This is a genomic window from Bradyrhizobium sp. OAE829 (assembly GCF_040546575.1).
In the GTDB taxonomy this organism is placed as follows: domain Bacteria; phylum Pseudomonadota; class Alphaproteobacteria; order Rhizobiales; family Xanthobacteraceae; genus Bradyrhizobium.
The window spans coordinates 2,197,604-2,254,650 of sequence record NZ_JBEPOE010000001.1 but is presented as its reverse complement, the minus strand read 5'-3'; the positions used below and the strand labels follow the sequence as shown (position 1 = coordinate 2,254,650).

49 protein-coding genes, 1 other RNA gene and 1 pseudogene (2 of these 51 running past the window's edge) are annotated in these 57,047 nt (G+C 63.9%); 35 read left to right on the top strand and 16 right to left on the bottom strand.

Annotation, left to right across the window (positions count from 1 at the left end):
• Positions 1 to 345, top strand: partial view of an NUDIX hydrolase gene (locus tag ABIE49_RS10850; protein ID WP_192738107.1) — the 3' portion only. The gene continues 192 nt to the left of window position 1, outside the view; only the last 345 of its 537 coding nucleotides appear in the window; its start codon lies beyond the left edge, outside the window; the stop codon is at positions 343 to 345.
• A 122-nt stretch (positions 346 to 467) separates the two neighbouring features.
• Here the strand turns inward: ABIE49_RS10850 and ABIE49_RS10845 are convergent, their stop codons facing one another.
• The 3 genes from ABIE49_RS10845 to ABIE49_RS10835 all read right to left on the bottom strand — a co-directional run bounded on the left by ABIE49_RS10845 (position 468) and on the right by ABIE49_RS10835 (position 3,520).
• Positions 468 to 1,895: a FecR family protein gene (locus ABIE49_RS10845; protein WP_192738106.1), complete on the bottom strand. Its 1,428-nt coding sequence runs from the start codon at positions 1,893 to 1,895 to the stop codon at positions 468 to 470.
• A gap of 194 nt (positions 1,896 to 2,089) precedes the next feature.
• Positions 2,090 to 2,410 carry a hypothetical protein gene (locus ABIE49_RS10840; protein WP_192738105.1) on the bottom strand — a complete coding sequence of 107 codons (321 nt, stop codon included), beginning with the start codon at positions 2,408 to 2,410 and terminating at the stop codon, positions 2,090 to 2,092.
• Positions 2,411 to 2,656: 246 nt separating this feature from the next.
• Positions 2,657 to 3,520 carry a DUF2147 domain-containing protein gene (locus tag ABIE49_RS10835; protein WP_192738104.1) on the bottom strand — a complete coding sequence of 288 codons (864 nt, stop codon included), beginning with the start codon at positions 3,518 to 3,520 and terminating at the stop codon, positions 2,657 to 2,659.
• Between the two features lie 166 nt (positions 3,521 to 3,686).
• Here ABIE49_RS10835 and ABIE49_RS10830 point away from each other — a divergent pair, with 166 nt between their 5' ends.
• Together ABIE49_RS10830 and ABIE49_RS10825 are read left to right on the top strand one after the other, a co-directional pair.
• Positions 3,687 to 4,604, top strand: coding sequence for a DUF2147 domain-containing protein (locus tag ABIE49_RS10830; RefSeq protein ID WP_192738103.1), 918 nt, complete (start codon positions 3,687 to 3,689; stop codon positions 4,602 to 4,604).
• Positions 4,605 to 4,958: 354 nt separating this feature from the next.
• Entirely contained in the window at positions 4,959 to 6,161 is a 1,203-nt protein-coding gene (locus ABIE49_RS10825; RefSeq protein ID WP_192738102.1) for an extensin-like domain-containing protein, read from the top strand.
• 50 nt (positions 6,162 to 6,211) lie between these two features.
• On the opposite strand, the gene ABIE49_RS10820 is transcribed toward ABIE49_RS10825, so the two are convergent.
• The 6 genes from ABIE49_RS10820 to ABIE49_RS10795 all read right to left on the bottom strand — a co-directional run bounded on the left by ABIE49_RS10820 (position 6,212) and on the right by ABIE49_RS10795 (position 12,471).
• A complete protein-coding gene (locus tag ABIE49_RS10820) occupies positions 6,212 to 7,123 on the bottom strand; it encodes an FAD binding domain-containing protein (protein WP_192738101.1) in 912 nt (303 codons plus the stop codon).
• The gene (locus ABIE49_RS10815; protein ID WP_192738100.1) at positions 7,120 to 9,810 is read right to left on the bottom strand and encodes a molybdopterin-dependent oxidoreductase; all 2,691 of its coding nucleotides are present in this window, start codon (positions 9,808 to 9,810) and stop codon (positions 7,120 to 7,122) included. The genes ABIE49_RS10820 and ABIE49_RS10815 overlap by 4 nt, the downstream gene beginning before the upstream one ends.
• Entirely contained in the window at positions 9,807 to 10,496 is a 690-nt protein-coding gene (locus ABIE49_RS10810; protein WP_192738099.1) for a TetR/AcrR family transcriptional regulator, read from the bottom strand. The genes ABIE49_RS10815 and ABIE49_RS10810 overlap by 4 nt, the downstream gene beginning before the upstream one ends.
• A gap of 123 nt (positions 10,497 to 10,619) precedes the next feature.
• Entirely contained in the window at positions 10,620 to 11,108 is a 489-nt protein-coding gene (locus ABIE49_RS10805; protein WP_192738098.1) for a peptidoglycan-binding domain-containing protein, read from the bottom strand.
• A 216-nt stretch (positions 11,109 to 11,324) separates the two neighbouring features.
• Positions 11,325 to 11,579: a PilZ domain-containing protein gene (locus tag ABIE49_RS10800; protein WP_354066750.1), complete on the bottom strand. Its 255-nt coding sequence runs from the start codon at positions 11,577 to 11,579 to the stop codon at positions 11,325 to 11,327.
• A gap of 250 nt (positions 11,580 to 11,829) precedes the next feature.
• Positions 11,830 to 12,471: a TetR/AcrR family transcriptional regulator gene (locus ABIE49_RS10795; RefSeq protein WP_192738096.1), complete on the bottom strand. Its 642-nt coding sequence runs from the start codon at positions 12,469 to 12,471 to the stop codon at positions 11,830 to 11,832.
• 189 nt (positions 12,472 to 12,660) lie between these two features.
• On the opposite strand from ABIE49_RS10795, the gene ABIE49_RS10790 reads away from it, so the two are divergent.
• From ABIE49_RS10790 to ABIE49_RS10775, 4 genes are all read left to right on the top strand, one after another.
• The gene (locus tag ABIE49_RS10790; protein WP_192738095.1) at positions 12,661 to 13,980 is read left to right on the top strand and encodes an HlyD family secretion protein; all 1,320 of its coding nucleotides are present in this window, start codon (positions 12,661 to 12,663) and stop codon (positions 13,978 to 13,980) included.
• A 44-nt stretch (positions 13,981 to 14,024) separates the two neighbouring features.
• The gene (locus ABIE49_RS10785; RefSeq protein WP_192738094.1) at positions 14,025 to 15,617 is read left to right on the top strand and encodes a DHA2 family efflux MFS transporter permease subunit; all 1,593 of its coding nucleotides are present in this window, start codon (positions 14,025 to 14,027) and stop codon (positions 15,615 to 15,617) included.
• Between the two features lie 368 nt (positions 15,618 to 15,985).
• Positions 15,986 to 17,788: an ABC transporter ATP-binding protein gene (locus tag ABIE49_RS10780; RefSeq protein WP_192738093.1), complete on the top strand. Its 1,803-nt coding sequence runs from the start codon at positions 15,986 to 15,988 to the stop codon at positions 17,786 to 17,788.
• A gap of 75 nt (positions 17,789 to 17,863) precedes the next feature.
• Complete coding sequence (locus ABIE49_RS10775; protein ID WP_192738092.1) at positions 17,864 to 19,225, top strand: MATE family efflux transporter; 1,362 nt, start codon at positions 17,864 to 17,866, stop codon at positions 19,223 to 19,225.
• On the opposite strand, the gene ABIE49_RS10770 is transcribed toward ABIE49_RS10775, so the two are convergent.
• Positions 19,200 to 20,144 (bottom strand): DMT family transporter, encoded by a 945-nt coding sequence (locus tag ABIE49_RS10770; protein ID WP_192738091.1) that lies wholly within the window; start codon positions 20,142 to 20,144, stop codon positions 19,200 to 19,202. The two genes, ABIE49_RS10775 and ABIE49_RS10770, sit on opposite strands and share 26 nt — an antisense overlap.
• Positions 20,145 to 20,216: 72 nt before the next feature.
• Positions 20,217 to 20,960 (bottom strand): sulfite exporter TauE/SafE family protein, encoded by a 744-nt coding sequence (locus tag ABIE49_RS10765; protein ID WP_192738090.1) that lies wholly within the window; start codon positions 20,958 to 20,960, stop codon positions 20,217 to 20,219.
• Positions 20,961 to 21,152: 192 nt separating this feature from the next.
• Here ABIE49_RS10765 and ABIE49_RS10760 point away from each other — a divergent pair, with 192 nt between their 5' ends.
• The 3 genes from ABIE49_RS10760 to ABIE49_RS10750 all read left to right on the top strand — a co-directional run bounded on the left by ABIE49_RS10760 (position 21,153) and on the right by ABIE49_RS10750 (position 23,711).
• Positions 21,153 to 21,884 carry an alpha/beta fold hydrolase gene (locus ABIE49_RS10760; protein WP_192738089.1) on the top strand — a complete coding sequence of 244 codons (732 nt, stop codon included), beginning with the start codon at positions 21,153 to 21,155 and terminating at the stop codon, positions 21,882 to 21,884.
• A gap of 19 nt (positions 21,885 to 21,903) precedes the next feature.
• A complete protein-coding gene (locus ABIE49_RS10755; RefSeq protein WP_192738088.1) occupies positions 21,904 to 22,869 on the top strand; it encodes a helix-turn-helix transcriptional regulator in 966 nt (321 codons plus the stop codon).
• Between the two features lie 113 nt (positions 22,870 to 22,982).
• The gene (locus ABIE49_RS10750) at positions 22,983 to 23,711 is read left to right on the top strand and encodes an alpha/beta fold hydrolase (protein WP_192738087.1); all 729 of its coding nucleotides are present in this window, start codon (positions 22,983 to 22,985) and stop codon (positions 23,709 to 23,711) included.
• Positions 23,712 to 23,780: 69 nt separating this feature from the next.
• On the opposite strand, the gene rnpB is transcribed toward ABIE49_RS10750, so the two are convergent.
• Positions 23,781 to 24,197: RNase P RNA component class A (rnpB, locus tag ABIE49_RS10745), an RNA gene on the bottom strand.
• A 137-nt stretch (positions 24,198 to 24,334) separates the two neighbouring features.
• Here rnpB and ABIE49_RS10740 point away from each other — a divergent pair.
• Positions 24,335 to 24,685, top strand: a complete 351-nt coding sequence (locus tag ABIE49_RS10740; RefSeq protein ID WP_192738086.1) for a YciI family protein — start codon at positions 24,335 to 24,337, stop codon at positions 24,683 to 24,685.
• 14 nt (positions 24,686 to 24,699) lie between these two features.
• The gene (locus ABIE49_RS10735) at positions 24,700 to 25,956 is read left to right on the top strand and encodes an RNA polymerase sigma factor (RefSeq protein ID WP_192738085.1); all 1,257 of its coding nucleotides are present in this window, start codon (positions 24,700 to 24,702) and stop codon (positions 25,954 to 25,956) included.
• Between the two features lie 26 nt (positions 25,957 to 25,982).
• Here ABIE49_RS10735 and ABIE49_RS10730 read toward each other — a convergent pair whose 3' ends face one another.
• The gene (locus tag ABIE49_RS10730) at positions 25,983 to 26,870 is read right to left on the bottom strand and encodes a transporter substrate-binding domain-containing protein (RefSeq protein ID WP_192738084.1); all 888 of its coding nucleotides are present in this window, start codon (positions 26,868 to 26,870) and stop codon (positions 25,983 to 25,985) included.
• 210 nt (positions 26,871 to 27,080) lie between these two features.
• Between ABIE49_RS10730 and ABIE49_RS10725 the strand changes: the two genes are divergently transcribed.
• On the top strand, positions 27,081 to 27,713 hold the full coding sequence (locus ABIE49_RS10725) for a GntR family transcriptional regulator (protein WP_354066749.1): 633 nt from the start codon (positions 27,081 to 27,083) through the stop codon (positions 27,711 to 27,713).
• Positions 27,714 to 27,786: 73 nt separating this feature from the next.
• Positions 27,787 to 29,160 carry an NAD(P)/FAD-dependent oxidoreductase gene (locus ABIE49_RS10720; RefSeq protein ID WP_192738082.1) on the top strand — a complete coding sequence of 458 codons (1,374 nt, stop codon included), beginning with the start codon at positions 27,787 to 27,789 and terminating at the stop codon, positions 29,158 to 29,160.
• On the opposite strand, the gene ABIE49_RS10715 is transcribed toward ABIE49_RS10720, so the two are convergent.
• Positions 29,161 to 30,030 (bottom strand): N-acetylmuramoyl-L-alanine amidase, encoded by an 870-nt coding sequence (locus ABIE49_RS10715; protein WP_192738081.1) that lies wholly within the window; start codon positions 30,028 to 30,030, stop codon positions 29,161 to 29,163.
• 515 nt (positions 30,031 to 30,545) lie between these two features.
• Here ABIE49_RS10715 and rsmH point away from each other — a divergent pair.
• The 10 genes from rsmH (at position 30,546) to ABIE49_RS10665 (ending at position 42,702) form a co-directional block, all read left to right on the top strand.
• Positions 30,546 to 31,541 (top strand): 16S rRNA (cytosine(1402)-N(4))-methyltransferase RsmH, encoded by a 996-nt coding sequence (gene rsmH / locus ABIE49_RS10710; RefSeq protein ID WP_192738080.1) that lies wholly within the window; start codon positions 30,546 to 30,548, stop codon positions 31,539 to 31,541.
• A gap of 2 nt (positions 31,542 to 31,543) precedes the next feature.
• Complete coding sequence (gene ftsL / locus ABIE49_RS10705; protein ID WP_192738079.1) at positions 31,544 to 31,936, top strand: cell division protein FtsL; 393 nt, start codon at positions 31,544 to 31,546, stop codon at positions 31,934 to 31,936.
• On the top strand, positions 31,933 to 33,690 hold the full coding sequence (locus ABIE49_RS10700; protein ID WP_192738078.1) for a peptidoglycan D,D-transpeptidase FtsI family protein: 1,758 nt from the start codon (positions 31,933 to 31,935) through the stop codon (positions 33,688 to 33,690). The genes ftsL and ABIE49_RS10700 overlap by 4 nt, the downstream gene beginning before the upstream one ends.
• Before the next feature lie 45 nt (positions 33,691 to 33,735).
• Entirely contained in the window at positions 33,736 to 35,193 is a 1,458-nt protein-coding gene (locus ABIE49_RS10695; RefSeq protein WP_192738077.1) for a UDP-N-acetylmuramoyl-L-alanyl-D-glutamate--2,6-diaminopimelate ligase, read from the top strand.
• On the top strand, positions 35,190 to 36,572 hold the full coding sequence (locus ABIE49_RS10690) for a UDP-N-acetylmuramoyl-tripeptide--D-alanyl-D-alanine ligase (RefSeq protein ID WP_192738076.1): 1,383 nt from the start codon (positions 35,190 to 35,192) through the stop codon (positions 36,570 to 36,572). Before ABIE49_RS10695 ends, ABIE49_RS10690 begins: the two co-directional genes overlap by 4 nt.
• A 165-nt stretch (positions 36,573 to 36,737) precedes the next feature.
• Entirely contained in the window at positions 36,738 to 37,844 is a 1,107-nt protein-coding gene (gene mraY, locus ABIE49_RS10685) for a phospho-N-acetylmuramoyl-pentapeptide-transferase (RefSeq protein WP_192738075.1), read from the top strand.
• Between the two features lie 4 nt (positions 37,845 to 37,848).
• Complete coding sequence (gene murD, locus ABIE49_RS10680; RefSeq protein WP_192738074.1) at positions 37,849 to 39,249, top strand: UDP-N-acetylmuramoyl-L-alanine--D-glutamate ligase; 1,401 nt, start codon at positions 37,849 to 37,851, stop codon at positions 39,247 to 39,249.
• A 184-nt stretch (positions 39,250 to 39,433) separates the two neighbouring features.
• Complete coding sequence (locus ABIE49_RS10675; RefSeq protein ID WP_192738073.1) at positions 39,434 to 40,642, top strand: ABC transporter substrate-binding protein; 1,209 nt, start codon at positions 39,434 to 39,436, stop codon at positions 40,640 to 40,642.
• Positions 40,643 to 40,757: 115 nt separating this feature from the next.
• Entirely contained in the window at positions 40,758 to 41,510 is a 753-nt protein-coding gene (locus ABIE49_RS10670) for an SDR family NAD(P)-dependent oxidoreductase (protein ID WP_192738072.1), read from the top strand.
• Positions 41,511 to 41,562: 52 nt separating this feature from the next.
• On the top strand, positions 41,563 to 42,702 hold the full coding sequence (locus tag ABIE49_RS10665; RefSeq protein ID WP_192738071.1) for an oxidoreductase: 1,140 nt from the start codon (positions 41,563 to 41,565) through the stop codon (positions 42,700 to 42,702).
• 144 nt (positions 42,703 to 42,846) lie between these two features.
• On the opposite strand, the gene ABIE49_RS10660 is transcribed toward ABIE49_RS10665, so the two are convergent.
• Positions 42,847 to 44,193 carry a GDSL-type esterase/lipase family protein gene (locus ABIE49_RS10660; protein WP_192738070.1) on the bottom strand — a complete coding sequence of 449 codons (1,347 nt, stop codon included), beginning with the start codon at positions 44,191 to 44,193 and terminating at the stop codon, positions 42,847 to 42,849.
• A 145-nt stretch (positions 44,194 to 44,338) separates the two neighbouring features.
• On the opposite strand from ABIE49_RS10660, the gene ftsW reads away from it, so the two are divergent.
• From ftsW to murC, 3 genes are all read left to right on the top strand, one after another.
• On the top strand, positions 44,339 to 45,490 hold the full coding sequence (gene ftsW, locus ABIE49_RS10655; protein ID WP_192738069.1) for a putative lipid II flippase FtsW: 1,152 nt from the start codon (positions 44,339 to 44,341) through the stop codon (positions 45,488 to 45,490).
• Between the two features lie 129 nt (positions 45,491 to 45,619).
• Complete coding sequence (gene murG, locus ABIE49_RS10650; RefSeq protein ID WP_192738068.1) at positions 45,620 to 46,726, top strand: undecaprenyldiphospho-muramoylpentapeptide beta-N-acetylglucosaminyltransferase; 1,107 nt, start codon at positions 45,620 to 45,622, stop codon at positions 46,724 to 46,726.
• Between the two features lie 133 nt (positions 46,727 to 46,859).
• Positions 46,860 to 48,263 carry a UDP-N-acetylmuramate--L-alanine ligase gene (gene murC / locus ABIE49_RS10645; RefSeq protein ID WP_192738067.1) on the top strand — a complete coding sequence of 468 codons (1,404 nt, stop codon included), beginning with the start codon at positions 46,860 to 46,862 and terminating at the stop codon, positions 48,261 to 48,263.
• A gap of 56 nt (positions 48,264 to 48,319) precedes the next feature.
• On the opposite strand, the gene ABIE49_RS10640 is transcribed toward murC, so the two are convergent.
• Positions 48,320 to 48,655, bottom strand: coding sequence for a GIY-YIG nuclease family protein (locus tag ABIE49_RS10640; protein WP_192738066.1), 336 nt, complete (start codon positions 48,653 to 48,655; stop codon positions 48,320 to 48,322).
• Between the two features lie 20 nt (positions 48,656 to 48,675).
• On the opposite strand from ABIE49_RS10640, the gene murB reads away from it, so the two are divergent.
• The 8 genes and pseudogenes from murB to ABIE49_RS10600 all read left to right on the top strand — a co-directional run.
• On the top strand, positions 48,676 to 49,596 hold the full coding sequence (murB, locus tag ABIE49_RS10635; protein ID WP_192738065.1) for a UDP-N-acetylmuramate dehydrogenase: 921 nt from the start codon (positions 48,676 to 48,678) through the stop codon (positions 49,594 to 49,596).
• Positions 49,597 to 49,697: 101 nt separating this feature from the next.
• Positions 49,698 to 50,690 (top strand): D-alanine--D-alanine ligase family protein, encoded by a 993-nt coding sequence (locus tag ABIE49_RS10630; protein WP_192738064.1) that lies wholly within the window; start codon positions 49,698 to 49,700, stop codon positions 50,688 to 50,690.
• A gap of 77 nt (positions 50,691 to 50,767) precedes the next feature.
• A pseudogene (locus ABIE49_RS10625) lies at positions 50,768 to 51,101 on the top strand (D-alanine--D-alanine ligase); the annotation flags it as partial.
• Entirely contained in the window at positions 51,041 to 52,030 is a 990-nt protein-coding gene (locus tag ABIE49_RS10620) for a cell division protein FtsQ/DivIB (protein ID WP_192738063.1), read from the top strand. The pseudogene ABIE49_RS10625 and the gene ABIE49_RS10620, both read left to right, overlap by 61 nt.
• Positions 52,027 to 53,349 (top strand): cell division protein FtsA, encoded by a 1,323-nt coding sequence (gene ftsA / locus ABIE49_RS10615; protein ID WP_192738062.1) that lies wholly within the window; start codon positions 52,027 to 52,029, stop codon positions 53,347 to 53,349. Before ABIE49_RS10620 ends, ftsA begins: the two co-directional genes overlap by 4 nt.
• Before the next feature lie 108 nt (positions 53,350 to 53,457).
• Positions 53,458 to 55,260, top strand: a complete 1,803-nt coding sequence (ftsZ, locus tag ABIE49_RS10610) for a cell division protein FtsZ (RefSeq protein ID WP_192738061.1) — start codon at positions 53,458 to 53,460, stop codon at positions 55,258 to 55,260.
• Between the two features lie 353 nt (positions 55,261 to 55,613).
• Entirely contained in the window at positions 55,614 to 56,567 is a 954-nt protein-coding gene (gene lpxC, locus ABIE49_RS10605) for a UDP-3-O-acyl-N-acetylglucosamine deacetylase (RefSeq protein WP_192738060.1), read from the top strand.
• 376 nt (positions 56,568 to 56,943) lie between these two features.
• Positions 56,944 to 57,047: the start of an outer membrane protein assembly factor BamD gene (locus ABIE49_RS10600; RefSeq protein WP_192738059.1), read on the top strand. 805 nt of this gene lie beyond the right edge of the window; 104 of the gene's 909 nt are visible here — the first part of the coding sequence; its start codon is at positions 56,944 to 56,946; its stop codon lies beyond the right edge, outside the window.

The window sequence follows — 57,047 nt, the reverse complement described above, 5'->3', positions numbered from 1 at the left end:
CACGAGTTCATCGGCACGCTGGTTTACGAATCCCGCGGCGGCTCCAAGGTCGTGCACTTCTGGCGGATGGAAGCGGGAGCCGAGCCGGTCCGCAAACTGATGCGCGACGTGAAGGCGGTCGAGTGGTTGCCGCTGGCCGACGCGGTCGAGCGGCTGTCGCGCGGCTATGAGCGTGCGTTTCTGGAAAATGTCGGCCCGATCGCGCTGGCTGCAGGGAGGGTCGCGCAGGCCGGTACATCAGTCGCCCGTGTGCCGGAGCCAATCCGAATTGAAACGATCAGCGAAGGCCCGGATCGACGCAGCCTCGTGCAGAAAATGCGGGATTGGTTTCGACGCGCGGCGTGAGTTGGTTCAAGCATTTAGCTCGTCATGCCCGGCCTTGTGCCGGGCATGACCGTCTTTCTTGAAGCAAAAGTAAGACGTGGATGGCCGGGTCAAGCCCGGCCATGACGGAGAGTGAAGCTAAGCTACCGCACATCTTTCGGCGGCTTGCTTCCCCTTGGCTGTGGCGCGCGACCTGGCGCAGGTCTCACCGGCTGACCTTGCCGCACCACACCGGGCGCAGCCTGCAAACCACCTGGCCGCAGGCCTTGCCGGAAGCCCGGTTGTTGAACGCCCTGTTGTTGACCGCCGGGCTGCTGGACGCGCTGCGGTCCGCCGGCTTGCGAAGGTGCACCGGTTTGCGCGGGCGCGCCCAGTCGTCCGGCCGTCACCGGTTGCTGCGTTTGACCGGGTCGCGGCGGCAGGCCGGTCTCACGTGGCGAGCCTGATGGCGTCGATCCCGGTCGCTGCAACTGCTGACCCTGTCGGTCAGGCGAGCCCGGTTGCTGCAGCTGTTGCGGCTGGCCCGGCCGGTTCTGCAATTGTTGTTGCCCGGGACGGATCTGCTGACCCGGCTGCTGCTGTTGTCCGGGACGGTTCTGCAGACCGGGCTGTTGCTGTCCCGGACGGTTTGGCAGGCCCGGTTGCTGGCCGGTGCGGTTCTGTCCTGGCAATCCGTTTTGCTGCGGTCCGCGGCGCGGTGCGTTGCCACGATTGAAGCCGGGGTTGGCGCGGCGGAAGTCGCGCTGCTCGTTGAAGACGCGGCGGCCGAGATTTTGCGTCGAGTGCACCTGGCGCACAAAACCCTGATCGCGCAGCACCTGCTGCGGCGAAATCGTCAGCGGCACCGCGGCAAAGCGCACGCCGCCGCTGCCTGGGCGAATCGTAAAGCCGCTGGAGCCTTGGCTGAGGAAACCCAGCCGCGCGCCAGCGCGGTCGTTGACCTCGATGCGTCCAACCCTGCCGTCTGCGTCGGGATAGAGTTTGATGGCGACGTTGTTCGGACTGTTGGCGGCCGCACCTTCCGGCACCTCGACGAGGCCGGTGGTGCCGCGAATGCCGAGCGTCGCGGTCGGTGTGGTGATTTTCATGTCGCCGGTCTTGGCGACGGCGGCGGCGACGAAGGCAACCGTGCCCTTGGCGACGTCGAACACGCCGGCATTTTGCTTGCCGCCATCCTCATAGACATAGCTGTCGATGGTGATCTGCGAATTCGCCTTGAGGTTAAAGGTGGTGGCGTCGCTGAAGGTGATGCCGAGCGAAGATTTTGCGCCGGTCTGCACGACGTCGTTCAAATAGATGTCGTCCTTGACCTTGAGCGGTGTGGTCTCGTTGTTGCGGACCACGCTGGCGCTGCCGATCACGGTCGCGACATTGCCGATCGGCTCTTCCGCGGCCTGTTGTGCGTCGGCCGCGGGAGCCGCCGGATCGGGCGCGGCCTGTGCCGGCGCCGCGGGCGCAGGTTCGGCCTGCGCCGATCGTGCTGTGACGGAGGGGCCTGCGAAACCGTTCGTCGCGCCAACCAGCGTACCGCAAACCAACAGCAGAAGCGCGAATCGCAACCGGCGCAGCATCAAGGAGAGTTCCGGGAAATCAGGGCGGGAGGTCAGGGAGAGACGAGGGCGAGGAGCGGCGCCGCGATTTCAGCGCTGCCGGGCTGAATGCGGGATGAACGTTTCCGCCTTGTTGTCATGGTCAGGCAGAACGGACAAGCGCCACGTCCGGCATTGCCGGGCATGGCGCTTTCTCATCTTGCATAGAGCGTTGATCAGCCGCGCTTGTTCGGGGTCAGGTTCAGCGGCTTCGACGGCCTCGCCGACGGCGCGTAGCTGACGGGCGTCGCGGCCGGGGGCTCGTAGCGGAATACGGCCTTGCAACCGTCGCTGAGCGACGCGCGCTGCCGGATCATGCAGGCGGTGACGCGATCGACATCGGGAATTTCCGCTCCGCACAGCCGCATTGCGTCGCCGGCGCACATCTGCTCCTGCTCTTGCGTATGGGCCTGGGAAACGGTCGTCAGCATCCCGAACGCAAGCGTGGCCGCGATCAGCAATTGCCAGTTACGGATGGTGGAGCGTGCGAAAGCCATGGTGTGTGTCCCTCTTGCAGGTTTGGTGAGTGGTGCGCCCGAGTTGCGCGCCGGGTGGCGCTTCGTTGGGCAAGACAACTACGCGGGCCTGGTTTCGGGATTTCTTCGTCGCGGGACAAAAACGGTTTCGTCGCGCGGAGAATTGTTTCGTCGTCGATCGCGAGTAAGGAGTCGTTAACGAATGGAAACCCGAAAAGGGCCCCGTGACGTGCCACGAGGCCCCTTCACGTCCAGTTCGATGAAAGATCAGCTCACGCGCTTCCAGGTCTGGCCGCCGCAGAACATGCCGCCGAAGGCGCAGCCCTGCACGCGGAGCGAGCCGTTGCTCTTCATCGACATCGTCGAGTCGTACTTGCGGCCGCTGTTGGGATCGTTGATCCGGCCGGCCCATTTCGAGCCCTGCGGCCGCATGTTGATCAGGATCTTTTCACCGGTCTTGACGGCATAGCCGCAGAGATTGTCGCCGCACTGCTCGATGCGCACATTGCCTTTGTTCTCTTCGGTGGCCCAGACGCCGATCGGCGAGTCCGGATCGAACGAGGGAGGCGCGTCGATCGGAGCCGGAGCTGCGTACCTGGCGGGAGGAGGCTCGGCAGCCGGAGGAGGGGCCGGTGGTGCGACGTCGGCTTGCGGAGGCGCGGCGGCATAGGTCGTCGGAGCCGGGGCCGGGGGAGGCGCGGGTGCCGCCGCCTGATCAGGGGCCGGCGCGCGTTCCTGTCGCGGAGGCGGTGCCGCATAGTCATCATCGTTGTAGCGCTTGGCCTGGTAGCCCTTGTAACGCGACTTGCCGGCCGTCGGCGCGTAATCGTCATTGTACCGCCGGTCGTCGTTGTAGCGCTTGTCGTCGTTATAGCGCCGGTCGTCATCATAGCGTTTGGAATCGCTGAATTGGGGCCGTCCCGGAGCCGGTGCGACGTCGTCATCGTCGTCGTCGCGGTTGGAATTGAGGCCCTTGAAGCCGGGCGCCGTGATGTTGATGCAGGACAGCGAGGCACAGCCGCGCGGCGCATGGATGTGCACGCGCTGGCCTTCGATCTGGAACGAGATGCCACCGGCATGGGCCGAGGTGGTGGCCAACAGCAGGGCTGCGAGGATGTAGAGCTTCTTCATGAGAGCCTCCTGAGCGGCTTGAATTGGTTGGCGATGAACTTGCGCGGACCATATGTCCGGCCGCGCGCGCCTTCTGTGACGTAGGTCACGGGGAACCAGGTGACTCAAATCACATCCAGGGAACCGCACGCGGCCTAGCTTCTGCGCTTAATCCGGGAAGGGTCCGATGAAGCGTTTCTGTTTTCTCGCCGCGCTGATGCTGCTCAGTCCGTCCGCGTATGCTGGCGACTCGATTTCGTTCGTGGTCGGCGGCCATCGCATCCAGATCGACTCGTCCAGATATTGCCGTTCGACCTCCTGCGCCTCGGTTTCGATTTCGGGCACCTCGCGCAACCGAAGTCGTTATGACGACCGAGGTCGTTACAACGACCGGGATCGCTATGACGACCGAGGTCGTTATGACGACCGTGATCGTTACAACGACGATGATCGCTATCGCGATGATCGCAGGATCAGCGAGTCAACGAGGACATTACCAACCGCACCGGCGGTAGCGCCGCCGCTGGTTCAATCCGTCACCGCTCCGCCGCCGGCCGTGTACAGGCCGGCCGCCGCCGCCACGCAAATCGTGCCCGCGCCGCAGTCGCCTGCTCCGCCGGCAACACTCGCTGTTCCGCCCGCGCCACCGCCGCCGCCTGCGCCACCGATTGCGAAGCCGGCCGAGCCGGCGCGCCCGACGCCGGTGGTCGTGCCGCAGATTTCGCGGGTCTCGCATGATTTCGCCGACGATGCCGACACGCCTGTTGGAGACTGGCAGACCGAAGGCAAGGGATCGGTACGCGTCGCCAAATGCGGCAACGCGCTGTGCGGCTACGTGCTCAATTCGTCGTCAAACGACAAGGGCGAGGCCGTCCTGATCAACATGAAGCCGAAGAGCGAGAAGCAGTGGACCGGCAGCGTCTACAGCCAGGCCAGCGGCGACACCTATTACGGCACCATGAATATGAAAGGCCGGAACACGCTGCGCGTCGAAGCCTGCGCGCTCGGGCGCTTCTACTGCTCCGGCAACAACTGGCGCCGGATTACGACAGGGAACGAAAGCCTGATGTCATCGCGGCAGACTTCTGCGGAGCCGCGCTCGTAATCATCACGCATGAAAATGCCCGGTGGAGCGACCACCGGGCGAACAGTTTTCGATTGGCTTCACGCCTGGAAGCGGAAGCCTAGAACACGCCGATCACAATGGCGCCGACAAAGGCGAATGCGAGATACGCGGTTACAACGCTCAGTCTGCTGACCATGGTCATGGGAATACCCCTTGGTTCACGTCGTGCCCGCTCATAACGCTCGACGCTAACAAAGCGTTCCCCGCCAAAACAAGTCAGCGTTGTTGTCCATCCCGGCCTGTCCACAGCGGGCCGTTCCGGGCAACATGGTAAATGATTCATGAAATCAACGTGTTGAAGACTTCTTAAATAAATTCGCCGAACGTGCGCGGATGACGCGCGGAGTTCGTTTGTATCTCGTCGGCTCCTTCGTCCTTGTCTCCTTGGCGGGTTGCGGCCGCGGACTGTTTCAGTCCGCCGAGCGTGAACCGTGGCGGGCCGAGGCCGAGGTCGCATGCCTGAAGTCCGGTGCGGTCAAGGAGACCCCCGAGCTGGTCCGGATTGACCCGATTTCCGGTCCCGGCGCCTGTGGCGCGCAATTTCCGCTGAAAGTCGCAGCCCTCGGCGAGGGCAGCCCGAGTTTCGGTTTTGCCGACGAATTGCGGCCGCCCGGCACGATCGGCAACCAGCCGCGCTGGCCGGTCCGGCCGGCGCCTGCCGCCGCACCGTCACAGACCTATTCCAATCAGGCGCTGCGCCAGCCGAGCTATGGCGGGCCGTCCAACGGGCCGATCTCGCTGACCGCGCCGGGCGTGGCCCAGCAGGACGACGAAATCGATCTGCCGGCCGAAGGCGCCCCGCAATCGCGCGACCCGCGCGGCGGCTCTTATATGGCCGCGCCTTCCTATCCGCCGCGCGAGCGCTACCCGGCATCCCCGAATTATTCGCCGGCACCCTATTCGCAGGCGCCTGTGCCGCGGCTCGGGCCAACGCTGGGCGATCCCGTCAACACGGTGGGGCCGGTCGCGATCAAGCCGACCGCGACGCTGGCCTGTCCGATCGTCTCGGTGCTCGACCGCTGGCTCGCCGATTCGGTGCAGCCGGCCGCTCAGCGCTGGTTCGGCGTGCGCGTGGTCGAGATCAGGCAGATCTCCGCCTATTCCTGCCGCGGCATGAACGGCAATCCTAATTCACATATTTCCGAGCACGCTTTTGGCAACGCGCTTGATATCGCTTCCTTTACGCTGGCCGATGGCAGGCGCGTGACGGTGAAGGGCGGCTGGCGCGGCATGCCGGAAGAACAGGGTTTTCTGCGCGACGTGCAGGCGAGCGCCTGCCAGCAGTTCAACACCGTGCTGGCGCCGGGCTCCAACCGTCACCACGAGGACCATATCCACGTCGATCTTATGCGCCGCTCCAGCGGACGGGTGATCTGCCAGCCGGCTGCGGTGTCCGGCGATCAGGTCGCGGGCAGGGCCGGCGGCCGCAATCCCTACGCTTCATCGCGCGAGCCCTACGTGACGGGTTCGCTCGGCGGCAGGCGGGCGCACCGGCACAGCAAGGTCAACGAAGAAGACGAGTTCGACGGGCATTAGCTCGCCCGCGGTTGAAATGGTGGGCACGGCGCATCGCGCCTTTGCCCACCCTACGAAGCCGCCAGCTTCTCCAGCACATCCCGCACCACGCCTTCCAGCAGGTCGAGCTTGTAGCCCGTCATCGGCAACGGCTTGGCGCCTGACATCGCAAGCTTGGCAGCCACTTCAATGTTCAACGCATTGGCCGCCTTGCCTTGCACGGCGCCTTCCGCCGCCTTCAGGCGTAGCGGCACCGGCGCGATGCCGCCGGCGGTGAGGCGGATGAACTGGAACGCGCCGTCCTTGATGACCGCGCGGGCGCAGATCTCGACCAGCGGCCATTCCGCATAGGCGCGGCTGATCGCGCGCTTGTAGAACGCTCGCTCGCCGTCCAGGGGCTTGGGCAGTTCGATGCCCCGGATCATCTCACCCGGCTGCAGCAAATTGTCGGCTGTGCCGTTGGAGCCGTCACCCAGCACGTCTGGTATCGACAGGCCGCTTCGCGTGTAGGTGATGATGGTCGCATCATAGGCCAGCAGCGCGGCCGCCATCGTGGAAGGATGCGGTGCCACGCAGGGGCCGAGATCGAAGGCGACATGATAGAGGTGATTGCCGTTGCGGGCCGGACAATCCGTGCCGCCCTTCTTCAGGCAGGCAATATGCGGATTTCGAAAATACCAGCAGCGTGAACGCTGCGCGATATTGCCGCCGAGCGTTGCGAGATGACGGATCTGCGGCGTCGCGAGGCCCTGCGCCGACGCCGCAATGCCGGGATAGGCGGCGGCGATGCTTCGATCGGCGGCGATCGCGGCGATGGTCGTGTAGGCGCCGATGCGCAGCGTGCCGTCGGCGCCCCAGTTCATGCCCGAGATGTCAGACGCGGGCACGATATCCATCAGCGGGCCCTTCGAGACGCCGCTGCGGCGGCGTTCGGAAATGTCAGTGCCGGCGGCGCGGAATTCGGTCGTCATGGCCGGTGTCATGCGGCGGCCCTCCCTTTCAGCGCTGAGATCAAACGGTCGGGGCGGATCGGCAACTCCATCGGCCGGATGCCGGTGGCGTTGTAGATTGCGTTGGCGACCGCCGGTGACGTCGGCACGGTGGCGACCTCGCCGATGCCGACGCTGCCGCCGAGCACGTGATCGAAGCCGGCTTCATCGAAATGCACGTCGATCACGGGCGTGTCGGCAATACCGGGAATCCGGTAATCCTCCAGCCCGCCGCTCAGCGTGTCGCCGGTGCGCCCGTCGATCTCGCGCGCTTCGTAAAGCGCGTAGCCGATGCCTTGAATGACCGAGCCCGCCGCCTGGCTTCGCGCCAGCGCGGGCGCTGCGATCTTGCCGACCGCAATGCCGGTGTGGACGTTGAGGACGCGAACGTGGCCGAGCCAGGTATCGACTTCGACCTCGATCACCTGCACTGAACTTGGCACGCCGGCGCCGATCACCATGTTGGACATCCAGCGCATCATCTTGCCGAAGATCCAGCCCAGAATCCCCACCTGCTTCAGCGGCGACTCAACGCCCGGCGCCATCTGCCTGCTGTCCTCCGGCCGCACGCCTGATGCGGTGAGGTCGGGGGAGGCCGCCAGCAATTCGCGCCACGGCGCATTCGAGCCCGGCGCCGGCTTTCGTTTTGCATTTTTTTCGATCGCGGCCTTGAGCTTTTGAATCGCGAGCAATGTCGGCGGCACCACCGAGGCGGTGGTGCGGCTGCCGCCTGAGCCCGGGCCTACCGGCAGTCTGGAATCACCGATGTGAACCTCGACCTCGTGCGGTTCGAGGCCGAATTCGCGCGCCACCGTATTGGCGATCACGGTGCGACTGCCGGTGCCGATATCCTGGATCGCGGTGCTCGCGATCAGGCGGCCGCCCTTGACCGACACTTCGACCTTCGAGCCGGGCTGCCAGAGATAAAGCCAGTAGCCGGTGGCGACGCCGACGCCGCGGCGATAGCGGCCGGTCTGCTCGGCCGGTGATTTCCGGTTGCGCCAGACGTCGAGACCTTGCGCCCATTCATAAAGCCGCCGCCGGTTGGGATCGGTATCCCAGCGTTTGCGCAACTCGATCGGATCGACTTTCATCCGCAGCGCGGCCTCGTCGATCGCCTGCTCCACCGCGAACGCCATCGGCGGTCCGCCGGGCCCGCGAAACGCCGCCCCCGGCGGCAGATTGCTGATGACGTCGAAATCGGCGAGCTCCTTGCCTTCCGCCGGATAGATCAGCCGTGCCAGGGTGGCGATGGTGGAATTGATCGCGGCGCCGGTGTCGGCATAGGCGGTCACCGATAGCGCTTTCAAGCCGCCTTGCTCGGACGGCAGCAGCGCGATCTTGACCTCCGACGCCGGCCGATAGCCGGTTACCGAAAGCTCTTCGTGGCGGTCGAAGGCGACGCGGACCGGCGCCTTGGCGGCGCGCGCCAGATCGATCGCGATCGTCGTCTCCGCGCCGAGGCTGGCCTTGGAGCCGAAACCGCCGCCGACGTGATCGGCAATGACGCGGACCTTGTCGTGGTCGAGCTTGTAGCGCTTGGCGATCAGCTCCATCAGATGGAACACGCTCTGCGTCGAGGCATGCACGGTAAGCCGGTCGCCTTCGAAATGCGCGACTGTGGCGTGCGGCTCCAAACAGGTATGCGATTGCGTGCCGGTCCGGAACACGCCTTCGACCAGCAGCGGATTTTTCTCGTGCCGCGCGCCTTCGACCCAGCTCCGCACCAGCTTGGGCTTGAGCGAGAACGCCGCCGAAGGTCCGCGGATGTTTGCCTTCCACGGCGCCGGCGAGCCGCCGCCTTCGGAGACGTTGCCGGCTTTCTTGCGGTCCGCCTTTTCGAACACCACGGGCGCATTGGGCTTGCGGGCTTCATCGAGCCCGATCACTGACGGCAGCTTTTCACTGGATATTTTGATCGCGGCAATCGCCGCCAGCGCGGTCTTGCGATCCCTGGCCGCGACGGCGGCGATGGGCTGACCGACAAAGCGGACGATACGGTCTTCGGCGAGCAGCGAGATCGCGGCGCCGACACCCGGCAGCGCCAGCGCGGGCGCGAAATCGAGTTCGCCGATTTTGCCGTGCGCGATCTCCGAGCGCAGGATGACGCCTTCGAGCTGGCCTTCATGCCTGACATCGACGGTGTATTTCGCCGCACCCGTCACTTTGTCGCGCGCCTCGACGCGCGGCGAGACGATGTCGCCGCCGTCGAACTGGCCGCTGCAGGCCGCGGCCACCGCGCTGAAGATGCCGTCATAGGCGCCGCAGCGGCACAGATGCCCCGACAACGCCGCGCCGATTTCCTCGCGCGAAGGTGTTGCCGTTCCTCGTGTTGCGCGCCAGTGGTCGTGGAACGCCGCGGCCTCGACAATGAAGCCCGGCGTGCAGAATCCGCATTGCAGCGCGTCGTGCACCATGAACGCCTTCTGCATCGGATGCAGCTTTTCGGCGCCGATGCCCTCGACCGTGGTGATTGTCTTGCCGGCGGCGGCGCGGGCCGGCATCAGGCAACTCGCCACCGGCGCGCCATCCACCAGCACGGTGCACGCGCCGCAAACGCCGGCGCCGCAGACGAGCTTGGTGCCGGTGAGGTCGAGATCGCTTCTAACCACATCGATCAGCATGGCGTCGAGGTCGTCGGGCAGGGGTGCGACACGGCCGTTGATCGTCATCGTACTCATCTGCGATCTCCTGATTTGCGGGCGGTTTTGCTTGCGACAGGTTTGCTTGCAGTTTTTCTTGCAGGTTTTCTTGCAGTGTCTCTTGAACGCGGTTTCGGCGACGGGCTCACGGCGCCGGCGACCAGCGTGCGCACCATGATGCCGAAATCCCGCAGGAAGGCGTCGGCCGGCTGCATCGCCGGATAGGCGGACTTGGTGCCGTTGAACGCCATCTCGACGCAGCGCGCGAAGTCGGGCGCGGTCATGCCCTTGATCGCGAGACGCTGCGTGCGGCAGACGCGTTCGATCGTGGACGTCAGCTGCGCGGCATAATGCGCGGCATATTTCTGGTAGATATCGCGGGCCTGCAGCAGGTGCTCGGAGAACAGCTCTTCGATATGGGGCGAACCCTCGAGCGGCGCGATCAACTGCCCGATCCGCGCGGTGATCTCGGCGATCAGGATGTCGGCGAGACCGTCGCCGGCCTTTTCGGTGGCCTCGCCCGCCGCGATCTCGGCGGCCAACGCGTTCTCATGCAGCCGCTCGATCACGGCGCGGAACAGTTCTTCCCTGGACTTGAAATGATGGTAGAGCGCCTGCCGCGTCAGGCCGGCGGCCTCCGCCGCCTGCTCGATCGACGAACGCCGAAACCCCTGCCGGCGGAACACCAGCATGGCGGCGTCGAGGATGCGGTCGCGGGGCTTCATTTGACGAATTTGACAAAATGAGACGAAGTGTCAAATGACGGATTTGTGTAGGGGCGCGGCTAACTGCCCCACGTCTCGCTTCCGGTCGCGGCGGCCGAGTTCAAGCCCAGGAGCATTTGCGGATTACCGGCGTCCGAAAATTCCGCCGACCACGCCGCCCACGACGCCGCCGATCACGCCAACCGGATTGCTTCCGCCCCCGCCGCGACGTCGGGCTCGGCGCTCGTTGCCGGACTTGTTGTCACGGATGCTGGCGTTCGCCGTCGAGGCGGACTCGTTCAGGAGTGCCTGATGCTGCAACGGGTTGAGGAAGCCGGTCTTGGGATAGTCGCGCGCCGCCTGCCAGCGCGTGATGACGGCGCGGGTCCGCGCGTCGAATTTTCCGTTGGCCCTGGTGTCGAAGCCGAGACGGGTCAGCCGGCGCTGCAGGTCGCGGCGCTTTCTCTTGTCGAGGCCGATCCGATCCTCGGTTTCCTGCGTTGCTTCGTCGGTGAAGACCGCCTCATCGACGGATGCGGCCTGATCGCGCGTGGTCGTGCTGGGCCCCGCCTTGGCAGCGTCCGAGCAGACAAGGATTCCCAGGATCGACAAGGCAAGGATCAGGACACGCATGGCCTATTTTCCCCCGAGTCTCTCAAATGATTGCGCTTTGAGAGCCTGCGTCGGCGCAAATACGAACCCGGCTTTTGAATCAAAGGTCGATTTTGGTTTCGTCGCTGGCAACGGCTGGCGGGAACACTTGTTCCATAGCGGGCGTCGATTGTTGCACCGCATGACGCCCAGCGAGGGCAGGCGTCGCGGCGTCGGCGCAAGTAGACGGTGGCATCCCTAAACGAACTTGATCCCGATCAGGTCGCCCTTCTTCCAGGCGACCTTGCAGGCCCTGCCCGGGGAGGCCCGGTCGAACTTCAGATGAAAATGCGGCTTGACGAATTGCGGGTCTTCAACCCGCAATCGCGCACCGCCTTCCGAAATGTCGATGACGGTGCATTGACGCGCAGCAAAACTGCCATCGATGGTCATCCATGCAGCCTGATTGGTTCGCCGGCGCGAGGGCCGGGGCCTTCGTCCGAAAATTGCCATGGCACATACCTCCCACGGGTCAAACGCGGGGAGGGGGCGCGTGGTTGCAGTTGCGGACAATTTGAACGAACGGGAGGGCGTGGTGGAGATGCACCCGCATGAGCACACACACTCAACTGTCATCGTCCGCGAAAGCGGGCGATCCAGTATTCCAGGGGCGTTAGCGATAGAGCCGAAAAGCCGCGGCGTACTGGATCCTCCGCATGCGCGGAGGATGACAATCTCGCTCTGTAGCCGACACCGCCCGCCCTCAGTCCACCTTCGCCCGATACGCCGTCAGAAACACCCGCGTCGCGCTGTCGACGACGGTTGCGATCTGCTCTGGCGACGGCGAGGGCTTGGCCTGGAAGATGAAAGCCTGAAACAGCGTCGCCTGGCACATCTGCATGAATTGCCAGGCCGCCAGTTCGTAATCGTCGATCACGAGTTCGCCGAGCCGTCCCCGCGCCTCAAGATAAGCGGCGAAGCGGTTGACGGTGCGGGCCAGCACATTGTCATAAAATCTGCGGCCGACTTCCGGCATCCGCTCCGCAATCGACATCACGGTGCGGATCGCCGAGCCGCCGCCGGGCCGACAAAGCACCTGGATGTAGGCCCGGCCGAACTCCGGCAGCGTGATGTCGACGCCGCGTTCGGGGTCGAAATTGAATGCGGTTTTGCCCTGTTCGATCGATTCTTCCTCGACGATGGCTTCGAACAGGCGGTGCTTGTCGGCGAAATAGACATAGAGCGTTCCCTTGGAGACGCCGGCGGAGCGCGCGATCTCGCCCATGCTGGCGCCGTCGAACCCGAGATCCAGGAACACCTTTCGCGCGCCATCGAGGATCTGGCGGCGCTTCGAGGAATCCTCGTCGGCGACGACATCAAGCGTATGCGACGTATCTGCAACCATTGGTTTATCTTCTCGGGAAAGATTTCAACCGGACATATGCACGGGAAGGTGCTTTCGATCTATGGTCCCTTCACGCAAATGTATCTTGACCGAACGGTTCGGTCAATGTTAATTCTGGGAATGACGATGCCTTCACGGCCGGGTTTCGGCTGCGTCTGCGCCGTGCACGAGTAATGGGGAGGCCGGAGTATGGCCGCAGCGAGAGACCAGGCCGCACGCGTCGTTCGGCAACAGCCGGAGACGTCGGCTCGTCAGGAGCCGGAGGCGGCAACGGCCGAAGACGCCGCGCGCGACCCCGCCCAGTTGGCGGACCAGCCTCGAACCCACGTTGCGGAAGAAACCAGGCGCCAGCCGGCAACTGCTCCAGGCGCGCCGGCAACCGCCGCGCCCGCCGATGCCGCACAACCCGCAGCGCCGAAATCCGGCAAGCGCAAATTCGTGATGATGGGCGTGTTCGCGTTGCTGGCACTCGCGGCCGTCAGCTACGGCGTCTACTACACGTTCATTGGACGCTTTTACATCTCGACCGACGACGCCTATGTGCGTGCCAACAACACCACGCTGGGTGCGCGGGTTGCGGGCCATATCGCGTCGATCATTCCAGCAGACAATTCAATCGTTCGCGCCGGCGACGTCATCTACAGGATCGATGACGGCGATTACCGGATCGCGGTGGATGCCGCGCGCACCAAGATCGCGACCCAGCAGGCCACTATCGACCGCATCGGCCGTCAGGTGGCGGCGATGGAAAGCGCGGTCGAGCAGGCCAAGGCGCAACTCGTCTCCGCGGAAGCGGCGCTGAAGCGCGCAGGTCTCGACTTCGACCGCCAGCAGGCGCTGAGCACCAAAGGCTTTGCCTCGCGCGCCACGTTCGAAGTTTCCGAAGCCGGCCGCGATCAGGGTGTCGCGCAGGTAAAATCGGCGCAGGCGGCCTTTGATGCCGCGCGCGACAATGTCGAAGTGACCCGGGCGCAGCAGAACGAAGCCCGGGCCCAGCTGGCGGAGTTGCAGACCACGCTGGCCAAGGCCGAGCGCGATCTCGCCTTCACCGCGGTGCGTGCGCCGGTCGACGGCACCTTCTCCAACCGCATCGTCAACACCGGCGATTACATCCAGGCCGGCCAGCGCCTCGGCAATGTGGTGCCGCTCAACGACGTCTTCATCGATGCCAATTACAAGGAAACCCAGCTCAAGCGCATCCGTCCCGGCCAGCCCGTTACGATTTCCGTGGATGCCTACGGCCATCGCAAGTTCGCGGCCGTGGTCGACAGCATCTCGCCCGCGGCGGGCTCGGTGTTCACGCTGCTGCCGCCGGATAACGCCACCGGCAATTTCACCAAGATCGTGCAGCGGCTGCCGGTGCGGATACGGGTGCCGAAGGATGTCGCGAAGCAAAACCTGCTGCGCGCGGGCATGTCGGTCTACACGACCGTCAACACCCGTGACGGCGCGGCCGATGCCGACAACGAGGCCGACCTCGACGCGTCGCCGATGCTGCATCCGAAGTAATTTTTTCAGCGCAGGGGAAGCCCGGCGCGCGTCCTGAGCAGATCATGGCAGACGCCACCACCGCATCGCCGTCGATGATATCAGCCGCAAGCGTGCCGGACGAGCGCATCCCGCCGCGACGGCTGTTTGCGTTCCTCATCATGGTGTTCGGGATGTTCATGTCGATCCTGGACATCCAGATCGTCTCGGCATCGCTGAACGAGATCCAGGCCGGGCTTTCGGCAAGCTCGAGCGAAGTGTCGTGGGTGCAGACCTCGTATCTGATCGCCGAGGTGATCGCGATTCCGCTTTCCGGCTTCCTGTCGCGCGCGTTCGGCACCCGCCTGCTGTTTGCGATCTCCGCCTCCGGCTTCACCATCGCGAGCTTCTTCTGCGGTTTCGCCTCCACGATCGAGCAGATGATCGTGTGGCGCGCGCTGCAGGGATTTTTGGGCGCCGGCATGATCCCCACCGTGTTCGCCTCCGCCTACACGGTATTTCCGCGCTCGAAATTCTACATCGTCGGCCCGATCATCGGCCTCGTCGCGACGCTGGCGCCGACGATTGGTCCCACCGTCGGCGGCTACATCACCGACCTGATGTCGTGGCACTGGCTGTTCTTCATCAACATCATTCCGGGCATCGGCATCACCATCGGTGTGCTGATCCTGGTCGATTTCGACGAGCCGAACTTCAAGCTGCTCGAACATTTCGACTGGTGGGGCCTGCTGTTCATGGCGGGCTTCCTCGGCTCGCTCGAATATGTGCTCGAGGAAGGCCCGCAATATCAGTGGCTGCAGGATACGTCGGTCGCGATCTGCGCCGCCGTCTGCCTGGCGTCTGCGATCGCGTTTTTCTGGCGCGTGCTGACAGCGCATGAGCCGATCGTCGACATCAGGACGTTCGGCGACCGCAATTTCGCCATCGGCTGCCTGATCTCGTTCTGCGTTGGCATCGGGCTGTACGGCCTGACCTATGTTTACCCGCGTTATCTCGCCGAAATACGCGGCTACAGCGCGCTGATGATCGGCGAGACCATGTTCGTCTCCGGGGTCGCCATGTTCCTCACCGCGCCGCTCGTCGGCCGGCTGATGACCAAGGTCGACATGCGTTACCTCATCGCCTTCGGGCTTTGCAGCTTCGCGCTCGGCTCGTATCTGATGACCTGGATCACCCGCGAATATGATTTCTATGAACTGCTGGTCCCGCAAATCCTGCGCGGCGTCGGCATGATGTTCGCGATGGTGCCGACCAACACCATCGCGCTCGGCACGCTGGCGCCCGAGCGGGTCAAGAACGCCTCCGGCCTGTTCAACCTGACGCGCAATCTCGGCGGCGCGGTGGGGCTCGCGCTGATCAACCAGGTGCTGAACGAGCGCACCGACCTGCACATCTCCCGCCTGCACGAACGCGTGAACTGGGGCAATGCCATGGCTGTGGAGACGCTCAACATGTTCACCCAGCGCATGCAGGGCATGGGCGACTCCGCGCGAATGGCGATGAAGCAATTATCGCAGATCGTCCACCGCCAGGCTGTCGTGATGGGGTTCGGCGACGCCTTCTTCATGCTGGCCGTGTTCTATGTCGGCCTGAGCCTTCTGGTCGTGCTGATGAACAAGCCGCCGGCGCTGGCGGCGGGTGGCGGCACAGGGCATTGAATTGGGCATTGAACTGAGCGTCGATTGATTTCGCGCGCTCACGCGGTTGTCATGTTGCAAATCACCCGTGATGCATTTATAAGCAACGCATTGTCGCTCGAACCGGGGAGGATTTGCATGATTTCGTCTAATTCGCAGACCGCCCGCTCGCGTTCGATGCCTATGCTGGACGCTGTATCGGGCCTTTGAGGCCACTTTTCGCCAGCTCTGATCGGGCCTGACGTCCCGATCATCCCAAGCTTCCCCGATCTTCAAAACTTCTCAACGAGTTACCGTTTTTTTCAACGACGCTTGCGTTCGGCCCTGTGCCGCCCCGCGCGTCCTTTCAGATGGAGCCGGCGTACGCGCAAGCGGTGCCGGATGAGGCCATGACCGTTCAAACCAACAAGCGTCCCACGGCGATCCGGGTGGTGCTCCCGTTCGTGTTCCGCCACTGGCTCGAACAGCCCGCCCGCGCCAGCGTTGTTGCCGGCGGCTTGCTGGGGGCGACCGCCGCCGACCTGTTCATGCCGCTGTTCTCCGGCCATCTGGTCGATGCACTGACGCAAGGGGCGTCTGATCCCGCCGCGCGCCGCGCGGCGATGATCGCCTTTGGCGGCATCGTGGCGCTGGGCGCGCTGTCGATGGTGCTGCGGCTGATCGGCCTGCAGGCGATCGTGCCGTTCACGCTGAAGATCATGTCCGACGTGTCGCGCGACGCCTTCATGCGGGTGCAGCGCTTCTCGACCGACTGGCACGCCAACTCATTTGCCGGCTCCACCGTGCGAAAGATCACGCGCGGCATGTGGGCGCTCGATTTGCTCAACGACACCATCCTGATGGCGCTGGCGCCGTCGCTGACGGTGCTGCTCGGCTCGATGATCCTGCTCGGGCTGCACTGGCCCTCGCTCGGGGCGGTCATTGCGGTCGGCACGGTGATCTATGTCTCGATGACGATCGCGTTCTCGATGAATTACATCGCTCCCGCTGCGCGCGTCTCCAACGCCTGGGACACCAAGGTCGGCGGCACGCTGGCGGATGCACTGACGTGTAACGCGGTGGTGAAATCCTTTGGCGCGGAAGCGCGCGAGGACGGGCGGCTGGCCGGCGTCATCGGCCGCTGGGGCCGGCGCGTGCAGCGGACCTGGATACGCTACAACTACACCTCGACAGCGCAGCTCGCGGTGCTGCTGTGCTTCCGCACGTCCGTGATCGGCGGCGCGATCCTGTTGTGGATGGCGGGCCGCGCCACGCCCGGCGACGTCACCTATGTCTTGACCAGCTACTACATCATCCATGCCTATCTGCGCGACGTCGGCATGCACATCAACAACCTGCAGCGTTCGGTGAACGACATGGAGGAACTGGTTGCGATCCACGCCGAGCCGATCGGCATAGCGGATGCGCCCGATGCGAAGCCGATCGACATCCAGGGCGGCCGCATCGTGTTCGACGCCGTGACGTTCCATTACGGCGGCCATCGCGATCCGCTGTACGACGGCCTGTCGGTGGACATCCGCGCCGGCGAGCGTGTCGGCCTGGTCGGTCGTTCCGGCTCGGGCAAGACCACGTTCGTCAAACTGGTGCAGCGGCTCTACGACATCGGCGGCGGCAAGATCCTGATCGACGGTCAGGACATTGCGAAAGCGACGCAGCATTCGCTGCGCAGCCAGATCGCGATCGTGCAGCAGGAGCCGATCCTGTTTCACCGATCATTGGCCGAGAACATCGCCTATGGCAGGCCCGGCGCCAGCATGGCGGCGGTCGAGCAGGCGGCGCGGCTGGCGAATGCGCACGAGTTCATCCTGCGGCTGCCGAAGGGTTACGGCACGCTGGTCGGTGAACGCGGCGTCAAGCTGTCGGGCGGCGAGCGGCAGCGCGTCGCGCTGGCGCGTGCCTTCCTGGCCGATGCGCCGGTGCTGATCCTGGACGAGGCGACTTCGAGCCTCGACTCGGAGTCCGAAGGCCTGATCCAGCAGGCGATGGAGCGGCTGATGAAAGGCCGCACCTCGATCGTGATCGCGCACCGGCTGTCGACGGTGCGCAGCCTCGACCGGATCCTGGTGTTCGATCGCGGCAAGATCGTCGAGCAGGGCACCCACGCGATGTTGACGGCGCGCGCGGGGGGCATCTATCGCGGGTTGTTCGAGCGGCAGGCGACGGAGTTCGGCCGCATTACGGCGGCCGAGTAAATGACATTGCGGCGCGCGGCCTCCGGATGTTCCGAGGCCGCGCACCGGAGACAGATTTGAAGATGTGGATTTGAAATGAAAGACCTTACGCAAGGCTCGATCGTGAGCCACATCCTGAGCATGGCGCCACCGATCGTCGCCGGCATGATCACGATCATGATCTGCCAGCTCGTCGATCTGTATTTCGTGGCGGGGCTTGGTGATGCCGCCGTCGCGGGCGTGGCGGCGGCCGGCAACGCAGCATTTCTCATCAACGGCCTGATGCAGGTGCTGGGCGTCGGCACCGTCGCACTCATTGCGCATGCCGTGGGACGCAAGGATCAGGCCGACGCCAATCTGGTGTTCAACCAGGCGCTCGGCCTGGCGGCCGCGTGCGGAGTGCTGACATGGGTGGCAGGATCCGCATTCGCTGGCCGTTACATGCGCATGGTCGCCGCCGACGAGGCCAACGTCGAGGCGGGCACGACGTATCTGCTTTGGTTCATGCCCGCGCTTGTGCTGCAATTCGCCACGCAGGTGATGGGAGCCGCGTTGCGCGGTACCGGTATAGTGCGGCCGACCATGATCGTGCAGGCGCTTGCGGTGATCATCAATATCGCGCTGGCGCCGGTTCTGATCTCAGGCTGGGGCACCGGCATTGCGCTCGGCGTCGCGGGCGCTGGCCTTGCGAGTTCAATTGCGGTGCTGATCGGCGCGCTGATGCTGTGGATGTATTTTCGAAGACTGGAGCGCTACGTCGGCCTCAATCTCGCGCAACTGCGTCCGCAGGCCCGGCACTGGAAGCGCATCCTCTATGTCGGTCTGCCGGCCGGCGGCGAGTTCGCGATCATATTCATCTGGATGGGTGTGATCTATTACGCATTACGCGACTTTGGCGCGGCGGCACAGGCCGGATTTGGCATCGGGACGCGTGTGCTCGGCCTCATCCAGATGCCGGCGCTAGCCATCGCGCTCGCCGCCGGACCGATCGCCGGGCAGAATTTCGGCGCCGGTAACGCTGCACGCGTGAAAGAAACCTTCGTCAAGGCGGCCATGATCAGCACGGTGGTGATGATCGTTTTCACCATATTGGCGCAATGCTGGCCCGGCCTGCTGCTCGGTGGTTTTGCCAGCGATCGTGAGACGGTGGCGGTCGCCATCATGTTCTTTCAGATGGTCTCGCTGAATCTCGTGGCGCAGGGATTTACCTTTGTGTGCTCCAGCATGTTCCAGGGACTGGGCGACACCAAGCCGGTGCTGCTGAGCTCCGGCGTACGCCTGATCAGCTACGCGTTGCCCGTTCTCTGGCTGTCTGCAAGGCCAGGGTTTCGTATCGAATACGTGTGGTACCTGTCGAACCTGTCGACGACGCTGCAGGCCGCATTGAGCTTGTGGTTGCTGCATCTGGAGTTCAGGAAACGCCTGGCGCCGCTCAAGTCGGCGTTGCCGGCGGCGTGACGCCTGGAACGGATGTAAGTTCCGAGCGATCGGGCGCTTTGCGCCCGCGCGTGCGTGTCGAGATCGCGACGGTTGCGACCACGCCGGCGGCGAACAGCACGATCTGCGGCGTGATGGTCTCGTCGTTGAAAACAGCCGCGAGCGCAAACACCACGAAGGGCTGCAGCAGCTGCACCTGCGACACCCGCGCGATGCCGCCCATCGCCATGCCGGCGTTCCAGGCAAAGAAGCCGATCCATTGCGAGAACAGCGCGACGTAGAGCAGTCCCAGCCACGGTTTTAGGGGGATGTGGCTGAGATCAGCCGGCATCGTCAGCGCAGTGGCCGGGATCGAAAGCGGCAACGCGATCACCAGCACCCAGCTGATGACTTCCCAGCCCGGCATCTGCGCGGTGAGTCGGCCGGAGAAGGCGTAGCCGATGCCGGAGACGACCACCGCCGCAAGCAGGAACAGGTCACCGACCGAAAGCGCGCCGCCGCCTTGCCGCAGAGCAAACGCGATCACCAATGCTGCGCCCGCGAATGAGGCAATCCAGAACAGCGGCCGCGGCCGTTCGTGGGTGATCATGACCGCGACCAGGGCGGTCGCGATCGGCATGATCCCGAACACCACGCCGCCATGCGAGGCATCGACGCTCTGCACCCCCACCGACATCAGGAACGGAAACAGGATGGCGACGCAGATCATAATGATGACCAGTTGCGGCCACAGAGCGCGCGGCGGCAGCGGGCGACGCAGCACGACCAGCAATATCAGCGAGCATATTCCGGCGATCAGTGTGCGCTGAGAGGTCAGTGCAATCGGATCAATTGCCGAGACCGCGAGCCGAGTCGCCGGCAGCGTGCCGCCAAAAATCAGCACGCCGACAAAACCCAGCAACAGACCGAGACGTGCGCGTGAAAAAGTTGGAGAGGTCATGATGCGAATGGATAACTGTTTTGCAGATCAGCGTACAGCAATCTACTCGGAGCACATGGCGGCCATGCGCCGCTACCTCGGAGCAATGCTGCTCCACACCAGTGCGAGCCCGGACAGAAACAAAAGCGCCAGCACGATGTCGTAGAAATTGCGGTCGCTCAGGGCCTGATAGGTCCGCGCGCCGATCCTTGCGCCGATCAGCGTGCCCGGCAGCGCCAGCAGCGCGAGCCAGAACACTTCCCATTTGACGAAGCCGCTGATGATTTGCAGCAGCAGGGCGGCGCCGAGCACGCTGCCGTTGAAGATCTGGAATACGCCGCGACGCTGATCCTTGGTCCAGCCGCGCACGCTGGCCCACAGGGTCGGCAGCGGGCCGGACAGCCCGGCGAGGCCGCCCAGGATGCCGCCGGCAAATCCAACGGCGGCGTCCGCCGGCCGGCCGCCGAAGGCGAACGCCATCGGCTTGCGGACGAAAAACAGCGCGGCCGGAAACACCAGCAGCATCACCCCGACGCTCAATTTGAATATTTGCGGCTCGGCCTGCGCGACCAGCAGCGCGCCGATCGGCATGCCGGCGAGCCCGCCGATGACGAACGGCGCGGCCAGTTTGAAGTCGAGAACCTTCCACATCGTCGGCAGCGTCGAGATCTGCGAGCTGACCGAACAGATCAGCACCAAGGGTACGGCCAGCGACGGCGGCAGCACATAAAGCCAGATCCCCAGCGCCATCAGCGCCGTTCCGAAACCGGCAAGGCCGGAGACGAAGCCGCCGGCAAGCGCGCCAAAAAGCAACAGCGCGTAAGTGGACGTTTCCAACTGTTTTTTCCTTCGTCATTCCGGGATGGTCCGAAGGACCAGACCTCAGGTGCGCAATTGCGCACCGGTGAATCTCGAGATTCCGGGTTCGATGCTTGCGCATCGCCCCGGAATGACGTCGTTGAGTTGAGCGCGACATTTACACGCCCACGCCGCCGGGTACTATTGCAATCGAAGCCTTCAACAACAATCATGGAAACGCCCCCGATGAGCTCAACCTCCGCAAAGACCTTCCTTGTTTGTCACGGCGCGTGGTCGGCGGGCTGGGCGTGGAAGAAGATGCACCCGCTGATGCAGGCGGCCGGGCATCGGCTGGTGACGCCGAGCTACACCGGGCTTGGCGAACGCGCGCACCTGGCAAACCCCTCGATCGACCTCGAAACCCATATCGAGGACATGCTCAATGTCATCAAATACGAGGACCTGCGCGACATCGTGCTGGTCGGCCACAGCTATGGCGGCATGGTCGCGACCGGCGTCGCCGATCGTGCCAGGGATCGCGTTACGCAGCTGATTTATGTCGACGCCTTCGTGCCTGACGATGGCCAGTCGCTGTTCGACATCAACGAGCCGGGCCGGCAGCCGATGCTGGACGGCGCGAAGAAGGGGGATGGCTGGCGCATCCCGCCGATGACGTCGCCGCCGGACACCGCGGCTGAGGACGTCGAATGGCTGGCCGCGCGCCGCGCCCCGATGCCGGTCAAATGCTTCGAGACCAGGCTCAAGCTGCAAGGCGGCACACTGACGCTGCCACGCAGTTACATCTACGCCACCCGCTTCCCGCCGGCCGATACGTTCGGTCCGTTTGCGAGGAAGACAAAGAGCGATCCGGCATGGCGCTATTTCGAGATCGATGCCAGTCACTCGCCGAACGTCACCGCGCCGCAAGCGCTGATGGCGCTGTTGGAGAAGATCGTGGCGTAAAATTGAGGGAGACGGAGCCATGGCGGCCAGGACGGCGGCAGTGATCGAGAAATGGTCGACCGGCCTGGTCGAGCCGGAACGGCGTCTGGATTACTGGATCGGCGCCGTCTGCGAATGCTTTCTCGAGATGGATATCACGACGCCGGTTCGGTCGGGCTTCGACTGCTCGGTCCAGCGCGGGCAACTTGACACCATCGGCATCAACCGCGTCGAGGGCTCGGCGCAGCACGTCTACCGCAGGAAAGCCAGCCTCGGGCGCAGTGCGTCGAACTACTACTACCTTCTCTGCAAGACCGACAACGACTGGACGGTGATGCAGAACGGCCATTGGTCGATCTTGCAGCCGCACGATCTCGTGTTGCTGGACTCCCGGCGCTGCTATGAATTCAATTTTCCGGTGACTGCGAACACGCTGTCGCTGGAGTTGCCGATCGCGTGGGTCGAATCGTGGGTCACCGATCCCGAACGGCGGGCCGGGCAGCGAATCGACGGGCGCACCGGCTGGGGCGCCGCGCTCAGTGCATTTGCGTGCCAGTTATCACCCCATCTGGCGGTCGACCTGCCGCTGCCCGCGCAGGTTCTCACCGACCAGCTCGGCGGCCTGCTGGCGCTGGCGGCGGGCAGCGAGATTCCGGCCACGCCGTCGGAGCAGCGCGAGGCGGGCAACCTGCTGGATCAGATCGGCCGCGCCATCCGGTTGCTCTACGCCGAACCGGGCCTGACGGCCGCTTCCGTCGCGGAGCATCTGCGGGTTTCGGAGCGGACGGTGCATCGCTGCCTCAACAAGTCAGGCCTGACGTTTAGCGGCGTGCTGAACGACTGCAGGATGGCGGTCGCGCGCAGGATGCTGAGTGAAGCGCGGTTCGATCACATCGGTGTCGGCGGAATAGGATTGCGCGTCGGCCTGTCCGATCCGTCCCATTTCATTCGCCAATGCCGCAGATATCTGGGCATGACACCGGCCGCATTCAGGCGACAGCGCTGACCCGTTCCGGCAAAGCCCCTGGCGTAAATCGGCGATGATGGTGGCTTAATCCGGCCATCCGGCATAATCTGCCCGGCCTATCAAATCCACTTCCATAAACGGGGGAGACGGAAATGGCAGGCCTTTACGTCCTTGTACACGGCGCATGGCACACCGGCGCCGAAATGGATGCCGTCGCCGGACACTTGCGCAAATACGGCCATGCCGTGCATTGCCCGACGGTTGCCGGCAACAACGCGGGCGACGATCGCGACAAGGTCGGGCTGGAGCAGGCGATCGCGTCGGTTACCAGCTACATCGAAACCAACAATCTGCGGGATATCTGGCTGGTGGGCCACAGCTATGGGGGAATGCTGATTTCAGGCGTTGCCGACCGGCTGACGGATCGCATCAAGCGTCTCGTCTATGTCAATGCCTTCGTCCCGCTGGACGGGCAGTGCCTCAACGACATGGTGCCGCCGCATTATGTCGGGCTGTTCGATGCGGTGGCCGCCGCCAACAAGAACGCGGTCATGCTGCCGTTTGAAATCTGGCGCGATGCATTCATCAACGACGCCGATATCGATCTGGCAAAGTCCGCGTTCGCCAAACTCAACCCGCATCCCTACAAGACATTTACCGACAAGATCGCGTTGAAGCGTCCGCTGGCGGAGTTGCCGGTCGGCAAATCCTACGTCAACTGCCGCCAGGATATCGCCTTGCCGCACAGCCTGCCGTGGCATCCGCGGTTGTCGGAGCGCCTCGGCCTGTTTCGCCTCGTCGAGTGCGATGGCAGCCATGAGATGTTCTTCAGCAACCCGGCGCGGCTCGCGCAGGCGATCGAGGAGGCGGCGCGCGACTGAACTGCCGGAGCGCGCGCTCCTGAAAATGGCGAGGGGTCCGGCGCGTTACGCCGAACCCCTCATTTTAGAAACATCAGCCGGCCTGTAAGCCGGGTTTTGTAGGGTATCACTCGCTTTCGCGAGTGATACGTGACGGCCATTCCTCTGGGACCATGTTTGCACATGGCCTCGAGCAACCTACCCGGACGGCGAGCCTGACATTGCCCTGCGGCGTTTTCGCTTTCGCGAACTGCCCGCGGTGCCGTCCCTATTCGGTTTTGCTCCCGGTGTGGTTTGCCATGCCGGTTCCGTTGCCGGACCCGCGGTGCGCTCTTACCGCACCTTTTCACCCTTGCCTCCTCCTAAGAGAAGGCGGTTCGTTCTCTGTGGCACTTTCCCTGGGGTCGCCCCCGCCGGACGTTATCCGGCACCGTATGTCGATGGAGCCCGGACTTTCCTCTCCCGCAGCCTTTCGACCGTAGCGAGAGCGGCCGTCCGGCCGACTGACCCCTTACGCATGGGGGCTGGGCGGCGTGGCGTCAAGCCACGAAACGGAGCAAAATAAACTATCCTGAAGATGTCGTTTCGCGTCCGGCCCGTTCGACTGGGTGTCGGCGATCCTGCCGATCAAGAGGAGTAGAGCGATGCAGTATCTGTTGTTGATCTATCGGAGCGAAGCTGAGTTCGGCAAAATGGATGCGGCGGCGCGCAAGGAAATGTCGGGGGAATATGGCGCGTTCACGCAATCCATCATCCAGAGCGGCCACTTCAAGGCCGGCGACGGTTTGCAGCCGACGACGACGGCGACCACCGTGCGCGTCCGCGACGGCAAGACGCTCACGACCGACGGTCCGTTCGCGGAAACGCGCGAACAGCTCGCCGGCTATTATCTGGTCGAGGCCAAGGATCTCGACACCGCGCTCGCCATCGCCGCGCGCATTCCCGAGGCCAGGAAAGGTTCGATCGAGGTGCGGCCGGTCATGGTTTATGATTGACGGCAAGTACGCGAATGACGCCGCTTGAGATCGAAAAAATCTTCCGCGACGAGGCGGGCAGGGCGTTGGCAACCCTGATCCGCCTCGTCGGCGATTTCGATCTCGCCGAGGATGCGCTGCAGGACGCGTTCGCGGTGGCGCTGGAGCGCTGGTCCGTTGCCGAAATGCCGGCAAACCCCCGCGCCTGGCTGGTCAATGTCGGGCGCAACAAGGCGATCGATCGCGTCCGCCGCAACGCCGCGTTTCGCGGCAAGCAGCAGGAGCTGACGCGCGAAATCCTGCTCAATGCATCGGCGCCTGACGAGGCCGCCGACAATGTGCTCGACGACGACATGCTGCGGCTGATCTTCACCTGCTGCCATCCGTCCTTTGCAATGGAAGTGCAGGTGGCGCTGACGCTGCGCACGGTGTGCGGGCTTTCGACAGCGCAGGTGGCGCGCGCGTTTCTCGCGAGCGAAGATGCGATGGCGCAGCGGCTGGTGCGCGCCAAGCAGAAAATCCGCCTCGCCGGCATCGCCTACGAAGTGCCGGAACGCGAAGCGCTGGAGCCGCGCCTGCGCGGCGTGCTCGCGGTGATCTATCTGGTCTTCACCGAAGGCTATGTCGCGACCTCGGGCGAAGATCTGATGCGGCCTGATCTGGCGCGCGAAGCGATCCGGCTGGCGCGGCTGCTCGACGCGCTGATGCCCGGCCGCGGCGAGATCAAGGGATTGCTGGCGCTGATGTTGCTGCATGATTCCCGCCGCGCCGGCCGCGAGACCGCGGGCGGCGACATCGTGCTCCTGGAAGAGCAGGACCGGTCGCTGTGGGATCAGGCCCAGATAGCGGAGGGCTTGAAGCTGGTGGAAGAGGCGTTGCGGGTGCCGGGGCGGCCGCAATCCTATGCGGTGCAGGCCGCGATCGCAGCGCTGCACGCGCGTGCGCCGAACTATAACGACACCGACTGGCCGCAGATCGCCGGCCTCTATGAGGTGCTGCTGCGGATCAGCCCGTCGCCGGTGATCGAACTCAATCACGCCGCCGCGCTGTCGATGGTCGACGGGCCGGCGCGGGCGCTCGACCTGATCGATGCGCTGGAGGCGCGCGGCGGGTTGAAAGGGTATGAGTTGCTGCCGGCCGTCCGCGCCGATCTCTTGCGCCGCCTTGGCCGGCGCGATGCGGCGCGCGAAGCCTATCTAGCCGCCACATCAGCGACGCAACTGGAGCCGTTGCGGCGGCTTTACGCACGGCGGATGGAAGAACTGGACCGCGATGCCGGAGCGAAGGCCTAGGCGGGATTCATCGCGATCGGGATAGATCAGACTCCCTTGTCCGTCGGGTTGGCGACCGCGTCTTTTAACGGCGGCGTCATCGGGAAATTCAGGTTCACGTTCTTGGGCGGAATCGGATTCATGAACCATTTCGCATAGAGATCGCCAAACTGATTGCTTTTCATCATGGCGACCAGCGTCTTGTCGATCAACGCTTTGAACTCCGGATCGTCTTTGCGGATAATCAGCCCGTACGGTTCGGTGCGGAGGCTATCGTCGATAATGCGCCAGTTGTCCGGATCGGGGCTGTTGGCGATCAGGCTGGCGAGCAGAATGTCGTCCATGATGAAGGCCTCGCTGCGGCCCGTCGTCAGCGCGAGGAACGATCCGGCGTGGTCACCCGACAGGATGTTCTTGGTCTGGAAATTTTTCTCCTGACCACGCGCCGTCAGCAGCGCAATTGATGTTGAACCTGACGTCAGGGAGACCGGCTTGCCGCTCAGGTCCTCGAAGGTCTTGATCGCAGCGTCCTTTTTTACCACGGCGCGAATGCTCGAGACGAAGATGGTGTTGCTGAAGGCCACGACTTTCTGCCGTTCAAGCGTGTTGGTTGCGGGACCGCAAACGATATCGATCGTGCCGTTTTGAATGAGCGGAATTTGAGTGGCGAGCTGGATCGGCTGAAGCTTCGTCTGAATGGCTGGAAGCTTGAGTTCGCTTTTCACCGCATCGACAATCCGTCCGCAGAGGTCCATCGCAAACCCGATCGGCTTCTGATTGTCGTCGAGGTACGAAAACGGGATCGAAACGTCCCGGTGCCCGAGCCGGATTTCGCCGCTGTCTTTGATTTTGGCCAGCGTCCCACCGGGCGACTGTGCATGGGCAGGGACAGCGACCGCAGTCGCCAGGATCAACGAATAAAACAGTCCTTTCATGGACTTACTCCCTTTTCAACTGACCGGCCGTTTCTGGATATGATTGAGCTGGATTTTATACATATGGATCGTATAATATACAAACTGATTTTATACGTAACCGCGCAATCGAATGTCGCGGTCTGCAGCAAACGCCGGGAAAGCTGAATGGGACCTGGAATATCCGCAAAGAGCCGAGGGACCGGGGGGCATGGGTCCACGCCGGACGCCGTGCGCGAGGCGCTGAGACTCGCGATCAGCCTGGGTGAGTTCGCGCCCGGATTTCAGCTCAGGCAGGACGAGTTGGCGGAACGGTTCGGCACCAGCCGTATTCCCGTGAGGGAAGCGCTCAAGCAGTTGGAGGCCGAGGGATTCGTTACGTTCCTGCCCAATCGCGGCGCGGTCGTATCCGATATGTCGATCGACGAGGTTGTGGAGCTGCTCGAGATTCGCATCGCACTTGAATGTCATGCGCTGCGACTTTCTATCCCGGCCATGGGAGAGGTTGATCTCGACGATGCAAACAAGATCCTCCGGTCGTATGACGACGAGCCCGATCCGGAAAAGTGGGGCGCATTCAACTGGAGATTCCACGAAACGCTCTACGCGCCGTGCAATCGGCCGCGCCTGCTTGCGATGATCGAAGCGAACTATGGTCATGTCAGCCGTTTTACGCGGGCTCTGGTGTCCCGTGCGACCGGCAAGGAGCGCCCGCAGCGCGAGCATTACCAGTTGCTCGAATTGTGTCGCGCCGGCGAGATTGAAAAGGCGGTTCGGCTTTTGCGCGAGCACATCGTGCAGACGCAGAAAACGCTGAGGTCCGCACAACGTCACGCTTCACGGGATGCAAGTTCCGCGAGCTGATTTGATCCACCGCAGCAATATCCACGCGCCCTGATCGCTTTGCCGGCGGAAGCCAGCCTGGAGAAAGAATGAAATGAACGCCCGCAAAGCCGATATCGCCGTGATCGGGGCTGGAATCGTCGGCATCGCCTGCGCTTATTATCTGGCAAGGAGCCGTCCCGGCTTGCGGATCGTGATCGTCGACCAGAAGGCACCGATGAGCCTGACCTCGGCGGCTTCGGGTGAAAACTACCGCAACTGGTGGCCGCATCCGATCATGACTGAGTTCACCGACTACAGCATCGATCTGCTCGAGGAAATCGCCCGTCGGCACGACAACCGCGTCCGTATTACCCGCCGGGGCTACGCACTGGCCACGCGTCAGGCAAAGCCGGACCGATTGTTGGAGGAGCTCCATACAGGTTACGGGCCGGAGGGTGCGCGCCGGATACGCGTGCACGGCGCAGCGTCGTCTTCGTCCTACATACCGGCGGTCTCGGAGGATTGGCAGGATGCGCCCGAAGGTGTCGACGTTATTCAAAACCCGGAACTGATCCGTCGCCATTTTCCGACGTTTGATCCTGAGGTCTCCACCGTTCTGCACGTCCGCCGCGCCGGAGACATCAGCGGGCAGCAGCTTGGAAGTCTGATGATGGAGGAAGTCCGGGCGGCGGGAGGCGCAGTGAGCCGAGCGCGCGTCACCGAAATCGTTCGGCAAGACGGTGGCTTTGCACTGAAGATGCGTGGCGAGGAAGGCGAGCAGACACTTCATGCTGCGATCCTCGTTAACGCCGCCGGCCCGTATGTCGCCGACATCGCGCGAATGCTGGGGGAAGAACTCCCGGTCGAGAACGTATTTCACCAGAAGATTGCGTTCGCCGATAATCTCGGTGCCATCGATCGACGAATGCCGTTCTCGATCGATCTGGATGGCCAGACGATCGACTGGACCAGCAAGGAGCGTCAGCTTCTCGAGGAGGATGGCGCCACGGCCTGGCTCGCCCGCCCGATGCCCGGCGGAATTCACTGCCGCCCGGAAGGCGGCGATCATGGAAAATGGATCAAGCTGGGCTGGGCTTACAATCGACAGCCGTCAGAACCGCAGGACGATCTCCCGACGGATCCCAACTTTCCGGATATCGTTCTGAGAGGCGCGAGCAGGCTGAACCCGCGCTTGAAGCAGTATTACGGCCGGCTGCCGCGGCAGATTACGCATTACGGCGGCTACTACACCATGACCAAAGAGAATTGGCCGCTGATCGGACCGATGAAGACCGAAGGCGCCTTCGTCGCCGGCGCGCTTTCCGGTTTCGGAACGATGGCGGCCTGCGCCACGGGCGCGCTTTGCGCGAGTTGGGTTCAGGGCGCACAGCGGCCCGGGTTTGCGGAGCGTCTCAGCCTGTCACGCTACGACGACGAGAATTTTATGCGGCAGCTGCGGGGCAGCGCGGGAACCGGTGTGCTCTAGCTACTGCGCCGCGACCTGCGTCGGCGTCGCATCGGCCGGCAAAGTGGCCAGCAGCGCGTGCAGCGTGCTCATGGTCGAATGATCGGCGATGCCGTCGACGCGGGCCGGGCGGAAGTGGCGCTGGAACGCGGTGACCACTTCCATGGTCGGGCCGTCGTACTTGCCGTGGTTCGGCACTTGGTAGCCGTAGCGCGCCAGGGCAGTCTGCAGGCCGACGACATCGTCGCTTATGCTGCCGAGCTTGAGCGTTTCGCCGCGCACGATCGGCGCAGGCTGCACCCAATGGCCGACGCCGGAATTGGCCAGCGAATGCCACGGGAATTTCTCGCCGGGATCCTTTTTGCGCGCAGGCGCGACGTCGGAATGCGCGAGCACGCGATGCGGCGGCACGTTGCGGCGGAGCATGATGCCGCGGCACAGAGCGATCACGGCGGCAACCTGGCGCAGCGGGAAATCCGGATAGCCCCAGTCGTGGCCGCGATTGATGATCTCGACCCCGATCGAACAGGAGTTGATGTCTTCTTCGCCGGCCCAGAACGATACGCCGGCATGCCAGGCGCGCTTGCTCTCGGGCACGGATTGCACGATGCGGCCGTCTTCCAGCACGATGTAATGCGCCGATACGTCGGTTCCGGCGGTGCAGAGCTGGGCGATTGCGCCTTCCACATCCGGCATGCCGGTGTAGTGCAGCAGGATCATGTCGGGCAGGCGACCCTTGTTGCGGTCGCCATAGTTCGCCGACGGAATCACGTCGGAGGCAATCGAGGAATCCGGGGTAAAGGTCTTCATGTCCGCGATGGCCCTGGGAACGGGAAGGGCGCGTTGACGCTTCGAATCAATACCAGCAGACGTGAACGAACCAGCAGCCATTATATGAGCTCAAACCGGGCAGGAGAACGATAACCCGCAAATTTTACAAAATAACGATCTTTACTATTCCTTTACCAAGTCATCCGCGCAATCGGGCAGCCGCGCCCGGTTTCGCATTTTGACCGAGTGTGTGCGGCGGGCATCACCGGGTGAGCCGGGCATCACCGGCTTCGCCAGTGAGCCGGGCATCACCGGCTTGCGAGTAGCTATAAAGCGCGTAAAAGCCGCGGCCGATCATCAACGCTTTCTTAACGCTAAGTGCCGTTACTAAGTGATGATGAGCCGAACCGGTTTTGGGGACGGCCGAGGCCCTCTTTCACGCTCGAAAAGCCATGGCAGCCCAGCAAATTCCGTCCGGAAAACAGGGTTTGCGGGCGGGGGCGGGAAACAGCCATCGCGCCTCGCAGCGGTTTTCTGGCCGGAACAGCCCGGCAAAGCGCAGGGATTTGAGGCGCAATGGGCCCGTTGGCGTCCAGTTTTCGTATCGTACCTTGGAATACGCTGAAAGCCGGCGGATGACCCCGGCTGCCTCCCGCCATATCTCCGTTCTCGGCCGCGAGGCGGTCGAGATGCTCAATCCCCGCGACGGCGGCATCTATGTCGATGCCACCTTCGGCGCCGGCGGCTACAGCCGGATGATCCTGGAAACCGCTGGAACCCGGGTGATCGGTATCGACCGCGACCGGTCGGCGATCACTGGCGGGTTCGATCTGGTCGACCAGGCGGATGCCCGGCTGACGCTGGTCGAGGACCGGTTTTCCAATCTCGCCGAGGTCTGTACCGCGCAGGGCGTTGATGCCGTCGACGGCGTCGTGATGGACGTCGGGGTCTCCTCGATGCAGCTCGACCAGGCCGAGCGCGGCTTTTCGTTCCGGCTCGGTGGGCCGCTCGACATGCGGATGGGGCATGACGGCCCGACCGCGGCGGACGTGGTCGCGAAAGCCTCCGAAGCCGACCTTGCCAACATCATCTACATCTTCGGTGAGGAGCGTCACTCCCGCGGCGTCGCGCGCGCCATCGTCGCCGCCCGCAAGGAAGCGCCGATCACGACCACGAAGGCGCTCGCCGACATCGTCGGCAAGGTGGTCCGTTCCAAGCCGAACGAAATTCATCCGGCGACGCGGACGTTCCAGGGCTTGCGGATATTCGTCAACGCGGAACTCGACGAGCTGCATCTGGCGTTGTCGGCGGCGGAACGCGTGCTGAAGCCGGGCGGCCGGCTGGTCGTGGTGTCGTTTCATTCGCTGGAAGACCGCATCGTCAAGGATTTCCTCAACCAGCGCGGCAAGTCCGGCGGCGGATCGCGGCATCTGCCCGAGATCGCGCAGGCCGTTCCGAGTTTCCAGATTCTGACCAAGCGCCCGGTCACGCCCAATGAGGCGGAGATATCGGCCAATCCGCGCGCGCGGTCCGCCAAACTGCGCGCCGCCGAGCGGACCGCGGCGCCGGCGCATGCCGCAGACGCACTGCCGGCATGGCCGACCATCGACAGCGTCATGAGGGGAGGCTGACCATGCGGATCATCCACCTCCTCGTGATCGGCATGCTGGTGTTCGCCGCCTCCTATGTCTACCGGATCAAGATGGAATCGACCTCGCGCACCGAGCGCGTGCTGCGGCTGAATGCAGAAATCCGCGAGCAGCGCGACGCCATTGCCGCGCTCCGCGCCGAATGGGCCAAGCTCGACGCGCCGCTGCGGCTGCAGGGCCTTGCCGACCGGCATTTGCCGCTGAAGTCGCTGGTCGCCACGCAATATGACCAGTTGAAGAACCTGCCGGAACGGCCGCCCAGCTTTGCCAGGCCAGGCGCGCCCGATCCGATCGGCGCGATGATCAATACCATCGAGGCTGCCACTGATGCGCCGACCGTGACCGGCTCGGTGCCCGCGCCGGGAGCTCAGCAATGACCGATCAGGCGCTTGCCACCACCAGACCTGCAAAGCCTGCCGAGCCCTGGCGGCAGCGGCTGATTCGCAGCCTGCTCTACGGGCGCAATGTTGATCGCGCGGCGAAGGCGCGCGCGCGTGTCGGATTAGCCGTGCTGGCGTTCGCATTGGTGTACGCCATCATTGCCGGACGACTTGTCATGTTTGCGATCGGCGCCGACAGCCACAATGCAGCCCGCACCGGCTCGCGGGACGCGATCGCGACCGCGCGGCCCGACATTGTGGATCGCAACGGCGAGGTACTGGCGACCGACGTCAAGTCGCCGAGCCTGTTCGGCGAACCGCGCCGCATCATCGACAAGGACGAGGCGATCGAGCTTCTGACCGCGACATTGCCCGATCTCGACACGACCGAGGTCCGCGAGCGGTTGTCGTCGCGCAAGGGCTTTGTGTGGCTGAAGCGCGAGATCACGTCGAAGCAGCAGCAGGCCATTCATCGCCTCGGCATTCCCGGCATCGGCTTCCTGCGCGAGAACAAGCGCGTCTATCCGACCGGCGCTGCGGTCGCGCATCTGATCGGCCTGGTCAACATCGACAACCAGGGCATCGCCGGGATGGAGAAATGGCTCGACAATAACGGGCTGGCCGACCTGCACCGCGCCGGCTTTGCCACCGATCGGCTGCAGCGGCCGGTGGAGCTGTCGATCGACCTGCGCGTCGAGCACGCGCTGCGCGACGAATTGTTGAAGGCCAAGGAGAAGTACAAGGCCAAGGCCGCTTCCGGCCTGGTTTCCAACGTCAGGACCGGCGAGATCGTCGCCCTGGTGTCGTTGCCGGATTTCGACCCGAACAACCCGAAGGAGGCGCACGACCCCGAGCGCATCAACCGCCTGACCACGGGCGTGTTCGAGATGGGTTCAACCTTCAAGGCGCTGACGCTGGCGATGGCGCTGGATTCCGGCAAGGCCAACCTCAACACGCTGTACGACGGGCGAGGTGTGCTGAAATACGGCAAGTTCACCATCCACGACACGCACCCCGTCGGCCGTTCGATCACGCTGTCGGAAGTATTCACGTTTTCCTCGAACGTCGGCGCGGCCAAGATTGCGCTGGGGCAGGGCGTCGAGGCGCACAAGGCGTTCCTGAAAAAGCTCGGCCAGATGGATCGGCTGCGCACCGAATTGCCGGAAAGCACGTCACCGATCGTGCCGAAGCGCTGGGGTGAACTCAACACCATCACCATTTCCTTCGGGCACGGCATTGCGGTGGCGCCGCTGCAGGCGGTGATGGGCATCAACGCGGTCGTCAACGGCGGCTATCTGATCCCGCCGACCTTCCTCAAGCGCTCGGAGGAAGAGGCCAAGGCGATCGGCAAGAAGGTGCTCAAGACCGAAACGTCGGACAAGATGCGCTATCTGATGCGGCTCAACGCCGAGATCGGAACCGCCAAGAAGGCCGACGTGAAGGGCTATTACATCGGCGGCAAGACCGGCACCTCGGAAAAGGTGGTCAATGGCCGCTATTCCAAGAAGCAGGTGCTCAATTCCTTCACCGCAATCTTCCCGGCCGACAACCCGCAATATCAGCTGCTGATCATGCTGGACGAGCCCAAGGCGCTGCCGGAAACCCATGGTTTCATCACCTCCGGCTGGAACACGGTGCCGACCGGCGGCAAGGTGATCGCCCGAATCGGACCGCTTTTGGGCGTCGAACCGCGCTTCGATCTGCCGACGTCGGATCGCCTCATTCTTGCGGCATCGAAGACAACCCAGTAAGGCGTAAGATCACGCAGCACCTTTGCTGCGCCGGACTGGAAGACCATGAGACTTCGCGACCTCTTCAGCAGTGATGCCGCGATCGAGCCGCAGGCGGAAGCGATCGACGTGAAGGGCCTGGCGGTGGACAGCCGCGCGGTGAAGCCGGGCGATCTGTTCTTCGCGCTCGCCGGCAGCAAGACCGATGGTTCGCGCTTTGTCGATTCAGCCATTGCCGCTGGCGCGGTCGCGATCGCAGGCGATCATCCCGCCAAGGATTGCAGCGTGCCGTTTGTCACGACGCCAAATCCGCGCCGTGCGCTGGCGCTGGCGGCGGCGCGATTTTATCCGAAGCAGCCTCAGACAATCGCGGCCGTCACCGGCACGAGTGGAAAAACCTCGGTGGCGGCGTTCACGCGCCAGATCTGGCAACGGCTCGGCCACGCCTCCGCCAGCATCGGCACCATTGGTCTCGTTTCGCCGAAGCGCACCGTCTACGGCTCGCTGACGACGCCGGATCCGATCGCCCTGCATCGCCAGCTCGACGAGATCGCCGGCGATGGCGTCACCCATCTTGCCTTTGAAGCCTCGTCGCACGGGCTTGACCAATACAGGCTCGATGGCGTGCGCATCGCCGCCGGTGGCTTTACCAACCTGACGCGCGACCACATGGATTATCATCCCGACGTCGCGCATTATCTCGGCGCCAAGCTGCGGCTGTTCCGCGATCTCGTCGTGGCCGATGGCGCCGCTGTGATCTCGGCCGATCATGATTGCTCGCAACAGGTGATCGACGCCGCGCGGCAACGGAAACTGCGGATCATCGCCATCGGCCGCAACGCTGATGGTGCGGGCGAGGGCATCCGTCTGGTCGAAGCGATCGTCGATGGTTTTGCGCAGAAGCTGACGCTCGAACATCGCGGGCGCAAGCACATGATCAAGCTGCCGCTGGTCGGCGAATTCCAGATCGAGAATGCGCTGGTCGCAGCGGGGCTGGCGATCGGCACCGGCAGCGAGGCTGCGGCGGTGCTCGCCGGCCTCGAACATCTCGAAGGCGCCAAGGGCCGCCTCGAGCAGGTCGGCGAACATAATGGCGCGCCGATCTTCGTCGACTACGCGCACAAGCCGGACGCGCTGGCCAAGGCGCTGCAGGCGCTGCGGCCTTATGCAAAACGCAGGCTGGTCGTGGTGTTCGGCTGCGGCGGCGACCGCGACGCCGGCAAGCGTCCGCTGATGGGCGCGATCGCGGCCGAGAACGCCGACGGCGTCATCGTCACCGACGACAATCCGCGCAGCGAGAATTCGGAAAAAATCCGCGCCGCCATTCTGGATGCAGCCAAAGGCGCCACGGACATCGGCGATCGGGCGGAAGCCATCAAGGCCGGGATTGCGGCGTTGCAGCCGGGCGACGCGCTGTTGATCGCGGGCAAGGGTCACGAGACCGGCCAGATCGTCGGCGACAAGACGCTACCATTCAGTGATCACGACGCGGTGGCAGCCGCGCTGGCGGAGAGGACGACATGAGCGCTGCGCCTTTGTGGACGATTGCAGAAGCAGCAAAAGCGCTGGGGCTCTCCGGAACATTTCCCGACACCGCGATCGATTTCGTCACGCAGGACAGCCGATTGGTGAAACCCGGATGCCTGTTCGTGGCGCTCAGCGGCACGCCGAGTGGCGGCTTCATTTCGAGCTTCGCCAGCGCGCGCGACGGCTGGGAATTCGCCGACAAGGCGGAAGCCGCCGGTGCGGTGGCGATGATCGTGCCGCACAGGATCGAAGGCGTCAGTGTTCCGCAGCTGATCGTCAGGGACACGCTGATCGATGGTCTCTGGGGATTGGCGCGCGCGGCGCGGGCGCGGTTCAAGGGCCCGGTGATCGGCCTCACCGGCAGCGCCGGCAAGACCAGCACCAAGGAATATCTCGCCGCTTACCCTGCCGCCTATGCCAGCCCGAGCAGTTTCAATAATTTCTGGGGCGTGCCGCTGACGCTGTGCAACGCCAGCCCGAGCGCCTCGCTGTGGGTGGTGGAAATGGGCATGAACCAGACCGGCGAAATCGCACGGCTCAGCGAGCTGACGCAGCCGACCGTGGCGCTGGTGGTCAACGTCCAGCCCGTGCATCTGGAAAAGCTCGGCAGCCTGGAGGCGATCCGGCGCGAGAAGGTGAGCATCGCGCAAGGCCTGCCAAAAGATGGCGTGCTGGTGCTGCCGACCGACGTCGAAGCGCCGGAATGGAACGGCAAGCTTGTCCGCTTCGGCAGTGGCTCGGAAGTGCACGAGTTGAAACACAGCCCGCATGGCGAAAGCTGGGACGTGTCAGTGCAAGTCGGCGGCAAACAGGTCGCATTCGACCTGACGCCGGGCGCGCCGCATCGTCTGCAGAACGCGCTGGCCGCGCTGGCATCGATCCATGCCGCCAGCCTCGATGAAGCGGCGCTGGCCAAAGAGCTCGGCAAGGTCGGCATCATGACCGGGCGCGGGGTGGAGCAGACCGCCGCCGGCGTCACCGTGATCGACGACAGTTTCAATGGCAATCCGGCCAGCATGGTCGCGGCGCTCGACAGTCTCAAGGCGCGGCCGGTCAAGTCAGGCCGGCGCATCGCCATCATGGGCGACATGCTGGAGCTCGGCCCCGACGCGCCCGCCTATCATGTCAGGCTGGCCAGGGACCTGCCCGGCATCGACGGCGTCTTTTGTGTCGGCCCGCTGATGCGCCATCTCTACGACCTGCTGCCGCCCAATAGCGCCCTCGGCTGGCACGACGACCCCGCCACGCTCGACCCGCAGAAAATCGCCGCATTGTTGCAAAGTGGTGACGTCGTGGTGGTCAAGGGCAGCAAAAAGATGTTCTGGGTCAACAAGTTTGTGCCCAAGCTGCTGGCTGCCTTGCAGGCAAAAGCGTAAACTGGCCGGGCTGACCCACCCGTGATTTCCGTGGTGATTCGCGCAACCGCCGCCGCGATCGTGACCAAGATTTGCTTGGTTTCTAGGATGAAAACGATTGTCAACGCGCTTGCAATGCGCTTACCCGGCAAGACGGCGCAACCAGGCCGCAACAGGGCATATTGAATGTTTTACTGGCTGATCGAGCTTTCCAACACCGTCCCCGCTTTCTCCTTTTTGCGCGGCCTCCTCAACGTCTTCCGCTACATCACCTTCCGCACCGGCGGGGCGATGGTGACGGGCGCGCTGTTCGTGTTCCTGTTCGGCCCCTGGATCATCGATCACTTAAGGCTGCGGCAGGGCAAGGGCCAGCCGATCCGCACCGACGGTCCGGCGTCGCACATCATCGCCAAGAAGGGCACGCCGACGATGGGCGGGCTGATGATCCTGTCCGGCCTCGTCGTCTCGACGCTGCTCTGGGCCAACCCGCTCAATCCCTATGTCTGGATCGTGCTCGCGGTGACGCTCGGTTTCGGCTTCGTCGGCTTCTATGACGATTATCTGAAGGTGACGAAACAGACCCATAGCGGTTTTGCCGGCAAGTTTCGTCTCGCCATCGAAGGCGTGATCGCGCTGATCGCCTGTTACGCGCTGGTGCGGCTGGGGCGCGACGTGACCTCGACCTCGCTCGCGATTCCATTCCTGAAGGACATGGTGTTCAATTTCGGCTGGTTCTTCGTGATCTTCGGCGCCTTCGTCATCGTCGGCGCCGGCAACGCGGTCAATTTGACCGACGGTCTCGACGGTCTTGCGATCGTCCCCGTGATGATCGCCGCCGCGAGCTTCGGCATGATCGCCTATCTGACCGGCAACGCGGTGTTCTCCGACTATCTGCAGATCAGATACGTCGCCGGCACTGGTGAGCTTGCCGTGCTGTGCGGCGCGGTGCTCGGCGCCGGATTGGGATTCCTGTGGTTCAACGCGCCGCCGGCCTCGATCTTCATGGGCGACACCGGCTCGCTCGCGCTTGGCGGCATGCTGGGCGCGACCGCGGTTGCGGTCAAACACGAGATCGTGCTGGCCGTGATCGGCGGCCTGTTCGTGCTGGAAGCGGTTTCCGTGATCGTGCAGGTGGTGTCGTTCAAGCTGACCGGAAAACGCGTGTTCCGGATGGCGCCGCTGCATCATCATTTCGAGCAGAAGGGCTGGACCGAACCGCAGATCGTGATCCGGTTCTGGATCATCTCGGTGATGCTGGCGCTGGCCGGCCTCTCCACGCTGAAGCTGCGGTGATAATTTGATCCCGGTCACTTCCTTCGCAGGCAAGACAGTCGCCGTATTCGGCCTCGGCGGTTCCGGCCTCGCGAGCTGTCATGCACTGAAGGCGGGTGGCGCCGAAGTCATTGCCGCTGATGACAACGCCGACAATGTCGCCAAGGCGGCGCAGGACGGCTTCATCACCGCCGATTTGCGCAGCATCCCCTGGGATAATTTCGCCGCGCTGATATTGACGCCCGGCGCGCCGCTGACCCATCCGGCGCCGCATTGGTCCGTGCTGATGGCGCGGCAGGCCGGCGTCGAGGTGATCGGCGACATCGAATTGTTCTGCAGGGAACGAAGGCGCCACGCGCCCGATGCGCCGTTCGTCGCGATCACCGGCACCAACGGAAAATCCACCACGACGGCGCTGATCGCGCACCTGATGAAGGTTGCCGGTTACGATACCCAGATGGGCGGCAATATCGGCACCGCGATCCTGTCGCTGGAGCCGCCGCGGATGGGGCGGGTGCATGTGATCGAGATGTCGTCCTATCAGATCGATCTGGCGCCCTCGCTCGATCCGTCCGTCGGCATTCTGCTCAATGTCAGCGAAGACCATATCGATCGCCACGGCACGCTGGAGCACTACGCGGCGGTGAAGGCGCGGCTCGTCGCGGGCGTGCAGCCGCAGGGCACCTCCATCGTCGGCGTCGACGACGGCTGGTGCCGCAACATCGCCGACCGGCTCGATCAGGCCGGCAAGCGCGTGGTGCGCATCTCCGTGAGAAACCCGCTGCCCGACGGCGTCTATATCGAGCGCGAAACCATCGTTCGGGCGTCCGGCGGCGCGCGGAGCGAAATCGCAAAGCTCGGCGGCATCGGTTCATTGCGTGGCCTGCACAACGCACAGAACGCGGCCTGCGCCGCGGCCTGCGCGCTGGCGATGGGGATTTCGACCGACACCCTGCAGAACGGCCTGCGCAGTTTTCCGGGTCTCGCGCACCGCATGGAGCAGGTCGGCCGCCGCGGTAACGTTCTGTTCGTCAATGATTCAAAAGGCACCAATGCGGACGCGGCGGCGCATGCGCTGTCGTCCTTTGGCGATATCTTCTGGATCGCCGGCGGCAAGCCGAAACTCGGCGGCATTACCAGCCTCACCGAATATTTCCCGCGCATCCGCAAAGCCTATTTGATCGGCGAAGCCGCGCAGGAGTTTTCCGGCACGCTTGGCACCCGCGTGCCGCACGAGATTTCGCAGACGCTCGACGTCGCCGTCGCCAGCGCCGCGCGCGACGCCGAAGCCTCGGGCCTCACCGACCCCGTCGTGCTGCTGTCGCCAGCCTGCGCCTCGTTCGACCAGTACCGCAACTTCGAAATCCGCGGCGCCAAATTCCGCGATCTCGTCACGGCGATGCCCGGCGTCAAGCCGGTGGTGTGAAATTATCGCCGCCGCGTGGCGATGCGCCGGTCACCACCTTCAACCGCGCCTCGCTGCCCTGCAACACGATGCGCGGCACGGAAACAAAAGCCGGCGCTTCGCTTTCCAGCGATGCGCTTCCCCTGTACCATCATGTCAAGACGACCGGCATCAAGCGGTCGTCACGAAAAAGGGGAGGCTCTTCATGCGTCGCAATATGATCGCCGCGCTCGTGCTCCTGTTGTCGGGAGCGGGGCTGACCGCCTCCGCGGTCGCGCAGCAACCGGTCAAGCTCGGTGTTCTCAACGATCAGACGGGACTGTACGCGGATCTGTCCGGCATGGGCTCGGTCCATGCCGCGCGCATGGCGGTCGAGGATTTCGGCGGCAAGGTGCTGGGCCGGCCAATCGAAGTCATCTTCGCCGACCACCAGAACAAACCCGACATCGGCGCCAACATCGCGCGGCAGTGGATCGAGAATGAGGGCGTCAAACTCATCCTCGACGTTCCCAATTCGGCCGTGGGGCTCGCCGTGCGAGAGATAACGCGCACGCGCGACGCCGTTGATATCAACACCGGCGCCGCGACGTCGGATCTCTCCGGAAAAGCCTGTTCGGCGCACGGCGTGCACTGGAGCTTCGACACCTACGGTCTTGCGGCGACGATCGGCCAGGCGTTGGTGAAGCAAGGCGGCGATAGCTGGTTTTTCATCACCGCTGACTACGCATTCGGGCATGCCCTCGAGAAGGACACCTCGACGTTCGTCACGGCAGCAGGCGGCAAGGTGCTGGGGGCCGTGCGCCATCCGCTCAACACCGCCGACTTCTCGTCCTTCCTGCTGCAGGCGCAAGCCTCCAAGGCCAAGATCGTCGCGCTCTCGAACGCCGGCGGCGACACCATCAACGCGATCAAGCAGGCCGGGGAATTCGGCCTCGGCCGCAAAGGCGACCAGCGCGTGGCAGCACTCCTGCTGCAGTTTCCGGACACCCACGCCCTTGGCCTCGAAGCGGCGCAGGGCCTGACCGCGAGCGAGACTTTCTTCTGGGACCTCGACGACGCGACCCGTGCCTGGACCAAACGCCTGATCGCCCGGAACGCCGGGAAGCCGCCGAGCATGATCCATGCCGGGACCTACGGGGCCACGCTGCATTACCTCAAGGCGGTGGCGGCAGCCGGTACGACCGATGCGACCCAGGTCGTCGCCAAGATGAAGGAACTGCCGATCGACGACTTCTACACCAAGGGCACGGTGCGCGAGGATGGACGTGTGATGCGGCCATATTATCTGCTGCAGGTGAAGAAGCCCTCGGAATCCAAATACCAGTTCGATTATCTCAAGCTCCTTGCCACGGTGCCGGCTGAGCAAGCGGCGCGGCCGCTGAGCGAGAGCGCTTGCCCGTTGGTGAAGCGCTGAGGCGATACCCAGCGAAAGCCGAGCCTGATATCAACGCGCCGCCGACCTCATGTATCTATCGCGGGCCCTGGAATCCCGCGCGGACCGGCGCATGCGCATTTGAAGGAGAGAAGCGATGGATCTGAAGGGCATGGTTGCACTGGTGACGGGCGGCAATGGTGGACTGGGGCAGCGCATCTGCCACGCGCTCGCGCAGGAGGGTGCACATGTGGCTGTCATGTACGCGCGCAGCCGGGACCAGGCGGAAAGCGTCGCCAGCGAACTGACGTCGCGCTATCAAATCAACGCTCAAGCTTTCGCTTGTGACATAACCGACGGTGCGGCTGTCGATCGGCTGGTCGGCGAGGTAACGCAGGCCTTCGGCCGCCTGGATATTCTGATCAATGACGCCGCTTACAACGTCTCGATCCCGTTCGGCGATCTCGACAATCTGACCCAGGAGGTATGGGACAAGGTCATGGCCATCAACCTGACGGGGCCGATGCGCCTGACCAAGGCGGTAGCCCCCATCATGAAGGCCCAGGGGCGAGGCCGCATTGTCAACGTCGCTTCGGTAGCAGGGCTCAACCCAACCGGTTCTTCGATCGCCTATGCCGTGTCGAAGGCGGGACTGATTCACTTGACGCGTTGCATGGCGGTGGCGCTGGCGCCCGAGACGCTTGTCAACTGCGTGGCACCGGGTCTCTTGGACGGCACCCGCGCGACAGCGAACCTCCGGCCCGAGCAGGTCGAGCGCTCCGCATCGGCCTCGCTTCTGAAGAAGCCGGCCGACAAGGACGACTGCGCCGACATGGTTGTCGCCATGTGCCGCACCGAGACCATGACCGGCCAGACTGTCGTCATCGACTCCGGACGCATCTTCCACTAGACGGGCTTCCATTCGATGCCGCCCAGCTTGAAGAATAACCGAGGTTCGATCGATGGTCGTTTGGTCTCCTTTCAGGTTCAACAGCGGACAAGCGATGGCAAATCGGTTTGCGATTGCTCCGCTGACAACCGATTCTTCCCATGAAGAGGGGACGGCTACCGAACACGAACTCGAATTCGTCCGTCGGCGAGTCGCCAGCGGATTCGGCGCGACCATTTCTTCCGCCACTTACGTCGAACAGAACGGGCGCTCGTGGCAGGGAACAGGTGCGACACATGATGGACACCTGCCTGGCCTCCGTCGGCTCGCTGAAGCAATGCATGCCACAGGAGGTCTTGCGATCCTCCAGATATATGACGGTGGCCGCATCGCAAAGCCCGAGTTGATAGGTGAGCAATGTCTGCGTGCGCCGTCTGCGGTTGCATCGTTGCGGCCCGGAGCAAAGACGCCAAGGGCGATGACATCAGATGAGGTTGGAAGCCTGATCGCGAGCTTTCGAGAGGCCGCTTCCCTCGCGCGAAAAGCCGGTTTCGACGGCGTCGAGATTCACGGAGCTAACCATTACGCGATTCATCAGTTTTTTTCACCTCGGGCCAATCATCGCGTTGATCATTGGGGAGGAACGCTTTCAAAACGTATGAACTTTCCTCTCGCTGTCGCGCAGGCCGTTCGCGACGTCCTCGGTCCAAAGCTGATTGCAGGGTTTCGCGTTACGCCGTTTGAGGCCGAGCCGGACGGTTATACGCTTGAGGACGCCAAACTGCTTTGTAATGAGCTTGCCAGGCTGGATCTCGACTACATCTCCATTTCGCTTGATGACTATCGGAAGAGCCGACCTCAGCGAGAGACCCGTGTTTATAATGGTCCGGTCGAGGAGAATTGCGCCCCTGCAGAGAATCCAATCACGGAATTTGCCCGCATTATAGCGGGCCGCAGCGCAGTCATGGCCAGCGGTGGGATTAAAACGTGCAAGGATGCTGAAGGGGCGATCGCAATGGGAGCTGATCTGGTTGCGGTAGGACGCGCCGTGGTGGTTGATCCGGAGTGGCTTTCCAAGGTCCGAAGCAAGAATGAGGCATCAATCATTGCGGGACTGCCGAAGGATGAACGCGAGATAGCCAAAGCCCTGAGCATTCCGCCGCGAATGGTCGAATATTTGTTGAGCCGTCCAGGTTGGATCCCCCGCCTTTAGAGCGTTTTCCAGCCAAGTGGACACCGGTTCGCGTCAAGAAGACGCGTCAAATCAGGAATCTGGAGCCCTGTTCCGATTCAATCGGAACGGGGCTCCAGACCTCGGCGCGGTCGCTGTCGGGTGTGAAGCCGGTGGTTGAAGCGGCTATTGCTTCTTCGCACTCCGGCCGGCGCGCACCGGCTTGAACAAATCCAGGTCGATCGCCTGGCCCATTGCCAGATAACCCGTGCGATTGGGATGCAGCTTGTCGCCGGCGCCGCCGGTGGTGCTGTCGGGGACGAACTCCGGCTTGAGGCCGCCCGATTGCGGATCGAGGGTCGCCTTGTCGAAATCGATCACGCCGTCGAATGTGCCTGACGTGCGGATGAAGTCGTTCAGTGCTTTGCGCTTGGCGTCCTGTTCGGCGAAACCATGCGCCGCGCTGGAACTTCCCAATGCTGTCGTCACCGTGGCGCCGAATACGCGGACGTGCGGCCATTTCGCGCGCAACCGGGCGACGCCGTCCTTCATGGCGGCGATGACCTTGTCGCTTTCGGCGTTGCCGTTCTTGCTGAAATCGTTGATGCCTTCCAGCCAGATCAGGCTGGAGATGCCGGAGAGCGAGAGCACGTCGCGCTCGAGCCGCTGGCCCGAAGCAGGACCGCCGGGGAACGGTTTGCCCGGGCCATACTCGGCAGGCCCGGCGATCTGGTTGCCGCCGATGCCGCCGTTCACCACCGCGACCTTGTTGCCATGGATTGCCTTGAGGCGGCGCGACAGCACGTTGGGCCAGCGGTCGTCGCCGTTCATGGTGGACGCCGTGCCGTCGGTGATGGAATCGCCGAAGGCCATGATGGCGAAGGCGTCGGTCGGTGCCGTCATCTCGATCGCATCGAGGAAGAACCACGACGCGGTCGTATACGGAAATGCCGCCTCGTCCTCCAACGTGCCCTTGGGTCCCGCACCGGGTGCGGTGACGTAAGACGTCGTCAGCGCCTTGGCGTGCCAGGTCATCGGGCCGCTTTCGCCTGCGATGTGAAAGCTGACCGCGAGGCGGCGGCCGGCGAGCTGGTCGGGCTGCCCTGCGAACGGCAGCGTGACGGCGTCGCTCCAGACCGAATCGCCGGGCGCAACGGTGACGGAAGTCTTGCCGCCAAACGTCACCAGGCGATTGGAGCCGCGGAGGAGCGCCGCGCTGCCCAATTGCAGGCCGGCACAAACGCCGTCGAACGTCACGGGCTTGGTGCCGAACGCATTGCTGAAACGAAGCCGAGCCTGGCGGCCCCACAGATCGGGCCGCACGATCAGGCGAAAGGTCTGATCCCGCGCGCCGGCCGCAGGATCGGGGAACGCAAATTTCTGGTCGGGCTGGGCGGACGGGTTGCCGACAGGATAGGGGCCCTGGACCGAACCCGTCCACGACACCACCCAGTTCTCATTATCCTTGGCAGACGCCGTCTGAAGCGATGCGACCAACAGCGATGCCATGACGATACCGGTAAGTGAATGCACGGTTCCTCCCAAGCCTTATGATTTTGGGAGCATACCCTAAAGCCAAGGGCGCAGTTGGTGAAACCGAAAATTTGACGGACCCCATTAACCCCTTGGAAACCATCCTCCGCCACCAATGGGAGACCTCTGCCATTTGGGGACGCCCATGCTCGCCCGTGACCAACGCACCCCGTTCTCGGAATGGTGGTGGACCGTGGATAGACTGCTGCTCGCGGCGATCATCGCGCTGGTCGTGGGCGGCCTCATCCTGTCGCTGGCGGCGAGCCCGCCGGTGGCGACAAGGATCGGGCTCGATCCCTTCCATTTCTTCAACCGGCACGTGATGTTCCTGCTGCCGTCCTTCATCGTGCTGATCGGGGTATCCTTCATGTCCCCGAAGAACATCCGCCGTGGGGCGCTGCTGGTATTTGCGGTCTCGATCGTGCTGATCGTGGCGACGCTGGTGTTCGGCGCCGAGGTCAAGGGGTCGCGGCGCTGGATCACGTTGCTCGGCGTCAACATCCAGGCCTCCGAATCCGCCAAGCCGGCTTTCGTCGTGATCGCGGCGTGGCTGTTTGCGGAATCGACCAAGCGTCCGGAGATGCCGGCGACCTCGATGGCGATGGTGCTGCTGTTGCTGCTGGTGTCGCTGTTGGTGATGGAGCCAGATTTCGGCCAGACCATGCTGATCCTGATGGTGTGGGGCGCGCTGTTCTTCATCGCGGGCATGCGGATGATCTGGGTGGCCGGTCTTGCCGGCGCCGCCGCAGCCGGATTGTTCGGCGCGTATCTGCTGGTGCCGCACGTCGCGCACCGCATCAAGCGATTCATGAATCCCGGCTCGGGCGATACGTTCCAGCTCGACATGGCGATGGATGCATTCTGGAACGGCGGCTGGTTCGGGCTCGGGCCCGGCGAAGGCATCGCCAAGCGCAGCCTGCCGGACAGCCACACCGATTTCGTGTTCGCGGTGGCGGCGGAAGAGTTCGGCATCATCCTGTGTCTGGCGCTGGTCGCATTGTTCGCCTTTGTCGTGATCCGCACATTGCTGCGCGCCTATGCCAGCGAGGACATGTTCTCCCGGTTTGCCGCTTCCGGCCTCGCCATCCTGTTCGGCGTGCAGGCCGCCATCAACATGGCGGTCAATTTGCAGCTGATCCCCGCCAAGGGCATGACGCTGCCGTTCATCTCCTATGGCGGCTCCTCGTTCCTCTCGCTGGCCTACGGCGTCGGCATGATGCTGGCGCTGACGCGGCAGCGGCCGCGCACCGAGATCGAGTCGCAGAACAATGCCAATTCGGTGCGGAGCTACGCCTAGGCGCTGAAGCTTCCTCCTCGTCATTTGCGAGGAGCGAAGCGACGAAGCAATCCACCCATCCGTTATGCAGCGCTATGGATTGCTTCGCTGCGCTCGCAATGACGGCTGATTGGCTATAGAAGAATTCCCATGAATACTTCACCTCTGATCCTACTCGCGGCCGGCGGCACCGGCGGCCATTTATTTCCGGCCGAAGCGCTCGGCGTCGAGCTGATCAAACGCGGTTTTCGCGTGCGGCTCGCGACCGACGCCCGCGCGCTGCGCTACAGCGGCCTGTTCTCCAGGGCCAATGACAATATCGACGTGGTGCCGAGCGAGACCGTGCGTGGCCGCGATCCGATCTCGCTGGCGCGCACCGCTGTCATGCTCGGCTATGGCGGCCTCATCGCGCTCAACCTGGTGCGGCGGCTGAAGCCATCGGCTGTGATCGGCTTCGGCGGCTATCCGACGCTGCCGCCGCTGGTGGCGGCCCGATTGCTCGGCGTGCCCAGCCTCATCCACGACGCCAACGCGGTGCTCGGCCGCGCCAACCGGTTTCTCTCAAGCCGTGTCAACGCGATCGCGACCTCGCTGCCGGGCGTGCTCGACCGCGATCCGGCGCTGGCAAGCAAGGCAACGACGGTGGGCACGCCGATGCGTCCGGCGATCCTGGCCGCCGCCGCGATTCCCTTTGCTTCGCCGGAGGCGAACGGACCGCTTCGGTTGCTGGTGGTCGGCGGCAGCCAGGGCGCGCGCGTGATGAGCGACATCGTGCCGCCGGCGATCGAACGGCTGGAGCCGGTGCTGTGGAGCCGGCTGATGCTGACGCAACAAGTGCGCGAAGAAGACATGGCGCGGGTGCGCGCGGTCTATGACCGGCTCAAGATCAACGCCGAACTGGCGCCGTTCTTCAGCGATCTGCCGGCGCGGCTGGCTTCCAGCCATCTGGTGGTCTCGCGCTCCGGCGCCGGCACGGTGGCCGAGCTCGCCGCGATCGGCCGGCCCTCGATTCTGGTGCCGCTGCCCGGCGCGATCGATCAGGACCAGTTCGCCAATGCCGGCGTGCTGGCCAACGTCGGGGGCGCGCTGCGCATCGCGCAGGCGGAATTCACGCCGGACCGCCTGGCTGCTGAAATCTCCGCATTCGCCGCCGAGCCGGCGAAGCTGACCGAGATGGCCGCCGCCTCCCGCACCGTGGGCAGGCTGGACGCTGCCGAGCGGCTGGCCGATCTGGTGCAGAAAGTTGCCCGAATCTAGGCGGAAACGATGAATTTTGGGCGCTTCAACGTCATGGCCGGGCTTGTCCCGGCCATCCACGTCTTTCATAAGTCAGTGAGAACAAGACGTGGATGCCCGGGACAAGCCCGGGCATGACGAAGGTGAGAATGCAATGAGACTGCCGCGCGAGATCGGACCCATCCACTTCGTCGGGATCGGCGGCATCGGCATGAGCGGCATTGCCGAAGTCCTGAGCAATCTCGGCTATACCGTGCAGGGTTCGGACGCCTCCGAAAGCGGCAACGTCACGCGGCTGCGCGACAAGGGCATATCAGTCTCGGTCGGCCACAAGGCGGAGAATGTCGACGGCGCTGACGTTGTCGTGGTCTCGACCGCGATCAAGCGCGACAATCCCGAACTGATGGCGGCGCGTGCCCAGCGCATTCCCGTGGTGCGCCGCGCCGAAATGCTGGCCGAACTGATGCGGCTGAAAAGCTGCGTCGCAATCGCAGGCACCCATGGCAAGACCACGACGACGACGATGGTCGCGACGCTGCTCGACGCCGGTGACCTCGATCCGACCGTGATCAATGGCGGCATCATCAATGCCTATGGCTCCAACGCGCGATTGGGCGCGGGCGACTGGATGGTGGTGGAAGCCGACGAGAGCGACGGCACGTTCCTGAAGCTACCGTCCGATGTCGTGATCGTCACCAACATCGATCCCGAACATCTCGATCACTTCAATACTTTCGAGGCGATCCAGGATGCATTCCGCAATTTCGTCGAGAACGTGCCATTCTACGGCTTTGCCGTGATGTGCACCGATCATCCCGTGGTGCAGACCCTGGTCGGCAAGATCGAGGATCGCCGCATCATCACCTATGGCGAGAACCCGCAGGCTGACGTGCGGCTGGTCGATCTCACGCCGATGGGCGGCGGCTCGAAGTTCAAGGTCGTGTTCCGCAACCGCAAGACCGGCGCCACGCACGAGATATCCGACATCATGCTGCCGATGCCGGGACGCCACAACGCATCGAATGCGACGGCGGCGATCGCGGTGGCGCATGAACTCGGCATTTCCGGCGAGGTGATCCGCAAGGCGATGGCGGGCTTTGGCGGCGTCAAGCGGCGCTTTACCAAGACCGGCGAATGGAACGGCGTCACCATCATCGACGATTACGGCCATCACCCGGTCGAGATCGCAGCGGTATTGAGGGCGGCGCGCGAATCCACCAACGGCAAGATCGTCGCCGTGGTGCAGCCGCATCGCTTCACCCGGCTGCAATCGCTGTTCGAGGAATTTTGTACCTGCTTCAACGACGCCGATGCGGTCGTTGTCGCCGAAGTCTATCCGGCCGGCGAGGCGCCGATCGAGGGAATCGACCGCGACCATTTCGTGCTCGGCCTGCGCGCGCACGGCCATCGCGAGGTCATTCCGCTGCAAAATTCTTCCGAACTGGCCAAGGTGATCAGCGGCATCGCCGGCAATGGCGACTACGTGGTCTGCCTCGGCGCCGGCAACATCACCCAATGGGCCTACGCGCTGCCCGGCGAATTGAAGGCGCTGGGGTGAGGGGCCAGGCGACCCTAGAGCCGTCATGGCCGGGCTTGTCCCGGCCATCCACGTCTTTACTGCGTGATCGTCGGATAGAGGTCGTCCCAATCTGGATTTGCAGCGATAATAGTTCGAACCTTCCAGGCACGCGACCAATGCTTGATATTATGCTCGCGCTGGATGGCGTCCCGGATGTCGTCGAATTGCTCGAAATAGACCAGCCGCGTCAAGCCGTATCGCTTGGTAAAGCCGTCGACGAATCCCGAGCGATGCTCAAATATTCGGCGGACAAGATCGCTTGTCACGCCGACATAAAGGATGCCATTCGGACGGTTGGTCAGAATGTAAACATAGCCGCCTGCCATGCGGGTAGTCTGCAAGACGTGGATGGCCGGGACAAGCCCGGCCATGACGAGTTGAGAGAGCTGTCGTGACCTTCCCCGACATCACCCCCGATCTCAAGACCGCGATGCCCGACCTGCGCGGGCGGCTGCTGGCGAACCAGTCGCTGGCGGAGCTCACCTGGTTTCGCGTCGGCGGTCCGGCGCAGGTGCTGTTCACGCCGTCGGATGAAGACGATCTCGCGTACTTCCTGAAGAACTTGCCGCAGGAATTGCCGGTCTATGTCGTCGGCGTTGGCTCCAACCTGATCGTGCGCGATGGCGGCATTCCCGGCGTCGTGATCCGCTTGTCGCCGCGCGCGTTCGGCGACATCAGCGCCGAAGGTGACATTGTGGTCGCGGGCACCGCCGCGCTCGACAAGCGCGTGGCGGAAACCGCGGCATCAGCCACTATCGGCGGCATGGAATTCCTGTTCGGCATTCCCGGCACGATCGGCGGCGCGCTGCGCATGAATGCCGGCGCCAACGGCAGCGAGACCAAGGACGTCCTGATCGAGGCCACCGGCATCGGCCGCGACGGCACGAAGCACACCTTCACCAATGCCGACATGAAGTTCGTCTATCGCAACAGCGGCGTTGATCCCTCCATCATCTTCACTTCCGCGCGTTTCCGCGGCGCCATTGCCGCGCCCGAAACCATCCGGGCGCGGATGGAGGAAGTGCAGACCCATCGCGAGACCGCGCAGCCGATCCGCGAAAAGACCGGCGGTTCGACCTTCAAGAACCCGCCCGGCAACAGCGCCTGGAAGTTGATCGATGCCGCCGGCTGCCGCGGCTTGCGCGTCGGCGGCGCACAGGTGTCGGAAATGCACTGCAACTTCTTGATCAATATTGGCAACGCGACCGGGCATGACATTGAAACGCTGGGCGAAACCGTGCGCGCGCGGGTTAAGGAAAACTCCGGAATCGAGTTACACTGGGAAATCAAGCGGATCGGGATTCCGGTCTAATGTCATTCCGGGGCGATGCAAAGCATCGAACCCGGAATCTCGAGATTCCGGGTCTGGTCCTTCGGACCATCCCGGAATGACGAAGGAGCAGGGCAAGGCTGATGCGGATTACCATTCTCTTCGGCGGCACCAACAAGGAGCGGCTGGTTTCGGTGGCGAGCGCGCAGGCGCTGCATCGTGCCTTGCCGGAGGCGGATCTGTGGTTCTGGCACGTCGCCGACACCGTGCACGACGTAAAGTCGGAAGCCCTGCTTAGTCATCAGCGGCCGTTCGAGGACGAGTTCGAGCCCGGCAATCGCGGCATCGCGCTGGAAGCGGCGCTCGATAAAGCAAAAGCCGAAGATCGCGTGCTGGTGCTCGGCCTGCACGGGGGCAGGGCGGAGAACGGTGAACTGCAGGCGATGTGCGAAATGCGCGGCATTCCGTTCACGGGCTCCGGCTCGGCGTCCTCAAATCTGGCCTTCGACAAGACCGCGGCCAAGCGCTTTGCGGCGATTGCGGGCGTGGAGACGCCGGTAGGCATCGCGCTCGACGATATCGATGCCGCGTTTGCCGAATACGGCAAGCTGATTGCGAAACCGGCGCGGGACGGATCGAGCTACGGCCTGATCTTCGTCAACGCCAAGCAGGACCTCGTCGCGGTCCGGAATGCCGCCAAGTCGGAGGAATATCTGATCGAGGCATTCGTTTCCGGCGTCGAAGCCACCTGTGGCGTGTTGGAACGCTCCGACGGCGCCATCATGGCGCTGCCGCCGGTCGAGATCATCCCGGGCGAGGGCGCGTTCGATTACACGGCCAAGTATCTGCTCAAATCGACCCAGGAGATCTGTCCGGGCCGGTTTTCGCCCGCGATTACCGCTGAGCTGATGGATCAGGCGCACCGGGCGCACCGGGCACTCTCGTGCAGCGGCTATTCCCGGAGCGATTTCATCGTCTCGGCCAAGGGGCTGGTTTATCTCGAGACCAATACCTTGCCGGGACTGACCGCAGCCTCGCTCTATCCGAAGGCGCTGAAGGCCCAGGGAATCGATTTTTCCGATTTCCTGCGCGACCAGATCGTACTGGCCGAGAAGCGTGTCGACAGGCGGGGGTGATTCGCCAAGTTAATGCGTCACGTGAGGGAACCCGCCCCGGCCGGATGAAATATTACTAAAATCCTAACCAATGCCCGGCAAACTACTCACAAGGCTGCGCAAAACACGCCTCTGACCGGCCAGATTTACCCTTTGTTTACCAGGAAGTCCGAAGGTTAACGCTGGCGGCGCATGTGGCGCTTGGCTGCCGGGGCGTAAGCTGTTGCGGATTTCCGCTTCGACGATCGCATCGAGGGAAAAATGGCCTCCTCACAACCGAGGTCTTAACCCATCCCGGCATCACCGAGACATCACGTGCGCCAGAGCCCGCAAGCCTTTTTGCGGGAACAACTTTTTGACGAGCTCGTGCAATGGATGGTGCAGGACGCCTCGCTCGATCGCTGCGATCGCTGGGGCCCCAAGCTGACCTGAAAGCCGCCGCTATCGGAGCGGTCGTGCTGTTGCGCGAGCGGCTGGGCCTTCGTGCCCGCGTGCGGGCGAAGCGGGTGATCGACCGCGAACCGCCGAACCGCCTGATCCTTCTGCTCGAACGTTACCTGCCGAACCGTGCCGGCGTCGCCCTGACCGTGCTGATGCTGCTCGGCAGCGTGTCGCTTGGTGTCGTCAAGGGCGGCCATGTCGATGAGTTCGTCGGTGCGCTCAGCGATACCCGCAACGCGCTGGCGAATTCGGCCGGCTTCCGCATCACCGAAGTGGCCATCAACGGCCGCAAGCAGCTGAGCCAGGATGAAGTGCTCGCGATCGGCGGCGTTAATGGCCGCTCCTCGCTGCTGTTCCTCGATGCCGCCACGGTGCGCGACAAGCTCAAGACCAATCCCTGGATATCGGACGCCGCGATCCTGAAGCTTTATCCCGGCCGGCTGCAGATCGACATCGTCGAGCGTACCGCGTTCGCGCTGTGGCAGCAGGACGGCCGGCTGTCCGTCATCGCCGAGGATGGCGCGGTGCTCGAACCCTATATGTCGCGGCGCTTCATCTCGCTGCCGCTGGTAGTGGGCAAGGGCGCCGCCGACAAGGCGCGCGACTTCCTGGCGCTGCTGGATCGCTATCCGCAGGTCCGCAGCGTGACCAAGGCTGCGATCTATGTCGGCGAACGGCGCTGGAACCTGCGCCTCAAGGACGGTCTCGATATCCGCCTGCCGGAACACGACGTCGGCAATGCGCTGGCGCTGCTGAGCAAGCTCGACAAGGAGGACAGGCTGTTCTCCCGCGACATCGTCGTGGTCGACATGCGCCTGCCGGACCGGCTGACGGTGCTGTTGTCCGAAGACGCGGCGAAGGCCCGCGAGGAGCTGTTCAAGGACAAGAAGACCAAGAAAAAAGCCGGTGACGCAGCATGACCGGCCTCGATCGCAATCAGACCCCGAAGACGCGGCCGATGGCGCAGAAGCGCACCGCGCTGGTGGCTTCGCTCGACATCGGCACCAGCAAGATCGCCTGCATGATCGCGCGGCTGAAGCCGTCGCCGCCGAACGAGGCACTGCGCGGCCGCAGCCACGCGGTTGAGCTGATCGGTTACAGCCAGATCCAGTCGCGCGGCGTCAAGGCCGGCGCGGTGGTCGATCTGGCCGAATGCGAACAGGCCGTGCGCCAGGCGGTAGCGCTGGCCGAACGCATGGCCAAGGTCCGCGTCGAATCCGTTTTGCTGTCGGTCTCCGGCGGCCGGCTGCAGGGCCAGCTGGTCGAAGCCGCCGCCGATATCAGAGGCGGTTCGGTCACCTCGGAAGATGTCACCCGCGTGACGTCCACCGGCATGCGCCACGCCACCGGCGAAGGCCGCACCGTGCTGCACGCGCTGCCGGTCAGCTACACGCTGGATGGCGTCAAGGGCATCCGCGATCCCCGCGGCATGGTGGCGCGGCAGTTCGGCGTCGACATGAACGTCGTGACGGCGGATGCGACGGTGGCCAAGAACCTGATGCTGGTGGTCGAACGCTGCCATCTCAACGTTGAGGCCATGGCGGCAAGTCCATATGTGGCGGGCCTTTCGGTACTCACCGACGACGAAGCCGACATCGGCGCCGCGGTGGTCGAGATGGGCGCCGGATCGACCACGATCGCGACCTATTCGGCAGGACGCTTTGTGCACGCCTCGGGGTTTGCGGTCGGCGGGCAACACATGACGATGGATCTTGCACGCGGCGTCGGCGCATGCATTGCGGATGCCGAGCGAATCAAGACCTTATACGGCACCGTGCTGACCGGCGGGTCAGACGCGCGCGAGCTGATGTCCGTACCGACCGCAGGCGATGACGAGCGCGATGCGCCGCAGATCGTCTCGCGCGCCACGATCGCGAACATCGTCCGGCATCGCGCCGAGGAGATCTTTGAAATGGTCCGGGACCGGCTCGCGGATTCCCCCTTTGCGGCAGAGCCGCGGGCGCGGGTTGTCCTGAGCGGCGGCGCGTCCCAGCTCACCGGTACCGTCGAACTCGCCACCCGCATTCTCAACCGGCCGGTCCGCATCGGTCGCCCGCTCGGCTTCGGCCGGCTGCCCAACGAGGCCAAGAGCGCTTCGTTCGCGGTGCCTGCGGGCCTTCTGGTCTATCCGCAATACGCACACCTCGAACACGTCGAACCGCGGCATACGCGGCAGCTCAGGACAGGGACTGACGGCTATTTCGGAAGGGTCGGACGATGGCTTCGAGAGGGCTTCTGATGACCGGTTTTCATACCAAACGACATTCACATTCACCAACTTCTGCACCCACTCCCGCGGCCGTCGGCCGGGGCGAACCATCGCGCGCGTAATAATCGAGAGGCAACCATGGCACTCAATCTGACACCCCCTGACATCAGCGAGCTGAAACCGCGGATCACCGTCTTCGGCGTCGGTGGAGCAGGCGGCAATGCCGTCAACAACATGATCACTGCCGGGTTGCAGGGCGTCGATTTCGTCGTCGCCAATACCGACGCGCAGGCGCTCACCATGTCCAAGGCCCAGCGCATCGTGCAGATGGGCACGCAAGTGACCCAGGGCTTGGGTGCCGGATCGCAGCCCGATGTCGGTGCGGCCGCGGCCCAGGAGGTCATCGACGAGCTCCGCGATCATCTCACCGGCGCCAACATGGTGTTCGTCACCGCCGGCATGGGCGGCGGCACCGGCACCGGTGCAGCCCCCGTGATCGCCAAGACCGCGCGCGAGATGGGCATCCTCACCGTCGGCGTGGTGACGAAGCCGTTCCACTTCGAAGGCCAGCGCCGCATGCGCACCGCCGAATCGGGCATTTCCGAGCTGCACAAGGTGGTCGACACGCTCCTGATCATCCCGAACCAGAACCTGTTCCGGGTCGCCAACGAAAAGACCACCTTCGCCGACGCCTTCGCGATGGCTGACCAGGTGCTCTATTCGGGCGTCGCCTGCATCACCGACCTGATGGTCAAGGAAGGCCTCATCAACCTCGACTTCGCCGACGTCCGCGCCGTGATGCGTGAGATGGGCAAGGCGATGATGGGCACCGGCGAAGCCACCGGCGAGAAGCGCGCGCTGACCGCGGCCGAGGCTGCGATCGCCAACCCGCTGATCGACGACTCATCGATGAAGGGGGCACGCGGCCTGTTGATCTCGATCACCGGCGGCAAGGACCTGACCCTGTTCGAAGTCGACGAAGCCGCAACCCGTATCCGCGAGGAAGTCGACCAGGACGCCAACATCATCGTCGGCGCGACCTTCGACGAAAACCTCGACGGCGTCATCCGCGTCTCCGTCGTTGCCACCGGCATCGAACAGGCGCTGATCGCGCGCAACGCGGCCGCGCCCGCCGCTGTCGTGACCAACGCTCCCGCCTCGACGCCGGACACCCGTCTGGCCGATCTCACCGCACGGCTGCGTGCTGACAACCAGCGCCTTGCCGACCGCGCCCAGAAGCTCGAGGCGCCCGTGCAGCAGGCCTCGCCACCCCCGGTTCCCGCCGCAGCCCCGCAGCAGCGCGCGTCCAACAGCGTCGAGCGTGCCGCGCTCGCCGCCATTGCCGCGGCCGTCGCTCCGGAAGTGCCGCAGGCCCAGGCGCCGTTGCAGCCCGGCTCCTATGGCGACGTCACGGTTCGCCCGATCGCCCAGAAGCCGACGCTGTTCCCGGATCACAACGAGGCGGCCCGCGCCGAGCCGGAAGCGCAGGCTGCGCTGCCGGAGACCTTCATCCCGCAGGCGGCCGAACGTCCGCCCACCCGCAGCCCGCGGATGCCGAAGTTCGAGGACCTTCCGATGCCGGCCCAGGCCGAAATCCGGCAGGCCCGCGGCGAGCAGGAGGAAGAGCATCCGCAGAAGACCCGGCTGTCGCTGCTGCAGCGCCTGGCCAATGTCGGCCTCGGCCGCCGCGACGAAGAGAGCGAGCCGCCGATCGCGGCCCGCGCCTCCGGTCCGGCGATGGCACCGCTGCCGCCGCTCCCCGAGCGCAAGCCGCAGCGTTCCGTCGCCCAGCAGATGGGTAACGAGCCGGTATCTGAGTATGCCCGCCGTCCGGCGCCGCAGGGTCTGGATGTCCATGGTCGCCCCGCACCTGTTGCCCCGGCGCCACAGGGCGACGACCATCTTGATATCCCCGCCTTCCTTCGGCGGCAGTCCAACTGAGGTTTTGTTACAATTCAGGCAACCCAAAAGGCCCCGGCGTAACCCGCCGGGGCCTTTTTCTTATGCAGTGCGAGGCTTCACAGCTTCGTAATCAAGCCACTGATATTAAATGATTAATTATGAATTCCGTGATCAGATGCGGCCGCCGGGACGAGGCCGGGCCGCGCCGGAGTTTGGTTAAGCCTTGGCGTGAATGCGGCAGAGATAGGGTAACAATCGGTAAAAAAGCGTGAGTTGTGCGCGAGGGGGCAGTGACTATGGTCTGCCGTGACTTGGGGATACCGGAAGCAGATTCGGCGCGAAAGCGGGCTGTTCCTGCCTTTTGGTAAAGTCGGGTAGTGGGCGATTATCGAATGAAGTTCAGCCGTCAGACAACGCTTCGGTCGCAAGCCACCGTGACAGGTGTCGGCGTTCATTCTGGTATACCGGTTAATCTGACCATCGGACCTGCGCCTGTCGACGCAGGTTTTATTTTTGTCCGCACCGGTCTTGACGATGCCGACCGCGAAGTTCCCGCGATCGCGGAATCGGTGATTGCCACCGACTTTGCGACCGTACTCGGTGACCGTCAGGGTCCGCTCGTTTCCACCGCCGAGCACGTGCTTGCTGCGCTGCGGGGCATGGGTGTCGATAACGCCACCATCGAAGTCGATGGGCCGGAAGTTCCGATCATGGACGGCAGCGCGGCTGCCTTCGTCGCCGCCATCGATCAGGCAGGCATCGTGACCCAGTCCGCCGCGCGCCGCTTTATCCAGGTGCTGAAGCCGGTGCAGGTCTCGCTCGGTGATTCCTTCGGCGAACTCCGCCCCTATGCCAACGGTTTCCGTGCCGAGGTCGAGATCGACTTCGCCAATCCGGTGATCGGCCGCCAGAGCTATTCGCTCGATCTGAGCCCCGAAAGCTTCCGCCGCGAGATTTCCCGCGCCCGGACCTTCGGCTGCATGAATGACGTGGCGCGGCTCTGGAGCGCCGGTTTCGCGCTCGGCGCGTCCTTTGAGAATTCGGTGGTGTTCGACGAGACCCGTCTGCTCAACACCGAAGGCCTGCGCTACAGCGACGAATGCGCCCGCCACAAGGTGCTGGACGTGATCGGCGACCTCGCGCTGGCCGGCCTGCCGCTGCTCGGCGCCTACCGGTCGTCCCGTGGTGGCCACAAGCTCAACCACGCGGTGCTGACGGCCCTGATGGCCGATCGCAGCGCCTGGCGGGTGGTCGAAGCCGAACCGGCACGCCGCCCCCGCGTCGAAGCCGGCGCTGGAATGGTCGGCGGTATGGTCGCCCCGGCCTATGGCCCGGACGTGTCCTGACTTTCGTTTTCGAAATGTCCTGACTTTCGTTTTGAGTTGTCCTGAAGCCGGCTTGCTTGCCGCCCGTTCCAATTTCCGTAGTAACCACAATTAGTAACGATGGTGTCTTGCCGCCTTAATCCGGGCGAAATGCCTGCGTATTCGGTTGGTTAAGGACCATTTTTCGGCTAGATAGGCCCGCGGTTGCAAGACAGGGCGCCACAAATACTGAGCGCTTGGGAATATGGGGCCGGGGAATATTGGGCTCGAGGAATATTGGGCTTGGGGAATATCGCGTTCATGACCGCGGTTCATGGATGGACGGGCTCAACCACCAACCGCACCGCTATCAACTGCGTAGCTACAACTGCGTAAAAGGCGTCAGGTCTCACATTTCATGTCGGCACAGCGTATGACGCTCGAACCATGCAAATCAGCGGGTATTTCTCGCCTTCATCGGGCAGCCCGGTCGCTCCGGCTCGCGGCGGGCCTGATCGCGCT

Excerpts from the sequence above, each read along its gene's own strand:
- ABIE49_RS10815 (WP_192738100.1), bottom strand. The coding sequence starts at position 9,810 with ATGAGTACGATGACGATCAACGGCCGTGTCGCACCCCTGCCCGACGAC.
- ABIE49_RS10670 (WP_192738072.1), top strand. The coding sequence starts at position 40,758 with ATGGATCTGAAGGGCATGGTTGCACTGGTGACGGGCGGCAATGGTGGA.
- ABIE49_RS10755 (WP_192738088.1), top strand. The coding sequence starts at position 21,904 with ATGGCGGCCAGGACGGCGGCAGTGATCGAGAAATGGTCGACCGGCCTG.
- ABIE49_RS10695 (WP_192738077.1), top strand. The coding sequence starts at position 33,736 with ATGAGACTTCGCGACCTCTTCAGCAGTGATGCCGCGATCGAGCCGCAG.
- ABIE49_RS10675 (WP_192738073.1), top strand. The coding sequence starts at position 39,434 with ATGCGTCGCAATATGATCGCCGCGCTCGTGCTCCTGTTGTCGGGAGCG.
- ABIE49_RS10740 (WP_192738086.1), top strand. The coding sequence starts at position 24,335 with ATGCAGTATCTGTTGTTGATCTATCGGAGCGAAGCTGAGTTCGGCAAA.
- ABIE49_RS10720 (WP_192738082.1), top strand. The coding sequence starts at position 27,787 with ATGAACGCCCGCAAAGCCGATATCGCCGTGATCGGGGCTGGAATCGTC.
- ABIE49_RS10805 (WP_192738098.1), bottom strand. The coding sequence starts at position 11,108 with ATGCGTGTCCTGATCCTTGCCTTGTCGATCCTGGGAATCCTTGTCTGC.
- ABIE49_RS10775 (WP_192738092.1), top strand. The coding sequence starts at position 17,864 with ATGAAAGACCTTACGCAAGGCTCGATCGTGAGCCACATCCTGAGCATG.
- ftsW (WP_192738069.1), top strand. The coding sequence starts at position 44,339 with ATGCTCGCCCGTGACCAACGCACCCCGTTCTCGGAATGGTGGTGGACC.
- ABIE49_RS10640 (WP_192738066.1), bottom strand. The coding sequence starts at position 48,655 with ATGGCCGGGCTTGTCCCGGCCATCCACGTCTTGCAGACTACCCGCATG.
- ABIE49_RS10780 (WP_192738093.1), top strand. The coding sequence starts at position 15,986 with ATGACCGTTCAAACCAACAAGCGTCCCACGGCGATCCGGGTGGTGCTC.
- ABIE49_RS10750 (WP_192738087.1), top strand. The coding sequence starts at position 22,983 with ATGGCAGGCCTTTACGTCCTTGTACACGGCGCATGGCACACCGGCGCC.
- ABIE49_RS10770 (WP_192738091.1), bottom strand. The coding sequence starts at position 20,144 with ATGACCTCTCCAACTTTTTCACGCGCACGTCTCGGTCTGTTGCTGGGT.
- lpxC (WP_192738060.1), top strand. The coding sequence starts at position 55,614 with ATGAAGTTCAGCCGTCAGACAACGCTTCGGTCGCAAGCCACCGTGACA.
- ABIE49_RS10665 (WP_192738071.1), top strand. The coding sequence starts at position 41,563 with ATGGTCGTTTGGTCTCCTTTCAGGTTCAACAGCGGACAAGCGATGGCA.
- ABIE49_RS10825 (WP_192738102.1), top strand. The coding sequence starts at position 4,959 with ATGACGCGCGGAGTTCGTTTGTATCTCGTCGGCTCCTTCGTCCTTGTC.
- ABIE49_RS10845 (WP_192738106.1), bottom strand. The coding sequence starts at position 1,895 with ATGCTGCGCCGGTTGCGATTCGCGCTTCTGCTGTTGGTTTGCGGTACG.
- murC (WP_192738067.1), top strand. The coding sequence starts at position 46,860 with ATGAGACTGCCGCGCGAGATCGGACCCATCCACTTCGTCGGGATCGGC.
- ABIE49_RS10700 (WP_192738078.1), top strand. The coding sequence starts at position 31,933 with ATGACCGATCAGGCGCTTGCCACCACCAGACCTGCAAAGCCTGCCGAG.
- ftsZ (WP_192738061.1), top strand. The coding sequence starts at position 53,458 with ATGGCACTCAATCTGACACCCCCTGACATCAGCGAGCTGAAACCGCGG.
- murG (WP_192738068.1), top strand. The coding sequence starts at position 45,620 with ATGAATACTTCACCTCTGATCCTACTCGCGGCCGGCGGCACCGGCGGC.
- ABIE49_RS10735 (WP_192738085.1), top strand. The coding sequence starts at position 24,700 with ATGACGCCGCTTGAGATCGAAAAAATCTTCCGCGACGAGGCGGGCAGG.
- ABIE49_RS10795 (WP_192738096.1), bottom strand. The coding sequence starts at position 12,471 with ATGGTTGCAGATACGTCGCATACGCTTGATGTCGTCGCCGACGAGGAT.
- ABIE49_RS10760 (WP_192738089.1), top strand. The coding sequence starts at position 21,153 with ATGGAAACGCCCCCGATGAGCTCAACCTCCGCAAAGACCTTCCTTGTT.
- ABIE49_RS10820 (WP_192738101.1), bottom strand. The coding sequence starts at position 7,123 with ATGACACCGGCCATGACGACCGAATTCCGCGCCGCCGGCACTGACATT.
- ABIE49_RS10790 (WP_192738095.1), top strand. The coding sequence starts at position 12,661 with ATGGCCGCAGCGAGAGACCAGGCCGCACGCGTCGTTCGGCAACAGCCG.
- ABIE49_RS10715 (WP_192738081.1), bottom strand. The coding sequence starts at position 30,030 with ATGGCTGCTGGTTCGTTCACGTCTGCTGGTATTGATTCGAAGCGTCAA.
- ftsL (WP_192738079.1), top strand. The coding sequence starts at position 31,544 with ATGCGGATCATCCACCTCCTCGTGATCGGCATGCTGGTGTTCGCCGCC.
- ABIE49_RS10620 (WP_192738063.1), top strand. The coding sequence starts at position 51,041 with ATGGATGGTGCAGGACGCCTCGCTCGATCGCTGCGATCGCTGGGGCCC.
- ABIE49_RS10630 (WP_192738064.1), top strand. The coding sequence starts at position 49,698 with ATGCGGATTACCATTCTCTTCGGCGGCACCAACAAGGAGCGGCTGGTT.
- ABIE49_RS10690 (WP_192738076.1), top strand. The coding sequence starts at position 35,190 with ATGAGCGCTGCGCCTTTGTGGACGATTGCAGAAGCAGCAAAAGCGCTG.
- ABIE49_RS10730 (WP_192738084.1), bottom strand. The coding sequence starts at position 26,870 with ATGAAAGGACTGTTTTATTCGTTGATCCTGGCGACTGCGGTCGCTGTC.
- ABIE49_RS10840 (WP_192738105.1), bottom strand. The coding sequence starts at position 2,410 with ATGGCTTTCGCACGCTCCACCATCCGTAACTGGCAATTGCTGATCGCG.
- ABIE49_RS10835 (WP_192738104.1), bottom strand. The coding sequence starts at position 3,520 with ATGAAGAAGCTCTACATCCTCGCAGCCCTGCTGTTGGCCACCACCTCG.
- ABIE49_RS10810 (WP_192738099.1), bottom strand. The coding sequence starts at position 10,496 with ATGAAGCCCCGCGACCGCATCCTCGACGCCGCCATGCTGGTGTTCCGC.
- ABIE49_RS10800 (WP_354066750.1), bottom strand. The coding sequence starts at position 11,579 with ATGGCAATTTTCGGACGAAGGCCCCGGCCCTCGCGCCGGCGAACCAAT.
- ftsA (WP_192738062.1), top strand. The coding sequence starts at position 52,027 with ATGACCGGCCTCGATCGCAATCAGACCCCGAAGACGCGGCCGATGGCG.
- ABIE49_RS10785 (WP_192738094.1), top strand. The coding sequence starts at position 14,025 with ATGGCAGACGCCACCACCGCATCGCCGTCGATGATATCAGCCGCAAGC.
- ABIE49_RS10830 (WP_192738103.1), top strand. The coding sequence starts at position 3,687 with ATGAAGCGTTTCTGTTTTCTCGCCGCGCTGATGCTGCTCAGTCCGTCC.
- mraY (WP_192738075.1), top strand. The coding sequence starts at position 36,738 with ATGTTTTACTGGCTGATCGAGCTTTCCAACACCGTCCCCGCTTTCTCC.
- rsmH (WP_192738080.1), top strand. The coding sequence starts at position 30,546 with ATGACCCCGGCTGCCTCCCGCCATATCTCCGTTCTCGGCCGCGAGGCG.